Annotated in this window: 47 protein-coding genes and 6 pseudogenes (2 of these 53 cut by a window edge); 22 read left to right on the plus strand and 31 right to left on the minus strand. The window is 30.4% G+C overall.

Translation table 11 applies throughout. The annotated features are described in order from the left end of the window. From rimM to PG913_RS11340, 3 genes are all read right to left on the minus strand, one after another. Window positions 1-388, minus strand: partial view of a ribosome maturation factor RimM gene (gene rimM / locus PG913_RS11330; RefSeq protein WP_271232173.1) — the 5' portion only. It extends 140 nt beyond the left edge of the window; only the first 388 of its 528 coding nucleotides appear in the window; the start codon lies at window positions 386-388; its stop codon lies beyond the left edge, outside the window. A 21-nt stretch (window positions 389-409) separates the two neighbouring features. Further along, window positions 410-910, minus strand: coding sequence for a 30S ribosomal protein S16 (locus tag PG913_RS11335; RefSeq protein WP_271230802.1), 501 nt, complete (start codon window positions 908-910; stop codon window positions 410-412). 171 nt (window positions 911-1,081) lie between these two features. Continuing rightward, window positions 1,082-1,273: a cold-shock protein gene (locus tag PG913_RS11340; RefSeq protein WP_101903235.1), complete on the minus strand. Its 192-nt coding sequence runs from the start codon at window positions 1,271-1,273 to the stop codon at window positions 1,082-1,084. 245 nt (window positions 1,274-1,518) lie between these two features. On the opposite strand from PG913_RS11340, the gene dnaE reads away from it, so the two are divergent. Both dnaE and PG913_RS11350 read left to right on the plus strand, forming a co-directional pair. Next, the gene (dnaE, locus tag PG913_RS11345; protein WP_271230803.1) at window positions 1,519-5,892 is read left to right on the plus strand and encodes a DNA polymerase III subunit alpha; all 4,374 of its coding nucleotides are present in this window, start codon (window positions 1,519-1,521) and stop codon (window positions 5,890-5,892) included. A gap of 3 nt (window positions 5,893-5,895) precedes the next feature. After that, window positions 5,896-6,264 carry a hypothetical protein gene (locus tag PG913_RS11350; protein WP_271230804.1) on the plus strand — a complete coding sequence of 123 codons (369 nt, stop codon included), beginning with the start codon at window positions 5,896-5,898 and terminating at the stop codon, window positions 6,262-6,264. Here the strand turns inward: PG913_RS11350 and gldA are convergent. The 8 genes and pseudogenes from gldA to PG913_RS11390 form a co-directional block, all read right to left on the minus strand. After that, the gene (gene gldA / locus PG913_RS11355; RefSeq protein ID WP_271230805.1) at window positions 6,257-7,150 is read right to left on the minus strand and encodes a gliding motility-associated ABC transporter ATP-binding subunit GldA; all 894 of its coding nucleotides are present in this window, start codon (window positions 7,148-7,150) and stop codon (window positions 6,257-6,259) included. The two genes, PG913_RS11350 and gldA, sit on opposite strands and share 8 nt — an antisense overlap. A gap of 55 nt (window positions 7,151-7,205) precedes the next feature. Beyond that, window positions 7,206-7,694 carry a dihydrofolate reductase gene (locus PG913_RS11360; protein WP_271230806.1) on the minus strand — a complete coding sequence of 163 codons (489 nt, stop codon included), beginning with the start codon at window positions 7,692-7,694 and terminating at the stop codon, window positions 7,206-7,208. A 20-nt stretch (window positions 7,695-7,714) separates the two neighbouring features. After that, window positions 7,715-7,900 (minus strand): hypothetical protein, encoded by a 186-nt coding sequence (locus PG913_RS11365; RefSeq protein ID WP_271230807.1) that lies wholly within the window; start codon window positions 7,898-7,900, stop codon window positions 7,715-7,717. Between the two features lie 62 nt (window positions 7,901-7,962). After that, window positions 7,963-8,787, minus strand: a complete 825-nt coding sequence (locus PG913_RS11370; RefSeq protein ID WP_271230808.1) for a thymidylate synthase — start codon at window positions 8,785-8,787, stop codon at window positions 7,963-7,965. Window positions 8,788-8,896: 109 nt separating this feature from the next. Then, entirely contained in the window at window positions 8,897-10,657 is a 1,761-nt protein-coding gene (locus PG913_RS11375) for a NupC/NupG family nucleoside CNT transporter (RefSeq protein WP_271230809.1), read from the minus strand. Between the two features lie 13 nt (window positions 10,658-10,670). After that, the gene (locus PG913_RS11380; RefSeq protein WP_271230810.1) at window positions 10,671-11,267 is read right to left on the minus strand and encodes a bifunctional nuclease family protein; all 597 of its coding nucleotides are present in this window, start codon (window positions 11,265-11,267) and stop codon (window positions 10,671-10,673) included. A 146-nt stretch (window positions 11,268-11,413) separates the two neighbouring features. Next, a pseudogene (locus tag PG913_RS11385) lies at window positions 11,414-12,368 on the minus strand (electron transfer flavoprotein subunit alpha/FixB family protein). A gap of 93 nt (window positions 12,369-12,461) precedes the next feature. Further along, the gene (locus tag PG913_RS11390) at window positions 12,462-13,202 is read right to left on the minus strand and encodes an electron transfer flavoprotein subunit beta/FixA family protein (protein WP_271230811.1); all 741 of its coding nucleotides are present in this window, start codon (window positions 13,200-13,202) and stop codon (window positions 12,462-12,464) included. 211 nt (window positions 13,203-13,413) lie between these two features. Here PG913_RS11390 and PG913_RS11395 point away from each other — a divergent pair, with 211 nt between their 5' ends. The 11 genes and pseudogenes from PG913_RS11395 (at window position 13,414) to PG913_RS11445 (ending at window position 27,620) form a co-directional block, all read left to right on the plus strand. Beyond that, window positions 13,414-14,397 carry a pyruvate dehydrogenase complex E1 component subunit beta gene (locus PG913_RS11395; RefSeq protein ID WP_271230812.1) on the plus strand — a complete coding sequence of 328 codons (984 nt, stop codon included), beginning with the start codon at window positions 13,414-13,416 and terminating at the stop codon, window positions 14,395-14,397. A gap of 75 nt (window positions 14,398-14,472) precedes the next feature. Further along, window positions 14,473-16,980: a DUF5686 family protein gene (locus tag PG913_RS11400; protein WP_271230813.1), complete on the plus strand. Its 2,508-nt coding sequence runs from the start codon at window positions 14,473-14,475 to the stop codon at window positions 16,978-16,980. Between the two features lie 104 nt (window positions 16,981-17,084). After that, entirely contained in the window at window positions 17,085-17,612 is a 528-nt protein-coding gene (locus PG913_RS11405; protein WP_271230814.1) for an inorganic diphosphatase, read from the plus strand. A gap of 271 nt (window positions 17,613-17,883) precedes the next feature. Beyond that, window positions 17,884-19,225: pseudogene (locus tag PG913_RS11410) on the plus strand (anthranilate synthase component I family protein). Window positions 19,226-19,246: 21 nt separating this feature from the next. Continuing rightward, the gene (locus tag PG913_RS11415; protein WP_271230815.1) at window positions 19,247-19,480 is read left to right on the plus strand and encodes a hypothetical protein; all 234 of its coding nucleotides are present in this window, start codon (window positions 19,247-19,249) and stop codon (window positions 19,478-19,480) included. Window positions 19,481-19,483: 3 nt separating this feature from the next. Beyond that, the gene (locus PG913_RS11420; protein ID WP_271230816.1) at window positions 19,484-20,305 is read left to right on the plus strand and encodes an alpha/beta hydrolase; all 822 of its coding nucleotides are present in this window, start codon (window positions 19,484-19,486) and stop codon (window positions 20,303-20,305) included. A gap of 18 nt (window positions 20,306-20,323) precedes the next feature. Next, window positions 20,324-21,637: a tRNA lysidine(34) synthetase TilS gene (gene tilS / locus PG913_RS11425; RefSeq protein ID WP_271230817.1), complete on the plus strand. Its 1,314-nt coding sequence runs from the start codon at window positions 20,324-20,326 to the stop codon at window positions 21,635-21,637. Window positions 21,638-21,663: 26 nt separating this feature from the next. Next, complete coding sequence (locus tag PG913_RS11430; RefSeq protein WP_271230818.1) at window positions 21,664-23,631, plus strand: protein-disulfide reductase DsbD family protein; 1,968 nt, start codon at window positions 21,664-21,666, stop codon at window positions 23,629-23,631. A 169-nt stretch (window positions 23,632-23,800) separates the two neighbouring features. Beyond that, complete coding sequence (locus PG913_RS11435; protein ID WP_271230819.1) at window positions 23,801-25,339, plus strand: YifB family Mg chelatase-like AAA ATPase; 1,539 nt, start codon at window positions 23,801-23,803, stop codon at window positions 25,337-25,339. A 75-nt stretch (window positions 25,340-25,414) separates the two neighbouring features. Then, window positions 25,415-26,428 (plus strand): TlpA family protein disulfide reductase, encoded by a 1,014-nt coding sequence (locus PG913_RS11440; protein ID WP_271230820.1) that lies wholly within the window; start codon window positions 25,415-25,417, stop codon window positions 26,426-26,428. Window positions 26,429-26,612: 184 nt separating this feature from the next. After that, window positions 26,613-27,620 (plus strand): TlpA family protein disulfide reductase, encoded by a 1,008-nt coding sequence (locus tag PG913_RS11445; RefSeq protein ID WP_271230821.1) that lies wholly within the window; start codon window positions 26,613-26,615, stop codon window positions 27,618-27,620. 214 nt (window positions 27,621-27,834) lie between these two features. On the opposite strand, the gene ahcY is transcribed toward PG913_RS11445, so the two are convergent. Then, window positions 27,835-29,151 carry an adenosylhomocysteinase gene (gene ahcY / locus PG913_RS11450; RefSeq protein ID WP_271230822.1) on the minus strand — a complete coding sequence of 439 codons (1,317 nt, stop codon included), beginning with the start codon at window positions 29,149-29,151 and terminating at the stop codon, window positions 27,835-27,837. 63 nt (window positions 29,152-29,214) lie between these two features. Between ahcY and PG913_RS11455 the strand changes: the two genes are divergently transcribed. The 6 genes from PG913_RS11455 (at window position 29,215) to PG913_RS11480 (ending at window position 34,567) form a co-directional block, all read left to right on the plus strand. After that, the gene (locus PG913_RS11455; RefSeq protein WP_271230823.1) at window positions 29,215-29,841 is read left to right on the plus strand and encodes a 4'-phosphopantetheinyl transferase family protein; all 627 of its coding nucleotides are present in this window, start codon (window positions 29,215-29,217) and stop codon (window positions 29,839-29,841) included. 94 nt (window positions 29,842-29,935) lie between these two features. Next, window positions 29,936-30,196 (plus strand): hypothetical protein, encoded by a 261-nt coding sequence (locus PG913_RS11460; protein WP_271230824.1) that lies wholly within the window; start codon window positions 29,936-29,938, stop codon window positions 30,194-30,196. After that, window positions 30,180-30,812 (plus strand): nicotinamide riboside transporter PnuC, encoded by a 633-nt coding sequence (gene pnuC / locus PG913_RS11465; protein ID WP_271230825.1) that lies wholly within the window; start codon window positions 30,180-30,182, stop codon window positions 30,810-30,812. The genes PG913_RS11460 and pnuC overlap by 17 nt, the downstream gene beginning before the upstream one ends. Next, window positions 30,773-31,426, plus strand: a complete 654-nt coding sequence (locus PG913_RS11470; RefSeq protein WP_271230826.1) for an ATP-binding protein — start codon at window positions 30,773-30,775, stop codon at window positions 31,424-31,426. Before pnuC ends, PG913_RS11470 begins: the two co-directional genes overlap by 40 nt. A gap of 1 nt (window position 31,427) precedes the next feature. Next, complete coding sequence (gene arfB, locus PG913_RS11475) at window positions 31,428-31,832, plus strand: alternative ribosome rescue aminoacyl-tRNA hydrolase ArfB (protein ID WP_271230827.1); 405 nt, start codon at window positions 31,428-31,430, stop codon at window positions 31,830-31,832. A 359-nt stretch (window positions 31,833-32,191) separates the two neighbouring features. Beyond that, window positions 32,192-34,567 carry a TonB-dependent receptor gene (locus PG913_RS11480; protein WP_271230828.1) on the plus strand — a complete coding sequence of 792 codons (2,376 nt, stop codon included), beginning with the start codon at window positions 32,192-32,194 and terminating at the stop codon, window positions 34,565-34,567. 57 nt (window positions 34,568-34,624) lie between these two features. Here PG913_RS11480 and PG913_RS11485 read toward each other — a convergent pair whose 3' ends face one another. The 14 genes and pseudogenes from PG913_RS11485 to PG913_RS11545 form a co-directional block, all read right to left on the minus strand. After that, on the minus strand, window positions 34,625-34,888 hold the full coding sequence (locus PG913_RS11485) for a heavy-metal-associated domain-containing protein (RefSeq protein ID WP_271230829.1): 264 nt from the start codon (window positions 34,886-34,888) through the stop codon (window positions 34,625-34,627). Between the two features lie 7 nt (window positions 34,889-34,895). After that, on the minus strand, window positions 34,896-35,270 hold the full coding sequence (locus tag PG913_RS11490; protein ID WP_271230830.1) for a rhodanese-like domain-containing protein: 375 nt from the start codon (window positions 35,268-35,270) through the stop codon (window positions 34,896-34,898). Between the two features lie 7 nt (window positions 35,271-35,277). Further along, on the minus strand, window positions 35,278-36,684 hold the full coding sequence (locus tag PG913_RS11495; RefSeq protein ID WP_271230831.1) for an MBL fold metallo-hydrolase: 1,407 nt from the start codon (window positions 36,682-36,684) through the stop codon (window positions 35,278-35,280). 8 nt (window positions 36,685-36,692) lie between these two features. Beyond that, window positions 36,693-38,423, minus strand: coding sequence for a SulP family inorganic anion transporter (locus PG913_RS11500; protein ID WP_271232174.1), 1,731 nt, complete (start codon window positions 38,421-38,423; stop codon window positions 36,693-36,695). A gap of 3 nt (window positions 38,424-38,426) precedes the next feature. Beyond that, window positions 38,427-39,446 (minus strand): annotated as a pseudogene (ruvB, locus tag PG913_RS11505) (Holliday junction branch migration DNA helicase RuvB); the annotation flags it as partial. A gap of 148 nt (window positions 39,447-39,594) precedes the next feature. Next, entirely contained in the window at window positions 39,595-41,364 is a 1,770-nt protein-coding gene (locus tag PG913_RS11510; RefSeq protein WP_271230832.1) for a cytochrome c oxidase subunit I, read from the minus strand. Window positions 41,365-41,391: 27 nt separating this feature from the next. Continuing rightward, window positions 41,392-42,399: a cytochrome c oxidase subunit II gene (locus PG913_RS11515; RefSeq protein ID WP_271230833.1), complete on the minus strand. Its 1,008-nt coding sequence runs from the start codon at window positions 42,397-42,399 to the stop codon at window positions 41,392-41,394. Window positions 42,400-42,423: 24 nt separating this feature from the next. Next, a complete protein-coding gene (locus tag PG913_RS11520; RefSeq protein WP_271230834.1) occupies window positions 42,424-43,995 on the minus strand; it encodes a quinol:cytochrome C oxidoreductase in 1,572 nt (523 codons plus the stop codon). Window positions 43,996-44,017: 22 nt separating this feature from the next. After that, the gene (locus tag PG913_RS11525) at window positions 44,018-44,566 is read right to left on the minus strand and encodes a c-type cytochrome (RefSeq protein WP_271230835.1); all 549 of its coding nucleotides are present in this window, start codon (window positions 44,564-44,566) and stop codon (window positions 44,018-44,020) included. Between the two features lie 9 nt (window positions 44,567-44,575). Then, a pseudogene (locus PG913_RS11530) lies at window positions 44,576-45,104 on the minus strand (DUF3341 domain-containing protein). Further along, complete coding sequence (nrfD, locus tag PG913_RS11535; protein WP_271230836.1) at window positions 45,094-46,494, minus strand: NrfD/PsrC family molybdoenzyme membrane anchor subunit; 1,401 nt, start codon at window positions 46,492-46,494, stop codon at window positions 45,094-45,096. The pseudogene PG913_RS11530 and the gene nrfD overlap by 11 nt, the downstream one beginning before the upstream one ends. A 27-nt stretch (window positions 46,495-46,521) precedes the next feature. Next, window positions 46,522-46,854, minus strand: coding sequence for a 4Fe-4S dicluster domain-containing protein (locus tag PG913_RS13030; RefSeq protein ID WP_408648490.1), 333 nt, complete (start codon window positions 46,852-46,854; stop codon window positions 46,522-46,524). Continuing rightward, window positions 46,847-49,669, minus strand: a complete 2,823-nt coding sequence (locus tag PG913_RS11540; protein ID WP_408648491.1) for a TAT-variant-translocated molybdopterin oxidoreductase — start codon at window positions 49,667-49,669, stop codon at window positions 46,847-46,849. The genes PG913_RS13030 and PG913_RS11540 overlap by 8 nt, the downstream gene beginning before the upstream one ends. A 31-nt stretch (window positions 49,670-49,700) precedes the next feature. Beyond that, a complete protein-coding gene (locus PG913_RS11545; protein WP_271230837.1) occupies window positions 49,701-50,993 on the minus strand; it encodes a cytochrome c3 family protein in 1,293 nt (430 codons plus the stop codon). A gap of 204 nt (window positions 50,994-51,197) precedes the next feature. Between PG913_RS11545 and PG913_RS11550 the strand changes: the two genes are divergently transcribed. Further along, window positions 51,198-51,560, plus strand: a complete 363-nt coding sequence (locus PG913_RS11550; protein WP_271230838.1) for an SPOR domain-containing protein — start codon at window positions 51,198-51,200, stop codon at window positions 51,558-51,560. 94 nt (window positions 51,561-51,654) lie between these two features. On the opposite strand, the gene PG913_RS11555 is transcribed toward PG913_RS11550, so the two are convergent. The 5 genes from PG913_RS11555 to PG913_RS11575 all read right to left on the minus strand — a co-directional run bounded on the left by PG913_RS11555 (window position 51,655) and on the right by PG913_RS11575 (window position 55,091). Continuing rightward, a complete protein-coding gene (locus PG913_RS11555; RefSeq protein WP_271230839.1) occupies window positions 51,655-52,731 on the minus strand; it encodes a CNNM domain-containing protein in 1,077 nt (358 codons plus the stop codon). Between the two features lie 91 nt (window positions 52,732-52,822). Beyond that, window positions 52,823-53,737, minus strand: coding sequence for a DUF3078 domain-containing protein (locus tag PG913_RS11560; protein ID WP_271230840.1), 915 nt, complete (start codon window positions 53,735-53,737; stop codon window positions 52,823-52,825). Between the two features lie 88 nt (window positions 53,738-53,825). Continuing rightward, a complete protein-coding gene (locus PG913_RS11565; RefSeq protein ID WP_271230841.1) occupies window positions 53,826-54,329 on the minus strand; it encodes a DUF2480 family protein in 504 nt (167 codons plus the stop codon). 2 nt (window positions 54,330-54,331) lie between these two features. Continuing rightward, entirely contained in the window at window positions 54,332-54,652 is a 321-nt protein-coding gene (locus PG913_RS11570) for a DUF59 domain-containing protein (RefSeq protein ID WP_271230842.1), read from the minus strand. 13 nt (window positions 54,653-54,665) lie between these two features. After that, window positions 54,666-55,091: a SufE family protein gene (locus PG913_RS11575; RefSeq protein ID WP_271230843.1), complete on the minus strand. Its 426-nt coding sequence runs from the start codon at window positions 55,089-55,091 to the stop codon at window positions 54,666-54,668. Window positions 55,092-55,163: 72 nt separating this feature from the next. Here PG913_RS11575 and PG913_RS11580 point away from each other — a divergent pair. Together PG913_RS11580 and PG913_RS11585 are read left to right on the plus strand one after the other, a co-directional pair. Next, a pseudogene (locus PG913_RS11580) lies at window positions 55,164-56,091 on the plus strand (PfkB family carbohydrate kinase). A gap of 83 nt (window positions 56,092-56,174) precedes the next feature. Continuing rightward, window positions 56,175-57,671 (plus strand): annotated as a pseudogene (locus PG913_RS11585) (amidophosphoribosyltransferase) (it continues 403 nt past the right edge of the window).

Here is a 57,671-nt window from a genome sequence, read left to right on the forward strand (position 1 = left end):
GAGCAGCTTTATCATTTATATATGCTAAAGTACCTACTTCACCAAAGTTTTTATCAACAATGGTAAAACCAATAACTTCGTGATAATAAAACTTATTTCCTGAAAGTTTTGGCAATAAATTTAAAGGTAAATAAATTCCTGCTCGCATAATGGCATCTGCATCTGCTTCAGTATCTACATCTTCAAATTTTACGCGAAACATAGTACTTCTACTTAAAGAAGATTTTTCAATAAAAAAAGGAACCAGATTATTGCCTAAATCGACAAAAACTGATTCCAAATTTTCGTAAAGATCGGGTTCGTCAGTATCTAACTTAATAACTACCTCTCCCTTAAAACTATGTTTTTTAACGATTTTGCCAAGATAAAAGCAATCTTCTTTTTGCATCATCATTATAGTACAGTTTTTTTATTCTTCGCTATCTGCTCCATTTTCAGCAACAACCTCTTCGCTATCAGCAACAGGTGTGTTAGCAGCAATACGTGCAGCATTTACAGCTTTTTCAGCTTCTAAAGCTTTTGCTTTAGCATCTGCTTCAGCTTTAGCTAAACCATCAACTTTAGTAGCAACTAAACCAGTTTTTTCTTCTAACCAAGCTGCAAATTTAGCATCTGCTTGTTCTTGTGTTAAAGCTCCTTTTTTAACTCCACCAGCTAAATGCTTTTTTAATAAAACTCCTTTATCAGATAAAATAGTTCTAGCAGTGTCAGTTGGCTGTGCTCCTTTTTCTAACCGTGATACAGCTACATCAACGTTTAAGTCAGTAGTTGCAGGGTTAGTGTTAGGGTTATAAGTTCCAATTTTTTCTAAGAAACGTCCATCTCTTTTAGCTCTTGAATCAGCAGCTACTACCCAGTAAAAAGGTTTTCCTTTCTTTCCGTGTCTTTGTAATCTAATTTTTACAGGCATAATTTTAATTTTTAAGGTTCTCGACCTTTATTATTAATAAATCTTATCATCTCGTGATAAGCGGATGCAAATGTATAATTTATTTTTAATTAAAAAGCAAAAATTAAACATTAATACAACAAAAAAGAGCTTGAATACCAAGCTCTTAAGAAAATAAGTTATGTTTAAATGTTATAAAACTCTAACATCAACAGCATTTAATCCTTTTCTTCCTTCTTTAAGGTCAAATTCTACAGTATCACCTTCTCTAACCTCATCGATTAAACCTGATACGTGTACAAAATATTCTGTGTTTGACCCTGACTCTGTAACAAATCCAAAACCTTTAGATTCGTTAAAGAACTTAATTGTTCCTTCTTTCATTGTAAAAAATATTATATTAAATATGTCGCAAATATACTTTTAATAATTTAGTCTAAAATGATTATTACATAAGATTAAAAAAACTTAACAACTACCTAACAATTAGTTAGCAATTTAATTCAATAAGAAAAATAATACTTTCACTAAAAGCTGGTTAACAAATTACTTCTGTACTAAACATAACAAATTCTTCGTATTTTTACACTTTGTTTTTACCAAAACATTTTAACAAACAAATTTTCTAGATGTATTTAATTTTTGATACTGAAACTACCGGATTACCAAAAAATTGGAAAGCACCTTTTACAGATACTGATAATTGGCCAAGAGCAACCCAAATTGCTTGGCAATTACGTGATGAATTAGGTAATTTAATTGAACATAATGATTTTCTTATAAAACCAGAAGGATTTAATATTCCTTATGATGCTGAGCAAATCCGTGGTATTTCTACTGAATTAGCTCAAGAACAAGGAATTGAACTTCCTGAAGGTTTGGCTTTGTTTAACGAAGCTTTAAGAAAAACAAAATTTGTTGTAGGTCAGAATGTTGGTTTTGATTTAAACATTATGGGTTGTGAGTTTCATCGTTTAGGGGTAGATACCATTTTAAACGACCTCCCTATTTTAGATACTTGTACCGAGCAAACCGCTAAAATGTGTCAAATTCCTGGTGGTCGTGGAGGTAAATTTAAATTGCCTACGCTAACAGAATTACACAAACATTTATTTGGTATTGGTTTTGGTGATGCTCACAACGCAACTGCCGATGTAGAAGCAACAACCCGTTGTTTTTTAGAATTAGTTCGTTTGCGTCAATTTACCAAAGAACAATTAGATGTTTCTGATGATTTCTTTGATAATTTCAACAACACAAACCCTGCTCCTATTCGAGTAATAGGATTAAATCACTTAAACTTAAAGAAAGAAAGTGAAAAAATTCGTACGAGAATTGAAAAATCAAAAGGTGTTACAAAAACCATCAGTACTAATGAAGGTTTAGCTAAATTAGAAAATGTAAGTTTTGCTCATCTTCATAATCATACACAATATTCTGTTTTACAATCAACTATTCAAATAGGAAATATTGTAAAAGCTGCTGCAAAAGACAACGTGTCGGCAGTCGCAATGACCGATACTGGTAATATGATGGCGGCTTTTCATTTTGTACAAGCGGTTTTAAATCATAATAAATCCGTAGAAACAGCAAATATTGAAGCCATTGAAAAAGGAGAAACACCAACTCAAAAACCATTAAAACCTATTGTAGGTTGTGAATTTAATATTTGTAATGATCACACTAATAAAAGTCAAAAAGATAATGGTTATCAAGTTGTTTTATTAGCAAAAAATAAAAAAGGATATCACAATTTAGCAAAAATGTCTTCTATCGCTTTTGTTGATGGATTTTATTATATCCCAAGAATCGACAGAAAAGTAGTTGAACAATATAAAGAAGATATCATTGTACTTACAGGTAGTATTTATGGTGAAGTTCCTAGTAAAATATTAAATGTTGGTGAAGCACAAGCCGAAGAAGCATTACTTTGGTGGAAAGCACAATTTGGTGATGATTTATACATCGAATTAATGCGTCATAATCAAGATGATGAAAGAGTTGTAAATGAAACACTTTTAAAATTTTCGAAAAAACACAACATAAAAACTGTTGCCTCTAACAATACTTTTTATTTAGATAAAAAAGATGCTAATGCTCATGATATTTTATTGTGTGTAAAAGATGGCGAAAAACAAGCAACTCCAAAAGGACGAGGACGAGGTTATCGTTACGGTTTACCCAACGATGAATATTACTTCAAATCATCCGAAGAAATGAAAAAATTGTTTGCTGACCTTCCAGAAGCAATTATAAATATTCAAAAAATTGTTGATAAAGTAACCCCTTACACCCTAGCTCGTGATGTTTTATTACCTGCTTTTGATATTCCTGATGAATTTAAAGATGAAAAAGATAATGAAGACAAAGGAAAACGTGGTGAAAATAATTTTTTACGGCATTTAACTTATGTTGGTGCAAAAAAACGATACGGAGAAATTACAGAAAGTATTCGTGAACGTTTAGATTTTGAGCTTGAAGTAATTGAAAAAACAGGATATCCTGGGTACTTTTTAATTGTTGAAGATTTTATTCGAGAAGCAAGAAATATGGATGTTGCGGTTGGTCCTGGTCGTGGTTCTGCGGCAGGTTCGGTGGTTGCATATTGCTTGTGGATTACCAATATTGATCCAATTAAATACGATTTACTTTTTGAGCGTTTCTTAAATCCTGAACGTGTATCAATGCCCGATATTGATATTGATTTTGATGATGAAGGACGTGGGCGTGTAATGGATTATGTAATTGATAAATATGGGGCAAATCAGGTAGCACAAATTATTACATACGGAACAATGGCAGCAAAATCTTCTATTAGAGATACCGCTCGTGTTTTAGATTTACCGCTTTTTGAAGCAGATAGAATTGCCAAGTTAATTCCGGGAATGAAGCTGAAGAAAATATTTTCTTTGGATGATAAACAACTAAGCGAAAAACTTAGAACCGAAGAAATTGAATTGGTTAACGAACTTAAAAGACTTTCTAACGGATCTGATTTAATGGCAGAAACTATTAATAAAGCTCGAATTTTAGAAGGTTCTGTTCGTAATACAGGGATTCATGCCTGTGGTGTTATTATTACGCCTGATGATATTACAAAATTCGTACCTGTTGCCTTGGCAAAAGATTCTGGCATGTATGTAACTCAGTTTGATAACTCGGTTGTAGAAGATGCTGGTTTATTAAAAATGGATTTCTTGGGATTAAAAACACTAACTTTAATTAAGGATACCGTTAAAATTGTAAAAGCACGTCACGATGTACTTTTAGATCCTGAAACTTTTCCGTTGGATGATGTGAAAACCTACGAACTTTTCCAAAGAGGAGAAACTGTTGGTATTTTTCAATATGAATCTCCAGGAATGCAAAAACATATGCGCTCATTAAAGCCTACTGTTTTTGAAGATTTAATTGCCGTGAATGCATTATATCGTCCTGGACCGATGGAATATATTCCTTCTTTTATCCGAAGAAAACACGGTGATGAAGAGATTGAATACGATTTACCTGCAATGGAAGAATATTTATCTGAAACCTACGGAATTACGGTTTATCAAGAGCAGGTAATGTTATTGTCGCAAAAATTAGCCGATTTTACAAAAGGTGAAGCCGATGTTTTACGTAAGGCAATGGGTAAAAAACAAATTGCCGTTTTAGATAAAATGAAACCCAAATTTGTAAAACAATCAATTGCAAACGGGCGTGATGCTAAAAAATTAGAGAAAATTTGGACGGATTGGGAAGCCTTCGCATCATATGCCTTTAACAAATCTCACTCTACCTGTTATGCTTGGATTGCCTATCAAACAGCCTATTTAAAAGCGCATTATCCCGCCGAATATATGGCGGCGGTGCTGTCAAATAATATGAATGATATTAAATCGGTTTCATTTTTTATGGAAGAATGTAAACGTGCTGGAATTACTGTTTTAGGTCCTGACGTAAATGAATCATTTTCTAAATTTTCGGTAAATAAAGAAGGTGCAATTCGTTTCGGAATGGCAGCGATTAAAGGTGTTGGAGGACTTGCCGTAAAAGCAATTATTAACGAACGAGAAAAAAATGGTGTTTTTAATTCTGTTTTTGATGTAGCTAAACGTGTTGATTTAAGAGTTGCAAATAAAAAAGCTTTTGAAGGTTTAATTTTGGCGGGTGGTTTTGATTCTTTTGGAAGCGCACATAGAGCGCAATATTTTGTTGAAGATGAAAAAAATCAAAAATTTATAGAAAAAGTATTACGATTTGGAAATAAACATCAAGAAAATTTAAACTCGGCACAAGTTTCTTTATTTGGCGGCGCATCCGAAGAAGAAATGCCTGAACCGATTATTCCTATTTGTGAAACTTGGGGTACTATGGAATTACTTGGAAAAGAAAAAGAAGTTGTTGGTATTTATATTTCTGCGCATCCACTAGATGATTTTAATAATGAAATGAAGTTCTGTAACGCCAAGCTTTCTTACTACAATGATTTACCTAAATATGAAGGAATGGCATTAACTTTTGGAGGAATTGTTACTGATGTACAACATCGAATTTCGAAAGCAGGAAAAGGTTGGGCAACATTTTTTATTGAAGATTATACTGAAAATTATGAATTCAGAATTTTTGGAGAAGAGTATTTAAAATTCAAACACTTTTTAGTTCCTAATTCATTTTTATTTGTAAAAACTATGGTTAAACCTGGTTGGACAAGTAGAGAAGGTGTAAAAGGAGAACCAAGAATTAGCTTTACTGATTTTTCGATTTTACACGACATTATGGATAAAATGTGTAAAAAAGTAACTATAAAAATGCATCTAAAAGAAGTAAGTGAAAATCGAATAAAAGATTTACAGCATTTATTTACGATGAATAAAGGTTCTCAAAATTTACATTTTACCATTTGGGATGAAGAAGAAAAAATAAAATTAGATTTACCTAGTAGAAATACTAAAGTTAAAATAACTAATGCCTTTTTAAAAACTTTAGACGATCAACATATTAATTATAAATTGAATTAAAAAATGCTACCAAATTCTATAAAAAAGTATCAAAATAGCACCGATTTATTAATAAATATAGCTGAAAATGATTTATATAGTAAGCTGATTATACAGCTTACTAAGGATTTTGGTTTGGCAAATTATGATTTAAAAATTTCAGAAAAAAGTACACCTGATACTTTAAAAGAAGCACTTAATAATGCTATAAAAAATTTAATTCTTACAGATTCAAATACTTATAAAACAATTTTATATATTATTGATGTTCCTGAAGAAATAATACAAAAAATTGACACTTCCGATATTAATAACTATGTAGAAGCTGTTGTTTTTTTAATCTTAAAAAGAGTTTGGAAAAAAGTATGGTTTAGAGCTAAATATACTAACTAGTCAACTCTCTAAAAAGGCTTTCTAAATTCTTATTTTCGGTATTTAAACCTAAAATTTTTAAACCGTTTTCTTGAGCGAAATCAAAAATTACAGGACGCATATCTTCTGATGTTTTAAAAGTAAGTATCCAATTATTTTCAACCGTATTTTTATAATGAGCAATATTTGGTAAACGTTGTATAAATTGTTCTTCTAACTTATAATCAAAAGTTACTTTTATAACTTGCTCTTTACTTGTTTTGAGTTCGGCAATAGGTTTATCAACAACTATTTCACCTTTATTTATAATAATTACTCGACTACAAACAGCCTCTACTTCTTGCATAATATGAGTAGAAAATAACACTGTTTTATCTTTACCAAGTTCTTTTATCAATTCACGGATTTCTACTAATTGATTCGGATCTAAACCTGTGGTTGGTTCATCTAAAATTAAAACCTCTGGATTATGCAAAATTGCTGCAGCTAATCCTACTCTTTGGCGATATCCTTTAGATAATTGCCCAATTTTTTTATGAGCTTCAGGAGTTAAACCTACTTTTTCAATTACTTCAGATATTTTAGTTTTTGATATCTTATAAACAGATGCCTGAAATTGTAAGTATTCACGTACATACATTTCTAAATACAACGGATTATGTTCAGGTAAATATCCTATTTTTTTTTGTGCTTCAATAGGATTTTTAAGAACATCTATTCCGCTTACAAAAACAGTTCCTTCGCTAGGCTGAATAAAACCTGTTAAAATTTTCATAGTAGTTGACTTCCCAGCACCATTAGGTCCTAAAAAACCAACTATTTCACCTTTTTTAGCTTCAAAAGAAATACTATTTACGGCTTTTTGTGTTCCGTAATTTTTAATTATTGATGTAAGTTGTATAGACATATTTTTATCAGCTGTAATTCTAAAAAAATTAATAAGTTAAGAATAACGTAAATTCTTATTTTCTTATATAAGAAACGAAACTATAATCGTATTTATTTTTTTCATCGGCTTTAAAATCCTCTCTTGATGCTTCTTTCCAGATATTCATATCAATATTTGGGAAAAAAACATCAGCCTCAAAACTATGATGAACAAGACAAATATCTAGCTTATCTACTAAATTATTTTCAATTGCTTCTTTATAAACTTGTGCACCTCCAATAATAAAAATATCGGTTTCATCTTTTGATAATTCAATAGCTTCTTCTAGCGAATGAGCCACTAAACACCCCTCTTTTAAATAATCGTTATTTCTAGTTATTATAACTGATGTACGATTAGGTAATGGTCTACCAATACTTTCAAAAGTATTACGCCCCATTAAAATATGATGTCCTGATGTAACTTTTTTAAACCGTTTTAAATCGGCAGGAAGATGCCAAATTAAATCGTTATCTTTTCCTAAAGCATTGTTATTTGCTATTGCTGCAATTATTGTAATCATAAATTGTATTTACTGAATGGTTATATGTCTTTTGCCCACTCTTTAATATAACTTGTTAAATCTCTTTTTTCTGTAACAGCATCTTGTAAAATATCTGTTTTTATACTATCTACTAAAGTTATAATTGCTTTTAAAACTTTTTCATCGTTTATTCCTTCAATTTTTTCATAAAGGGAATCTTTTAAAACATCAATATTTGTAACCATCGTTTATATTTTTTAGCACCTCTTACAAAGTTACTAAAGTATCTGTTAAATATAATGTTAAATTACACTGCTACAACACCTTTTATATGCGGATGTGGGTTATATCCTATCAACTCAAAATCTTCAAAGGTAAAATCTTCAATATTTTTAATTGCTGAATTAATTTTCATTGTAGGCAAAGGTCTTTCTTCACGAGATAATTGTAATGCTAATTGTTCTTGATGATTATTATAAATATGAGCATCACCAAAAGTATGGATAAATTCTCCTGCTTCATAACCACAAACCTGTGCAATCATCATAGTAAATAAAGCATAAGAAGCAATATTAAAAGGAACTCCTAAAAAGATATCTGCGCTTCGTTGATATAATTGACAAGATAATTTTCCATCAGCAACATAAAACTGAAAAAAAGCGTGACACGGTGGTAAAGCTGCTTTTCCGTTTGCTACATTTTCAGAAAATGATTTTGATGTATCAGGCATAACAGAAGGATTCCATGCAGAAACTAACATTCTTCGGCTATTCGGATTCTTCTTTAAAGTTTCGATTACATCTTTTAATTGATCAATTTCATCACTATTCCAATTACGCCATTGATGCCCGTAAACAGGTCCTAAATCACCATTTTCATCTGCCCAATCATTCCAAATACGCACACCATTTTCTTGTAAATATTTAGTATTTGTATCACCTTTTATAAACCAAAGTAATTCATAAATAATAGATTTTAAATGTAGTTTTTTGGTAGTTACCATTGGAAAACCTGCACTTAAATCAAACCTCATCTGATGCCCAAAAACACTTTTTGTACCTGTTCCTGTTCTATCTCCTTTTTCGTTTCCGGTTTCTAAAACGTGTTTTACTAAGTCTAAATATTGTTGCATTTGTTACTTGTAATTTTTGAAAAATAAAAAAGCTTCCACATTTAATGTTGAAGCTTTTAAAAATTATATAAATAATTATTAACTATTATTTTGCCTCTACTTTTAATGATTATCCTATAATCATACCTGCAATAGTTGCTGACATTAAAGATGCTATTGTACCTCCAATTAAAGCTTTCATTCCAAATTCTGATAATGTTTTACGCTGTTTTGGAGCTAATGAACCAATACCACCAATTTGAATACCTATTGATGCAAAGTTAGCAAAACCACACAACATATAAGTAGCCATTATAATCGATTTATTATATGTTAAATGTGTTGCACTAGCTACATTTTTAAGTTCTGATAATTGAATATACCCAACAAATTCACTTGCTGCTAATTTAATTCCTAATAACTGTCCCATTAAAGCCATATCTTCTCTAGCAACACCTATTAACCACATTAATGGTGCAAAAGTATATCCTAAAATAAACTCTAATGAAAATGCTTTATAAGCTGTTGAATTTTCTATAATTGTATTAAGAGATGTCATTTTCCATCCAAAATATTCTATTCCATCAAAACCTCCTAAACCGCCTAAAATTCCATTTATCATGGCTATAAAAGCAACAAAAACTAAAAGCATTGCGCCTACATTCATCGCTAATTGTAAACCTTCGGTAGTACCATTTGCTATTGCATCTAATATATTTGAACCTATTTTATCTTGAGAAACTTTTATATCTGTAACAATTTTTTCTGTTTGCGGATATAAAATTTTAGAAATAACAATTGCTCCAGGTGCTGCCATTACAGAGGCTGCTAATAAATGTTTTGCATAAAATAATTTTAATGTTTCATCATCACCACCTAAAAAACCGATATAAGCGGCTAAAACTGCTCCAGCAACGGTTGCCATTCCGCCAATCATTACGAGTAACATTTCCGACTTATTCATTTTTTCTAAATAAGCCTTAATTAATAATGGAGCTTCTGTTTGTCCTAAAAAGATGTTTCCTGCTACCGATAAACTTTCTGCACCAGATATTTTTAACACTTTACTTAACGACCAAGCTAAGGCTTTTACTACCTTTTGTATAACTCCTAAATAAAATAATAATGATGTTAATGCCGAAAAGAAAATAATAGTAGGCAATATTTGAAAGGCAAAAATAAATCCAAAAGTATCCATATCAGAAATTAAACCCTGAAACAAAAATTCACTACCCGCTTGGGTAAAAGCTAATATACTAACAAATCCTTTTCCTATAAATTCAAAAATAGATTGCACAAAAGGTACTTTTAAAACGCCAATCGCAATTACTAATTGAAAAGTAAGTCCTAACCCTACAATTTTCCAATCAATACCTCTTCTATTTGCACTAAATAAAAAAGCGATAATTAACAAAGAAATCATCCCTAAAGCACCACGCCATAAACTCTGCATAGAAAACCCTTTACTAGGAATAATTTGATTTATTGGTGTTTTTAATTCAGTTATTTCTATCACCTTAGCAACAGGAGTAACTGTTTTAGGTTTTGAAGTAAATTTATATGTAATGTTTTTTTCAGATAAAATTAATAAAGTATCTGATAACTCACTGATATTATAATAACGAACCGTATCTTTCGGCTGTTTATAATTAAAAATCAATAAATTATTTTGATGAATATAATTCCCTGAAGCCTGTAAACTATCTTTAGCTATTAAGGAATAATTAAATATTCCTTCGGATAAATTTAATACATCTGTAGAATCAATTAATGAAACTACCGATGTACCTTTAGTATTTTTAATTGATGAAAAACGCCATTTTTTCTCTATACTTTGACCAAAAACAGTTATTGATAAACAAAGTATTATGAGCGTAAATAATTTTTTCATATTTAATTTTTTATTAAGAATGCTTACTTATTTCGTCTCTAATTTGTGCGGCTAATTCATAATTTTCATTAGCTACTGCTTCGTTAAGTTGTGCATGTAATTCAGATAATGATATTTCTATATCATCATCATCTTCTTCTAAAGAAAACTCTATTTCATCAGAATCTAAATCTTCTTCAATAATTAATTCTTCATCCATTTTTAAAGATACACCTGCTTTATCTAAAATATTCTCGTAGGTAAAAATAGGTGCTTCAAAACGAACTGCTAAAGCAATTGCATCTGAAGTTCGAGCATCAATAATCTCTTCAAGCCCATCTCTTTCACAAATTAGACTCGAATAAAAAACACCATCAACCAACTTATGAATAATAACTTGGATAACTTTTATAGAAAACCTATCAGAAAATGTTTTAAATAAATCATGCGTAAGTGGACGTGGCGGGCGAATTTCTTTCTCTAAAGCTATGGCAATAGATTGAGCTTCAAAAGCTCCAATAATTATAGGTAATGTCCTTTCTCCTTTGGTTTCACTTAGCACTAATGCATAAGCCCCACTTTGAGTTTGGCTATATGAAATCCCTTTGATATTTAGTTTAATTAAGCTCATGTAGATTATAATAAGTAACTAAAAAGGCTGTCTATATTTTTGGCGCTATGCTTCAAAATTTAGACAACCTACTTAAGTGGGCACAATTTACTAAAAATTATGAATTGATTTATAATTTCTATAAAAAGAAAGTTCCTTTATTTAAATTATGCTTGTTTAAAAGCTTTTAGCTTTTCTATTAATTGAGGTATAACTTCAAAAGCATCACCAACAATACCGTAATCTGCTGCTTTAAAGAAAGGAGCGTCAGCATCAGTATTAATAACAACTTTTACTTTAGATGCATTAATACCTGCTAAATGCTGAATTGCTCCAGAAATACCAATAGCAATATATAAATTTGAAGCTACAGGCTTACCTGTTTGTCCTACATGTTCACCGTGAGGTCTCCACCCTAAATCAGATACAGGTTTAGAACATGCCGTTGCAGCACCTAAAACATCAGCTAATTCTTCTATCATTCCCCAGTTTTCAGGTCCTTTTAACCCTCTACCCGCAGAAACTACGATATCAGCATCAGCAATACTTACTTTTCCGCTTGCTTTATTAACACTTTCAGATTTTACACCTAATGTAGGTAAAGTAGCATCAAAGCTTTCTGTAACTCCGCTTACTGCATTTTCAATGAGCTCCGTATGAATTCTTAGCAACACCAATTACTTTTTTATCGGTAGAAATTTCAGTATTATTAAATCCTTTGTTTGAAAAAGCGATTCTTTTTACTGTAAACGGACTCGTACTACTTGGCAAAGCAACAACATTAGACGCATAACCAGCCTCTAAAGCAACGGCTACTAATGGCGCTACAGTAAACCCATCAATACTTGAATCAATAACTACAGTATCTGCTGAATTTGCATTGGCTACTTGTGTAATAACTGAAGCGTATGCTTTTGCATTAAAAGAAACTAAATCATTTTTTACCTCAACTACTTTTTCAGCACCGTAGGTATATAATTCAGTAGCATCTCCTCCATTAATTGTTAAGACAACTAAATTACTATTTAATTGTTCGGCTACTTTTTTTCCGTACGAAACTACCTCAAAAGCAGTTTTTTTAAATTTTCCTTCCGATGAATCGGCAAAAACTAATACAGACATATTTTTATATTTTTTAGGTTATTAAAATAATAAATAGCTGTTTTAAATAACAGTTTTTATTTATTGATAACAACGTGATTTTAACTATTATTTTTAAATAACTTTAGCTTCGTTATGTAATAAGTCGATTAAAGCATCAACATTATCTACTAACTTAACAGCTCCTTTTGCGGCAGGTTTTTCAAAACTTTTTGTTGATGTACTTGCTACAACACCTGTTGGTTCAACAACAGTTAATGGTTTTTTACGAGCAGTCATAATTCCACGCATATTAGGAATACGTAAATCTTTTTCTTCTACCATTCCTTTTTGTCCAGCAACAACCATAGGTAAAGTTGAAGAAACTTTTTCTTCTCCTCCATCTATTTCTCTATCTAAAGTTACATTTGTTCCCTCAACTTCAACACCTACACAAGCGTTTACAAAGTTAAAATCTACTAAAGAAGCTAACATTCCTGGTACCATTTGCCCATTATAATCTGATGATTCTTTACCAGCTAAAACCAAATCATAACCGCCATTTTTAACAACCTCGGCCAATTCTTTAGCAACCATAAAACCATCTGTTGGCACTGCATTTACACGAATTGCAGCATCTGCTCCAATAGCTAAAGCTTTACGTAATGTTGGTTCTGTTGAAGCATCTCCAACACCTACAACAGTTACAGTAGCACCTTGTTTTTCTTTAAACCACATAGCACGAGTTAAGCTAAACTCATCATAAGGGTTTATAACATATTGAACTCCATTTGTATCAAACTTTGTATCGTTATCAACAAAGTTAATTTTCGAAGTAGTATCAGGTACATGGCTAATACAAACTAATATTTTCATATATCGTTGTTTTTAAGAAACTTAATTTTTGAACTACGAAGTTACGTTTTTTTTATTTTACTATGCATGCATAATAAAAATTTTACCTTAAGATGTTTTAATAATTACAAATTAAAAGCAATACAATGATTTGTTTAGCTTAAAAACCCTATTTCTTATTTCTATTTTTATTATTTTTGCTATATTGATAAAACAACTACTAATATAACGTATGAAAACAATACAATTTAGAGAAGCTATTTGCGAGGCAATGAGTGAAGAAATGCGAAGAGATGAAAGCATTTACTTAATGGGCGAAGAAGTAGCAGAATATAATGGAGCTTATAAGGCTTCAAAAGGAATGTTGGATGAATTTGGTGCAAAAAGAGTTATTGATACTCCTATTGCCGAGTTAGGTTTTGGTGGTATTGCGGTTGGGTCTGCAATGAACGGAAACCGTCCAATTGTTGAATACATGACTTTTAACTTCTCTTTAGTTGGTATTGATCAAATTATCAATAACGCAGCTAAAATTCGTCAAATGTCAGGTGGTCAATTCAATTGTCCTATCGTTTTTCGTGGTCCAACAGGTGCTGCTGGTCAATTAGGAGCAACACACTCACAAGCTTTTGAAAACTGGTTTGCAAACACTCCAGGATTAAAAGTTATTGTTCCTTCGAATCCTTATGATGCTAAAGGTTTACTTAAAGCAGCCATTCGTGATGATGATCCAGTAATTTTTATGGAATCAGAACAAATGTATGGTGATAAAATGGAAGTTCCTGAAGGAGAATATATTATTCCTATTGGAGTTGCTGACATTAAAAGAGCAGGTACAGATGTTACTGTTGTTTCTTTTGGAAAAATCATCAAAGAAGCTTACAAAGCTGCTGATGAATTAGCAAAAGAAGGTATTTCTATTGAAGTTATTGATTTACGTACAGTTCGTCCGATGGATCATAAAACTATTTTAGAATCTGTAAAGAAAACTAACAGATTAGTTATTTTAGAAGAAGCATGGCCTTTTGGAAGTATTTCTTCAGAAATTACTTTCAGAATACAAGATGAAGCATTTGATTATTTAGATGCTCCTATAAAAAGAATTACAACTGCTGATACTCCTGCACCATATTCTCCTGTTTTATTAGCAGAATGGATGCCTAATGCAAATGATGTTATTAAAGCTGTAAAAGATGTTTTATATCTTAATAAATAAGACAATAATCAAATATTGAATAAATATAAAAATCCTTTTGGTAGTAACCAAAAGGATTTTCTGGTAATAAAAAGAATGAAAAAAAAGCTATCAATATTACTTATACTGTTTGTCAGTACTTTATACGCTCAACTTACTTTAAATGGTAAAATTGTTGATGAATTCAATAACCCAATGCCTTTCGTTTCTGTTTTTTTAAAAAACACCGTTAACGGAACAACTACTGATGATACGGGTGATTTTTCGTTAAAAACAACTAAAAATAACGGTGTATTAGAAATATCTTTTATCGGTTTTGAAACACAAAACATTACCGTTAATCAGAAAACAAAATTTCTAAATATTATTATTAAAGAAGCGGCAAACGAGTTAGAAGAAGTAATTATTGTTACTAAACCTAAAAAACGCCTAAAGAAAAAAGAGAATCCAGCTTATCGTATTTTAAAAGAAATTTGGAAAAGAAAAAGAAAAAACGGACTTGATTTAGTTGATTATTATCAATACAAAAAACATAATACCATTGAAATAGGACTTAATAATTTAGATTCTACTTTCTTAAAAAAAGCATTTAAAAATGATTATAAAGAAACCATCAAAAAAGTAAAATTTGATAGCGATGGAGTTAATTTTTATGTCCCTATTTATTTAAACGAACAAATTTCGAACGTATACGGAGATAATAAAAACAAAAATATTAGAGAAGATATAGAGGCTGAAAAAACAGAAGGTGTAGGTACTGATGGTTTTGTTTATAATCGTATGTCTAATTCATTTCAAAATATTGATGTTTTTAAAAATAATATTCCTTTATTTCAAAAATCATTTGTAAGTCCCTTATCTACTGATGGTTTTGCTACTTACGACTACGTTCTTTACGATAGTATTGTTAAAAATGATAAAAAATTATACAACATCTATTTCTTTCCTATTAGAGATGGTGATTTAGCTTTTCAAGGAAATTTTTGGGTAACCGATAAAATATTTTCTATTAAAAAAATAAAGATGACAGTACATAAAAGTATTATCATAAACTTTATTAGAGGCTTAACATTTGAAAAAGAATTTGATGTATTAAAAGATAGTATTTATATTACTACTAAAAATACTTATGAAGCCGATTTTACTTTTGTTGATAAAAATGAAAGTCAAAAAGGACTGACAATCAAAAAAAAGACACTCTTTGATAAATACAAACTTGACAAACCTTTAAAGCAAGGTTTTTACAGCCAAAAAATTGTAAAAACAAGACCTAATCAATATAAAAAAGAAGCTAATTATTGGAAATCAAAAGAAAATAATGAAAGTAATTCAACTTATCAATTTATTAAAGAAGTAAAAGAAAAAAAGAGAATTAAAAATGTTACAGGAATAATAAACACCCTTTCTAGTGGATATATAAACACAAAATCCAGTATTCAATTTGGTCATTTATGGTCATTATTTTCAAAAAATCCAGTAGAAGGTTTTAGAACAAGATTAGGTATTAGAACTTTTAAGACAAAAGAAGATCGCTTTCGATTAGGCGCTTATGTAGCCCATGGATTTAAAGATAATAAAACGAAATATGGTGTTGAAGGACGCTATTTATTATCATACCAACCAAGAATAAGTATTGGTGTAACATATCAAAAAGATATAGAACAACTTGGTCGCACTAGGATTAAAACGACACAGCTTCTGTCTCAAAATTTTGGCACAATGTCTTTATTATCAAAAAATAATAACTTTTTTTTATCTAAAATAGAAAGAACAGCTACAAATTTTGATTATCAAATAAAACAGAATTTACATATCGGTATTAATTTTACACATTCAAAAATACAATCTGCTTCTCCTAGTAATTTTTCGATGGATTATCTTGATGAACAAACAAATAAACAATCAAAAGTAACCGATACCGCTTCTGAAGTTTATATTGCTTTTACACCTGGTCGATTTGTATATGGACTTGGTGTTGAAAGACAATTTGGTGAGAACATTTTTCCTACCTTAATACTAAACTATCGCAGAGGTTATAAAGATGTTTTTAACGGATCCAATACCTACGACAAATTACAATTCAAATACAAACAACCTATTCTTTTAAGTAAATTTGGTGTTTTAGAAGCTACTTTTGAAGCTGGAAAAACTTTTGGAACAGTACCTCTTGCTTTATTAAATGTAATCCCTGTAAACAACACGTTATCAATATCTAAAAACACATTTTCGCTATTAAACTCTTATGATTTTGTTACAGATACTTATTTAACTACTTATTTAGAACATCATTTTAATGGTTTTATAATGAATAGAATTCCATTATTAAATAAATTAAAATTACGTAGTTTGGTTACTTTTAGAGCAGCATACGGTACTATTTCTGATAAAAATGTAGCAATAAATAAATCAACCATAAATTACAATGCTCCTGATAAAGTCTACTATGAATACAGTGTTGGACTTGAAAATATTGGCTATCGTAATTTACGTTTTTTACGTGTTGATGCTGTATGGAGAAGCGACTACAAACAGCCAAAAGACGCAATAATTCCACCTACTGCAAAGTTTGCAATTCGTATAGGAATTAATGTTGGTTTATTATAATTTAATAATTTAATATTAAGATAACCTGTTTTTATATTTAAAAACAGCAATAAATTATTACTTTTGCAATCCGATTTTTAGAAACGAAGAAAAGAAATATATATATGACTTCAAAAGAGAAAAAGACAGTAGATGTCTTAATAGAAATACCTAAAGGAAGTAGAAATAAATACGAATACGATTTTGACTTAGGAAAAATCCGTTTTGATAGAATGTTATTCTCATCAATGATGTATCCTGGAGATTATGGTTTCATTCCTGAAACTTTAGCTTTAGATGGTGACCCATTAGATGTATTAATTTTAGGTGCTGAACCAACTTTCCCAATGTGTGTTATGGAGGTTAAACCAATTGGTGTTTTCCACATGGCAGATGAAAAAGGTCCAGATGAAAAAATACTTTGTGTACCTGTTTCTGATCCTATTTGGAATCAGTACAACGATTTATCTGACTTAAATCCACACTTACAAAAAGAAATTACTCATTTCTTTAAAGTTTATAAAGATTTAGAAAAGAAAAAAGTTGATATCGGAGACTGGGGGAACGCAGACGAAGCTTATGAAATTTTAGATAAATGTATCGAACGCTATGAAAATAGTGAACATAAAGCTACTGGAAACTTTAAAATATAATTTAAAGCAACCATTACAAAAAAAGCCATTCAGAATATTCTGAGTGGTTTTTTTTTATCATTTAAATAGTATTTGAAGCTATTTCCCGCTTTCCGCACTCGCTTTTTTTTGATGAAAAATCAAAAAAAGAGCTCAAACAATTGCTTCAATCGGGGCTAAAAATTCTTACTATATTTCGAATATTTTATAAATCAATTTATATTTACTTACAACAAGCTCCGTTTAACAATTTCAATGCTATTTTTAACAAGGCGTTTCTTATTTTTGCTAAATGTTTAAAAGAACCCAACATAATTTTCAAATAGAAGAACCAAAAGTGTTTAAGCAAAAATTATTTGCTTGGGCTAAACAGTTTGAAACTGCTATTTGGTTAGATTCTAATAATTACGAACAAGAATATTCTTCGTTTGATTGTTGTTTGGCTGTTGAAGAATTTACTTCGATAAAAACAGATTATCAGAATGCTTTTGATAAACTTAAAGAGTATCAAAATTACACCAAAGATTATATTTTTGGATATATTTCTTATGATGTAAAAAATGACGTTGAAAAACTAAAATCTACTAATTTTGATGGACTTCATTTTCCTGATTTGTATTTTTTTCAACCTCAAAAATTAATTTTCATCAAAGGAAATACTGTCGAATTTCATTATTTACAAATGATAGATGATGAAATTGAAGAAGATTTTGAAGATATTATCAGCATAAATGCAAATACTACTCCCATTTCTGATTCTTTAAAAGAGACTGTTAAAAAAACATCCGAAGAAAATAATATCAAAATAAAACTTCGAATTCATAAAGAAGAATATCATCAAAAAGTAACAAAGGTTTTAGAACATATTCATAGAGGTGATATTTATGAAGCTAATTTTTGTCAAGAATTTTATGCCGAAAATACAAGCATAAATCCTTATAAAATATATTCACATTTAAACGAAATATCAACACCTCCGTTTGCTACTTTTTTCAGACAGTGAAAACCTGTATGTATTATCGGCAACGCCAGAAAGATATCTAAAAAAAGAAGGACTTAAAATAATTTCGCAACCTATAAAAGGAACTGCAAAACGATTAATTAATCCTATTGAAGATGAAAAAATAGCCTTCGATTTAGCTCGTGACGAAAAAGAACGTGCTGAAAATATTATGATTGTTGATTTAGTACGTAATGATTTATCTAAAACAGCAAAAAAAGGAAGTGTTAAGGTTAAAGAACTTTGCAAAGTTTATTCTTTTAAACAAGTGCATCAAATGATATCGACTGTCGTTTCTGAAATTTCAGAAAACACACATCCTGTTGATTTGATTAAAGATACCTTTCCCATGGGAAGTATGACTGGCGCACCAAAAGTATCAGCAATGAAAATAATGGAAGCCTTAGAAGAAACAAAACGTAGTTTATATTCAGGAACTATCGGTTATTTTACACCTGATGGCGATTTTGATTTTAATGTAATTATCAGAAGTCTTTTATATAATTCTGACCAAAAATATGTTTCTTTTTCTGTTGGTGGCGCAATTACGGCAAAATCAATTCCTGAAAAAGAATACGAAGAATGCTTGTTAAAAGCAAAGGCAATGAAATATGTTTTACTTAATTCAAAGTAATTTAACTAAAAAAGATAAATAATGATTATAGATCAAGAAGAAAAATTTCAAGCAGTACTTCCAAAAATAGAAGGAAATGTAAATGAACAAAGTTTTTTTAACAAGTTTTTAGATATGTATCCTGAAGCTTGGAAACAACATAAAATTACTTTTTCAAAATTTAAAAGAAGTAAACAATTTGGAAGAACAATACCTTTACCAAGACCTGAAGTATCTTTAAGAAAAGATATCAGACAGTGGTTACAAAAACAATAAAAAATGACACATCAAGACTTCCATTTCGAGTATCATAAAACTACTTTTTTCGGGCAATATTGGCAACCTGAAACAGTAAAAGCAGTAGTTATTATTATTCACGGAATGGGAGAACATTCTGGACGCTATCAAAATGTTGCTAAAAAATTAACTGACAATAATTTTGGTGTAATTGCTTTTGATCATTTTGGACATGGTAAAACATCAGGAAAAAGAGGTCATAACCCTAGTTTTGATGTTGTTTTAGAAAGTATTACCATGCTTATTAACAAGACTATTGTTGTTTTTGGAAATACGCCAATGTTTTTATATGGTCATTCTATGGGTGGAAATGCGGTTATCAATTATGCTCTTCGTAAAAAAAATAATTTAGATGGAATTATTGCCACTAGTCCTATGCTAAAATTAGCTTTTAATCCACCAGCATGGAAACTTAAATTAGGCAAGATTATGCAAAAAATTGCGCCGTCATTTACTTTGAGTAATGAATTAGATAGCAATGATCTTTCTCGTGATAAAAATGAAGTTCAAAATTATATTGATGATCCTTTAGTTCATGATAAAATTAGCCCTAATTTTTCTTTATCTTTTATCGATTCAGGTAAATGGGCGATTGAAAATGCTTCTTTATTAAAAAAACCTATGTTATTATTACATGGTACTGCTGATAAAATAATTGATTATAAAGGCTCTGAAGCTTTTGCTAAATCAACAAAAAAAGCAAATTTAAAACTTTATGAAGGCGGTTATCATGAATTACAACATGATTTATGTAAAGAAGAAATGCTACAAGACATCCTAAATTGGTTAAATAAACAACTATAAATATCTTTAAAAAATAAAATGCTACAACAATTAGCAAAACATATAGACACTAATTTTTCGTTTTTAAAAGAGAAAAAACTCCTAATTGCTATTTCTGGAGGGATTGATAGCGTAGTTTTAACACATTTATTAAAGCAATTAAATCATACAATTTCATTAGCACATTGTAATTTTCAATTAAGAAATGACCAAAGTAATTTAGATGAAGAATCAGTTAAAAAATTAGGAAAAACATTAAATATTACGGTTTTTTCAACTCGATTTGAAACAAGTAAATACGCTTCTGAAAATAAATTATCAACCCAATTAGCAGCAAGAAAATTACGCTATGATTGGTTTGATGAATTAATAAAAAAACATGATTTTGATTATGTTTTAACAGGACATCATGCCGATGATAATTTAGAAACCGTTTTAATCAATCTAACAAGAGGTACAGGATTAGATGGTTTAACAGGAATCCCTCCGGTAAACGGAAAAATTGTACGTCCTTTACTAATATTTTCGAGAGAACAAATTGAAGAATTTGCATTAAAGAATGATATTAAATGGCGTGAAGATGCTAGTAATTCAGAAATAAAATATGTCAGAAATAAAATAAGACATCAAGTAATTCCTGTATTAAAAGAATTAAACCCTAGTTTATTAAAAGCCCATCATAAAACAACTGATTTCTTAAAACAATCTCAACAAATTATTGTTGATAAGATGGAAGAAGTATCAGCAAAAATTATTTCTAAAGATAATGATTTATTAAAAATTAATATTTCGGAACTATTAAAGTTATCTACCCCCAAAGCATACTTGTATCAACTTTTAAAAGACTATAAATTTACAGAATGGAATGATGTTTACAAGTTAATTTATGCTCAATCAGGTAAAAAAGTATCAACTAATTATCATACTTTACTAAAAGACAGAGATTTTTTATTACTTTTACATACTAACAAAAAAAAACCCCCTGAAAATGAACAAATTACAATACATAGACAAACTACTAAGATAACAAGCCCTGTAAATTTGTTTTTTGAAAACGATCCTAAGAGTACATTTATTAATATAAATTGTATTTTGGTTGATAAAAATTCATTAAATTACCCCCTCAGTATTAGGAAATGGGAAACTGGCGATTATTTTTACCCAACAGGTATGATTGGAAAGAAAAAAGTTAGTAAATATTTTAAAGATGAAAAATTATCAATTTTTGAAAAAGAAAGCACTTGGTTGCTTTGTACAAATGATAATGAAATTATATGGATTATAGGAAAACGACAAGATAGACGCTTTTTATCATCCAATGAAACAACAGAATTATTAAGAATAACTAATTAAAAACAACCAATTATAAACTAAATCGAATGAAAAAATTATGTACTCTATTTTTATTATTCTTAGGTTTAACGGTCTTCTCTCAATCTGATGATAATCCTATAGTTATAACACCTGTCGTTGAAAAAATTTCGGAGACAAAATATGACTTAATTTTCGATATTGAAATTGCAGAAGATTGGCATTTATACTCTCAATACAATCCAGAAGATGCATCTTTACCAATGACTATTTCTCCTGCAGAAGGACAAACTGGATATGCTCTTAACGGAAAAGCAATAGAAAGTAAAACTGAATCTGAATTTAGTGAAATTTGGGGAAAAGATGAAATTTTCTTTGTAGAAGAAGGTAAATTAGTACAACGAATTACCGTTTCAGATACAAGTTTAACACAAGTTACTTTAAACTTAGATGCTCAAGTTTGTAAAGAATACTGCTTACCATTTGATGAGGATTTTACGTTTTCATTAACAGGTGAAAAAGTTTCACAAACTGTTACTGAGGTTGATGACAAAAGCCAAGCTATGTCACAATCATTAAACTTAAACTTAAAAAATACCGCTGTATTAAAAAGCACAACAAAAGAATCATCTAAAGAAGATGGTGAGGCTAGTTTAATTAATATATTTTTACTTGGATTTGTTGGTGGTTTACTAGCATTTTTAACTCCATGTGTTTTTCCAATGGTTCCTTTAACAGTATCTTTTTTCACAAAACATACTGAGAAAAAAGGAAAAGGAATTGGTAGTGCTGTATTATATGGGGCTTTTATAATGATAATTTATGGACTATTAAGTTTACCTTTCCACTATTTAGATACTTTAGACCCTGAAATTTTAAATAGTATTTCAACCAACATGTGGTTAAACTTATTTTTCTTTACAATATTAGTTTTCTTTGCTGGTTCTTTCTTCGGATTTTATGAATTATCATTACCTAGCTCTTGGAGTAATAAAGCTGATACAGCTTCAAACATTGGAGGTATTATCGGTATTTTCTTTATGGCTTTAACATTAGCTATTGTATCATTTTCATGTACAGGACCAATTTTAGGTTCTTTATTAGCAGGTTCTTTAGGAGCTGATGGTGGTGCAATGCAATTATCTGCAGGTATGATTGGTTTTGGACTTGCTTTAGCATTACCTTTTGCATTATTTGCAATGTTTCCTGGATGGTTAAATTCTTTACCTAAATCAGGAGGATGGTTAAATACTGTTAAAGTTGTTTTAGGATTTTTAGAATTAGCATTTGCTTTTAAATTTTTATCTAATGCTGATTTAGTTGGGCATTGGGATTTATTTAAAAGAGAAATATTTATTGGTATATGGGCAATAACAGCTTTATTAATGTCATTATATTTATTTGGTGTTATGGGTAAAAAATATGGTAAAATATCTTTCTTTAGAGTTTTATTAGGAGGAGCTTGTTTTGCTTTGTTTGTTTATTTAGCACCAGGAGTATTACCAAAACCTCTTTGGAATCAAAATAAATTATTAAGTGGATTTGCTCCACCTCAATTTCATAGTATCTATAAAAAAGATAACAAATGTCCTTTATCATTAAATTGCTTTAAAGATTTTGAAGAAGGTATTGCATATGCAAAATCGGTAAACAAACCTGTTTTATTAGATTTTACAGGTTGGGCGTGTGTAAACTGTCGTAAGATGGAAGAAAATATTTGGGTTAAACCTGAAATATATTCATTAATTAATGATGATTATGTATTAATTTCATTGTACGTAGATGACCATGAAAGACAATTACCTGAAGAAGAACAATTCGATTTTATTAAACCAAACGGTAAAGTAAAAAGAATTAGAACTTATGGTGATAAATGGGCTACTCTACAAGTTGCAAACTTTAAAACAGCATCTCAACCATTTTATGTATTAATGAGTCCTAAATTAGAATTATTAAATTCACCTCAACAATATTCTGACCATACAACTTATTATAACTGGTTAAAAACAGGATTAGATAATTTTAATAAAAACTAATCAATATCATCATATAACATAAAAAAAGGCTCTTTATAAAAGAGGCTTTTTTTATGTTATAATGTTAAATAAATCATCAAAATAGAAATACATAACAAATGTATTTTAGCTATTTCATAAGGTTTTAAATTTCAATATTTTTATCTACCTTTATCATAAAGAGAAAGTTATGTTGATTAAAACTTATGGATCTGCTGTTTTTGGTATTGAAGCAACCACTATAACTGTAGAAGTAAATATTGATAAAGGTATCGGATATCACCTTGTTGGGTTACCAGATAATGCCGTTCGAGAAAGTTCCTATCGGATTTCTGCAGCGCTTAACAACAATGGCTATAAATTACCTGGAAAAAAAATCATTATAAACATGGCTCCTGCTGATATTCGTAAAGAAGGAGCTGCTTATGATTTATCAATTGCAGTTGGTATTCTGGCTGCTTCAAAACAAATTCAAGCAAAAAACATTGATGATTATCTAATTATGGGAGAACTTTCTTTAGATGGAAGTGTACAACCTATAAAAGGAGCTTTGCTTATCGCTATTAAAGCACATGAAGAAGGCTATAAAAATTTTATTCTGCCTAAAGAAAATGCCAAAGAAGCGGCTATTGTTAATGATGTAAATATATTGGGTGTATCTAATATTATGGAAGTTATCAATCATCTAGAAAACAAAAAACTCATTGAACCTACCATAGTTGATACACGAGCCGAGTTTTATAAACATATGGATTTTCCTGAATTTGATTTTTCAGATGTAAAAGGACAAGAAAGTATAAAACGCTGTATGGAAATTGCCGCTTCTGGCGGACACAATATTATTTTAATCGGTCCTCCTGGTGCAGGAAAAACAATGCTAGCCAAACGACTTCCTTCTATATTACCTCCTATGACTTTACAAGAAGCTTTAGAAACTACAAAAATACACTCTGTAGTTGGTAAAGTTAAAAATACAGGACTACAGTATAGCCGTCCTTTTAGAGCTCCACATCATAGTTGTTCAGACATTGCACTTATTGGCGGAGGAAATAGTTTACCACAACCTGGCGAAATTTCATTAGCTCATAATGGCGTTTTGTTTTTAGATGAATTACCCGAGTTTAAACGAGGTGTTTTAGAAGTTATGAGGCAACCTTTAGAAGATAGAGAAGTAACAATATCTAGAGCTAAATTTACCGTAAATTATCCAAGTAGTTTTATGCTTGTTGCTAGTATGAATCCTAGTCCTTCTGGTTTTTTTAACGACCCAGATTCTCCAATGACCTCATCTCCTGCCGAAATGCAACGCTATTTAAGTAAAGTTTCAGGTCCTTTACTTGATCGAATTGATATTCATATCGAAGTCACTCCTGTTCCTTTTGATAAATTATCCGAAGAAAAAAAAGGAGAAGCAAGTGTCGATATTAGAAATAGAGTTACAAAAGCTCGTGAAATTCAAACAACACGTTTTAGTACTTCTGATACTGTTCATTATAATGCACAAATGACTGTGAAACAAATTCGTGAATTTTGTAAACTATCAAATGAAAGTAATACGTTACTAAAAATCGCCATGGAAAAACTAAACCTTTCGGCAAGAGCTTATGATAGAATATTAAAAGTATCTCGTACTATTGCCGATTTAGATAGCTCTGAAAATATAAAATCTAATCATTTAACAGAAGCAATTCAGTACCGAAGTTTAGACCGTGAAGGTTGGTTAGGATAAATTCTAAAAAAAGCATTTTCGTTTTATAAAAAAACATTAAATCAGTACATTAAAAATAATTAAATACGCTAACATATGAAAAAAATACTTTATTTAATAGCTATTGCTATCACGATGATTTCTTGTAAAAAACAACAAAATGATTTTGTTACCTTTTCAGGAAAAATTATTGATAAAAACTCAGATTCTATCGTACTTTCTAACAATCAATTAAAATTTAAGAAAGTAATTAAGGTTAATAAAAATGGTGAATTTAAAGACACTTTAAATATTAAAGATAATTTTTATCGATTATTTGATGGAAAAGAAGTAACAACATTATATTTAAAAAATGGTGCTACTATTAACATGACCCTAGATACTAAACAGTTTGATGAAACTGTTACTTATACAGGTATAGGAGCTAATGAAAGTAATTTTTTAGCTAAATCGGCATTATTGGAAGAAGTACTATTCAAAAATGAAAATTTATTTAAATTATCTAAAGAAGATTTTAACATAAAAATAAGTGATTATATTACTCAATTTAATACAAGAATAAAGGAATCTAAATTAGATTCTACTTTTATTACTATACAACAAGAAGATATTATAGGTTTAGAAAAATACGTAAATAGAACATTTGCTGATAAATTATATTTAGCTACAGAATTAGCTAAAGGTATGGCTTCTCCTAAATTTGTTGATTATGAAAATAATAAAGAAGGAATGACTTCTTTAGATGATTTAAAAGGTAAATATGTGTATTTAGATATATGGGCTACTTGGTGTAATCCTTGTAAAAAAGAAATTCCTTCTTTACAAAAGATAGAAAAACAATATCATAATAAAAATATTAAATTTGTAAGTATTTCTGTTGATAATAAAAAAGATCATGAGGCTTGGAAAAAAATGATAGTAGATAAACAATTAACTGGAATACAACTTTTTGCTGACAATAGCTGGAGATCTAAATTTATTACAGGTTATGTTATTAGTAGTATTCCTCGTTTTATTTTAATCGATCCACAAGGAAACATTATTAGTTCAAATGCTCCTAAACCTTCTAGTCCTAAACTAATTGAATTATTTAAATCTTTAAATCTTTAAATCTTTAAAAATATTTTTTTAAAACCTGCAATAAATTGCAGGTTTTTTTGTTTTAATAATTACTTTATTCAACTATTTTGATGTAAAAAAAATGAGATTTAGGATAAAAAAGAAAAAATTATTTCAGTTATATAAAAAACAGTAATTTAGTACATTCTAAAAAAACAATTAAATGCACCAAAAAATGAAAAAAATAATTTATTTAATGGCTATTGCCATAACGATGATCTCCTGTAAAAAACAACAAAATGATTTTGTTACTTTTTCTGGAAAAATCACTAATAAAAACTCTAAATCTATAACACTTTCTAATCCTCAATTAAACTTTAATAGAGTTATTGAAGTTGATGAAAATGGCGCATTTAATGATACTATAAATCTTAAAGATGGTTTTTATCGTCTTTCTGATGGAAAAGAAGCAACAGCATTATATTTAAAAAATGGTGCTACTATTACAATGACTCTTGATACAAAAGAGTTTAATGAATCTATCACTTTTACAGGTGAAGGATCAAATGAAAGTACCTTTTTAGCAAAAAATGCAGTATTACAAAAAGCAATGTTTAAAGACAAAAACTTGTTTAATTTACCTAAAGATAAGTTTGATGCAAAAGTAAAAAAATTTATTACTGACTTTAACAACAGAATAAACGAAAATAAGTTAGACTCTACTTTTGTTGCTTTTCAAAAACAAAATATTACATCTTTAGAAAACTATTTAAATAAAACACATACTGATAAATTATACGCAAATACTGTATTAGCTAAAGGAGCTGTATCACCTAAATTTATTAATTATGAAAATCATAAAAAAGGAAATACTTCTTTAGATGATTTTAAAGGAAAATATGTTTATATCGATTTATGGGCTACTTGGTGTAATCCTTGTAAACAAGAAATTCCTTCTTTAGAAAAAGTTGAAAAACAATATCATGGTAAAAATATTGCCTTTGTAAGTATTTCTGTTGATAATCCTAAGGATTATGAAAAATGGAAAAAAATGGTTACTGATAAAAACTTAAGCGGAATTCAATTATATGCTAAAAATGATAAGACTTTTTCTAAAGCTTATAAAGTAAATAGTATTCCTCGTTTTATTTTAATTGACCCGAATGGTAATATTGTTGACTCAAATGCTCCTAGACCTTCTAATCCAAAATTAATTACTTTATTAGAGTCTTTAAATATTTAATTAGAAACTAAAAATTTGATATATAAAAATCCTGTAACTAAGTTGCAGGTTTTTTTTGCGTTAAGGATAGCAACGGCATCCTTTTTTGGAGGAACGGAAAAAAAGATATAGTGGATAGCCTGTTAAAACGCCCAAATAAAAAAACCCTCACAAATTAATGTAAGGGTTTTTATAATATTCTAAAAATCTAAATTAAATTTAGATATTCAGTTTATTAGTATCTGTAATGCTCTGGCTTAAATGGACCTTGAACAGTTACACCAATATATGATGCTTGGTCTTCACGTAATTCAGTAAGCTCTACGCCTATTTTAGCTAAGTGTAAGTTTGCTACTTTTTCATCTAAATGCTTTGGTAACATATAAACTTCATTCTCGTAAGCAGCTCTGTTTGTCCAAAGTTCGATTTGTGCTAAAGTTTGGTTTGTAAATGAATTACTCATTACAAAACTTGGGTGACCTGTTGCACATCCTAAGTTTACTAAACGTCCTTCTGCTAATAAAATAATATCGTTTCCTGCAATATTGTATTTATCAACCTGAGGTTTGATAGTATCTTTTGTATTTCCGTGGTTTGCATTTAACCAAGCCATGTCAATTTCGTTATCGAAGTGACCGATGTTACATACAATAACTTTATCTTTCATAGCCTCAAAATGACGACCTTGAATAATATCTTTGTTTCCAGTAGTTGTAATAATGATATCAGAATTACCAACAACAGTTTCTAAACGCTTAACTTCAAAACCGTCCATTGCCGCTTGTAACGCACAAATAGGATCGATTTCAGTAACAGTAACAATAGAACCAGCACCTTTAAAAGAAGCGGCTGTACCTTTACCTACATCACCATAACCACAAACAGTTACACGTTTTCCTGCTAACATAATATCAGTTGCACGACGAATTGCATCAACTGCAGATTCTTTACATCCGTATTTGTTATCAAATTTAGATTTTGTTACAGAATCGTTTACGTTAATTGCTGGCATTGGTAAAGTTCCTGCTTTTACTCTATCGTATAAACGGTGAACTCCTGTAGTAGTTTCTTCAGATAATCCGTTAATTCCAGCAGCTAATTCTGGGTAACGATCTAAAACCATGTTTGTTAAATCTCCACCATCATCTAAAATTAAGTTTAATGGTTTTTTATCTTCTCCAAAAAATAATGTTTGTTCGATACACCAGTCAAATTCTTCTTCTGTCATATCTTTCCAAGCATACACAGGTGTTCCTGCAGCAGCAATTGCAGCAGCAGCTTGGTCTTGTGTAGAAAAAATATTACAAGAACTCCAAGTTACCTCAGCACCTAAAGCTTGTAAAGTTTCAATTAAAACCGCAGTTTGAATTGTCATGTGTAAACACCCTGCAATTCTTGCGCCTTTTAATGGTTGTTCGTTTTTATATTCTTCACGTAAACTCATTAATCCTGGCATTTCAGCTTCTGCCAATCTAATTTCTTTTCTTCCCCAATCAGCTAAAGAAATATCTTTTACTTTAAAAGGAACGTATGCAGCGGTTTTTGTGCTCATATTTATGTATATTTATGTATCTAAATTTTTATATAGCAAAATTACGAAATAACTTTCTAACTTATGCCTGTTCACAAAACAATAACAGTAAACCAAACCACTAAAGTATTGATTTGGAAGATTGAAGAATCTTTTGATGAATTATCTGAAAATATTACACTTAACAAACGAAGTACTGATCGCCTTGGCAGTATGAAATCTGACTTACATCGTAAAGGTTTTTTAAGCGTTCGACAGTTATTAAAAGAAGTTAATTATACTGATGATGACTTAATTTATGATGAATTTGGAAAGCCTCATTTAAAAGATGGAAAATTTATTTCGATAACACATTCCTTTACTTTTTCCGCTATTATTATTTCTGATGATAAACCTGTTGGAATCGATATTGAAAAACAACGTGATAAAATTTTAAAAATCGCCCATAAATTTACGCCTATTGAACAATATAAATCAATAGCAAATCATGATGCTTTAATTAGTAAATTAACCATTGTTTGGGGAGCTAAAGAAAGTTTATATAAAATATATGGTAAGAAAAAACTACTATTTTTAAACAACATTTATATTGATGATTTCTCTTTTGAAACCAATAAAACTTTAGGGAAAATTTTATACGAAGGTGTTACTGATGAATATAAAATCCACTTTTTAGAAACCGAAGGGTTTACGTGTGTCTATGCACAATAAAAAAATACATCCTTAAAAAAATTATCTTCTCAGAAAATGACACCTGCAAACGTTGTAACTTTGCAGTTCATTTTTATTTTTTGAAACTTATTTTATGAAAATATCAGTAGAACTTACTCTAACACCACTTCAAAATGAATTTGAAGCGCCAATTATCGACTTTATAAAAAAATTAAGAGCATCAGGATTAACAATTCTTGAAAATCCATTAAGCACCCAAGTTTATGGAGATTATGATGCTGTAATGAAATTGTTAACATCTGAAATTAAAAATTCTTTCGAATTAATAGACAGTGGAATAATTTTATTGAAAATTGTAAAATCTGACCGTAGTAAGTATGAACCAAGTTTTTAATTATCTTTTTAGCCAATACGCTACCTACGATACTTTAGATATTTGGTTAGAAATTATTGCCGTTATTTTCGGGTTTTTATCTGTTTGGTATTCCAAAAAAAATAAAATTTGGGTGTTTCCTACAGGTATGGTTAGCACCCTTATTTTTGTGTATTTACTTTTAAAATGGCAATTATTAGGTGATATGATGATTAACGCATATTACTTTATAATGAGTGTTTACGGTTGGTATATTTGGACTAGAAATGTTGACGATACAAATGTTACTCCTATTTCGAGAACAACATCAAAAGAAAAGAAAACCAGTGTTTTTATATTTATAGCAACATTGATTTTTGTGTACGCTGTATATTCTTATTTTGATAAATGGAATAGTTGGACTGCTTATGTCGATACCTTTACAACAGCAATTTTCTTTGTCGGAATGTGGCTGATGGCAAAACGAAAAATTGAAAATTGGATTTATTGGATTATTGGCGATATTATTTCTGTACCGCTTTATCTTTATAAAGGATTTACATTTACCTCTTTTCAATATTTAATATTTACCTTTATTGCCGTTAGCGGTTATTTAGCATGGAAAAAAACCTTAAACAACAAAAAAGCAATCTTGTAAAGGTTGTTTTATTTGGTCCTGAATCAACTGGAAAAACAACTCTTTCTGGGCAATTAGCTCGATATTATAATACTGTTTGGGCTCCAGAATTTGCACGTAAATATTTACAAGATAAATGGAATAATGAACGCAAAATTTGCGAACAAAAAGATATTATTCCTATTGCTGAAGGTCAAATTAAGTTAGAAAACGATTTAGCTAAAAAAGCAGATAAAGTATTAATTTGCGATACCGATTTACTAGAAACAAAAGTATATTCAGAAGAATATTACGGTGGTTTTGTTGATAGCAATTTAGACAAAGCTGCTATTGAAAATTCTTACGACATTTATTTTTTAACGTATATTGATACTCCTTGGGAAGCCGATGATTTACGTGATAAACCTGGCGAACGTTTAGAAATGTTTAAAGCTTTTGAAAATACATTGATAAAATACAAGCGTCCGTATGTTTTATTAAAAGGAGATAAAGAAACTCGTCTTAAAAAAGCTGTTGAAATAATTGATATACTACTTTCTAAAAAGGAAAATTTGTATTCTTTTTCTAAAACATTAAGTCAGGATGATATTCAATCAATGCTTAAAAACATTAATGTAAACGACTACACGCTATAAAATGAATATACCAGAACTTATTAAAGAATTAAATTTTAAAGCAACAAGAAGTTCTGGTGCTGGCGGACAACGTGTAAATAAAGTATCTTCTAAAATTGAATTGACTTTTGATGTCTCTAAATCTAATGAATTATCAGAAAATCAAAAAGAAATACTTTTAAAAAAATTAGCTTCTCGATTAACCAAAGAACAAGTTTTAATTCTTTTTTCTGATGAAACTCGGTCGCAACACAGAAATAAAGAATTAGCTATTAAGCGTTTTTTATTTATCATTAAAGAAGGTTTAAAAAGACCAAAAATTAGACGTATAACCAAACCAAGTAGAAATTCTGTACTTAAAAAATCGGTAAACAAAAAGCGTCAAGCTTTAAAAAAATCACTTCGAAAAAAACCTAATTTAGATTAATCTTATCTAGATTAAAAAATCTAGATAAATAGACTACATCTAACTTCTTAATGTTACTAATTTATCAATTAAACGTTGTAAAATTCTTAATTCTTTAATCGGTATTCTAAAAATGTATCATACATTTGCGCCGTTCTCGTAAAGGGGTGCCAAATATCGGCTGAGATCACACCCAATGAACCTAGAACAGGTAATGCTGTTTAGGGAAATACACTGTTATTGCAAAGTAATTTATAAATAGTTAAAACTGTTTATAAATTAATGAAGTTTTTTCTTTATTAAAGCACTTTGTAATTCTAAAAATTTTATTCAAAAAAACAAAGAATAATTACCTCTTTTTATTCGATTTTATTTAAAAAATGAAAACGATTTCTTTTATTAAACAAGTGAAGATAGTAGCTTTTTTAATGGTATTATTTGCAACCTTAAATGCAAATGCACAAAATTTTATTTTATCTGGTAACGTAGTTAATAATAATCAAGAACCTTTAGTAGGTGCTACTATTACGATTAAAGAATTAAAAAAAGGTACTGCTTCTGATTTTGAAGGTAATTTTAAACTTCAATTATCAAAAGGAACTTATACAATTGAAGCTTCTTATGTTGGATTTAATAAAGTAGTTCAAAATATTGAAGTATCAGAAAACAAAACTATTACTTTTCAATTATCTGGTGATAAAAATGTATTAGATGAAGTTTTAGTTGATGCTATTCGTGTAAAATCGGATGCTCCTATTGCGCATTCTAATTTATCAAAAAAACAAATTGAAAAACGTAATTTAGGACAAGATATTCCTGTTTTATTAAATTACGTACCTAACGTTGTTTCATCTTCGGATGCTGGAGCTGGAGTTGGATATACTTACATGAGCGTTCGTGGTTCGGATGCAACAAGAGTTAACGTTACCATAAACGGTATTCCTTATAACGATGCCGAAAGTCAAGGTACATTTTGGGTTAACTTAGGTGATTTTGCTTCATCAACTCAAAGTTTACAATTACAACGTGGTGTTGGAACTTCAACAAACGGTGCTGGTGCATTTGGTGCAAGTTTAAATATTTTAACTGATGCAACTGCTGAAGAAGCTGGTGGAGAAATTTCAAACTCTTTTGGTTCATTCGGAACAAGAAAACATACCGTAAAATTTACTACTGGAAAAGTTAATGAGCATTTTGAATTTGCTGGTCGTTTATCTAATATTTATTCTGATGGATATGTTGATAGAGCTTCTACTGATTTAAAATCGTACTTTTTACAAGGAAGTTATACTGATGAAAATACTTTAATTAAAGCTGTTGCTTTTGGTGGACAAGAAGAAACTTACCAAGCTTGGTACGGTTTATCTGCTGATGAATTAAAAGAAAATCGTCGTCAAAATCCTTATACTTACGATAACGAAGTTGATAACTACAACCAAAATCATTATCAATTACATTGGAACGAAAAATTAAATAAAAACTGGGCAACTAATGTTAGTTTAAACTACACAAAAGGAGAAGGTTATTTTGAACAATTTAAAGGAGAAAGTGATGTTTCTAAATACAATGGAATTGTAAAAGCTACAGCAACAGATTGGTATGGTACTCCTGCAACCGATGTTATTGTTCGTCGTTGGTTAGACAATGATTTTTATGTTGCTAACGTTAATGCTACTTATAAAAATGATGGTTTAGAAATTATTACAGGAGGTTCTTATAGTCATTATGAAAATGATCATTTTGGAGAAGTCATTTGGTCTAAAGAATTTGCCGATGATGCAAATATTAGAGACCGTTATTACGAAGGAAAATCAACTAAAAATGATTTTAATATTTTCTCTAAAACAACTGTTAATATTTCTGATGATTTAAAAGCATTTGTTGATGTACAAGGAAGATTTGTTACTTATAAAACAAACGGTTTAACATCTAAAAGAAAACCTTTAAATGTTGATAAAACTTTTAATTTCTTTAATCCGAAATTAGGTTTAACTTATAAGTTAAATAATGAAAATAGCTTTTACGCTTCATATGCAAGAGCTAATAGAGAGCCAAATAGAGGTGATTTTAAAGGTGGTGTAGATACTCACGAAAGCTTAAATGATTACGAATTAGGATGGCGTTTAAATAACAAAACTGTTAAATTAAACACCAATATTTATTTTATGGATTATAAAAATCAGTTAGTTTTAACTGGTGAAATTGATGATACTGGTGATGCTTTACGTAATGCTAGCGGTAATAGTTATAGATTAGGTTTAGAAATGGATGCTGATATTCGTGTAAATGATAAATTTTCTATTCGTCAAAATGTTTCGGTAAGTCAAAATAAAAATGTAGACTTTTTTATAAATAGAGATGATAACTTACAAGACTTAGGAAATACAACAATTGCAAATTCACCAAATATTGTGGCTGGTAATGCATTTGTATATCAACCATTTGAAAACTTTCAAGTTGCATTTTTATCTAAATTTGTTGGTGAACAGTATTTAAGTAATACAGATACTGAAGCATCTAAATTAGATAGCTACTTTACAAGTGATTTTAATATAATGTATGAATTAAAAACAAATTCAATATTTAAATCTATTGTATTTACAGGTATAGTAAACAATGTTTTTGATAAAGAATATGTAGATAGAGGTTATATTTATTTAGATGATTGGTCTACTCCTGGAACAACAACAGAAGCGCAAGGATATTATCCACAAGCTACTATTAACTTTTTAGCTGGTGTTACTTTTAAATTTTAATAACTAATTTTCTTTTTTAGATAAATAAAAATCCCAAGTTTAAAACTTGGGATTTTTTTATTTATTAATTTTTCCTACAGCACAACTTACAAAGGATTTTGCTTTGTGCAATACTGTATTTTCACTTCCAACTTCTGGATAACCTAGTTTAGCTAATTTTTCTTTTACTAAAGGTAAAATAGCTTCGGTTGTATTTAAAGTAATTAATGATTTTTCTACATCAACCTTTACTTCTTCAACTCCTTTAATAGCTGTTAATCCGTTGATAATTGTGTTTGCACAACCACCACATTTTAAATTTTCTATATATATTTCTTGCATATTCTCGTTAATTTTTTCCGCTCCAAGCCGTATAACCTCCTAAAACATTATAAGGTTGAAAACCTTTTTTTAATAAAATTTCTGAAGCTGTTTTACTTCTACCTCCAGATTTACAATAAACATAAACTGGCTTAGATTTATCTAACTTACTTAAAGCTAAATTTTCAAAATCAGCTGATTTTACATTAATTTCTAAAGCATTTTCAATTGTACCTTTTGAACATTCTCCAGGAGTTCGTACATCTAATAGTTGAATATTTTTATTCTTTTTAAGAATAACCTCTAAATCATTAACAGAAATATTTTGAACTTCTTCAGTTTGTGATTTACATGAAGTAATAAGTGTAAAAATTAATACGATAAATAAAAAGCTCTTTTTCATTATTTAATTATTTTAAAGTTGATGGACAAACTGCTACAGTTTTAGCAATTGTTGTTTTTCTTATTGCTGCAAAACCTCCTGCAACATCTATTACGTTATGATATCCTCTAGCCTTTAATATTGATGAAGCAATTACCGAGCGATATCCTCCTCCACAATACAGATAAAAATCTTCTGTTTTTGGAAATTCATCAATATGATCATTTAAAAAATCTAAAGGTGTACTTGGCACATCAATAACATGTTCTTTGCTATATTCTCCTGGTTTACGTACATCAAAAACTTTTGCTTTCTGTTTTATTACATCTTCTAAATCATCCGCAGTAACAGATTCTAAAGTATCAATTTCTTTACCTGATGTTTTCCAAGTATCAAAACCTCCTTCTAAATACCCTAAAACATTATCAAAACCAACACGAGATAAACGTGTAATAGCAGTTTCTTCTTCGCCAATAGGTGTTATTAATAAAATTGGTTGAGTTACATCTTTAATTAAAGTACCTACCCAAGGAGCAAATGTACCTCCTAAACCAATAAAAATTGATTGTGGTATGAATCCTTTTACAAAGTCTAATTGATGACGGACATCTAAAATTATAGCTCCTGTATCATTTGCTGTTTTTTCAAAATCAGCTATTGATAAACTTATTGCTCCATTTTTGATAACATCATCTATAGATTTATAGCCTTCCTTATTCATTTTTACATTTAAAGGAAAATAAGCTGGCGGAGGCAATAACCCATCAGTTACTTCTTTTATAAATTCTTTTTTTGTCATATCCAAGCGCAATGCATAGTTAGTTTTTTTTTGATCGCCAATAGACCCAATAGTTTCTTTACTTAGATTTTTTCCACAAGCAGATCCTGCTCCATGTGCTGGATAAACTATTACATCATCCTCTAAGGTCATAATTTTAGTACGTAAACTATCGTATAAAAAGCCTGCTAAATCATCTTGAGTAAGATTTCCTTTTTGTGCTAAATCGGGTCTTCCAACATCCCCTAAAAATAAGGTATCTCCACTAAAAATAGCATGATTTTTTCCATTTTTATCTTTTAATAAATAAGAAGTGCTTTCCATAGTATGCCCTGGCGTGTGCAATGCTGTAATAGTAACATTTCCGACTTTAAAAACCTCACCATCTGTAGCTATATGAGATTTATAATTTGTTTGAGCAGTAGGTCCATAGACAATAGTTGCACCTATTTTTTCGGCTAAAGTTACATGTCCGCTTACAAAATCTGCATGAAAATGAGTTTCGAAAATATACTTAATATTTCCGTTATCTTTTTTTGCCTTTTGAATATATGATTCCACTTCACGTAATGGATCAATAATTGCTACTTCTCCTTCACTTTCAATATAATAAGCACCTTGTGCCAAACAACCTGTATAAATTTGTGTTATATTCATAATGTTAATTATTTATACGCTTGATGTATATATTGTGCGTATTTTTTTTGGTTTTCGTTATTTCCTGTTTGAAAAAAATGTACTGCACCATTGGCACGCATAAAAAAATGTTCTAAACCAACTTCTTCTAATATACCTCCTCTAAAAAAATCATCTCTTACAGGTCCTTTTACTCCAGCAAAATAAAAGGAAATATTTCGTTTATGATAATAGCGAATACGTTCTTTTAACATTTCAATTCCTGTACTATCAACTCGATTAATACTTTCGGCATCTAATATAATTAGTTTTAATGAAATTCCTTTTTCTTCGGTCATATCGTCTAATTTTTCACGGAAATAATTACAATTTGCATAAAATAACTGTGCATCAAAACGAAATATTAATATTTCTGGATCTATAATTACTTCTTCAAATCTATTTTTATTTCGATAAAAATCAGAATTTGGTACTCTTCCTAATTGTGCTACGTAAGGTCTGGATGTTCTATAAATCAATACAACTAAAGATAAAAGAACACCTGTTAATATTCCTGGTTCTATTCCTAAAAATATGGTCGAAAAAAAGGTTGCTATTAATAGCCAAAAATCTAAATGATTAGCCTTCCAAAGTCTTTTTGCTTCTTTTATATCGATTAAATTAAATACCGCTACAATAATAATTGCAGCTAATATTGTTTTTGGTAAATAATAAAATACAGGTGTAAAAAAAAGTAACGTAAGTATTACTATTAATGCTGATACAATTGCAGAAACTCCTGTTTTACCTCCTGCTTCTTCGTTTATTGCTGAACGAGAAAAACTTGATGTAGTTGGATATGATTGAAATAATGAACCAACAATATTACTTAATCCTAAGGCTACTAATTCTTGATTTGCACTTATTCTATATTCATCTTGTTTTGCTTCAAGAGTTTTTCCTATTGATATAATCTCTAAATATCCAACCATTACTAATGTTGCTGCAATAGGAAATAATTGTTTTATTAAAACAATATCTATAATAGGAATATTGAATTTAGGTAAACCTGAAGGAATATCTTTTACTATCGCAACATCGGTAAGAAAGTTTTCAAAAAAGCGAAGCACTATAATTCCTAATACTACAACAATTAAAGCATTTGGTATTTTTTTATTTATCTTTCTAAAAAGAACAATTATAATACAAGCTAAAATTCCTATTATAGAAGTATTAATATTAAGATAAGAAATTTTTAAAAAAATATCTTCTAATAAAATGTGTACTTGATCGCTTTGTAAAAAATCTACACCAAGCAAATTTCTAAATTGATTTAAGCCAATAATCATCGCTACCGCGGATGTAAAACCTATAATTACAGGTCTTGATAAAAAATTAACGACAAATCCTAAACGAAAAAGCCCCATTAAAAGTTGCATACTACCAACCATCAATGCTAATAAAATTGCGATAGCAATATAATTTTCAGAACCTATTAAAGCTAATGTAGAAATACCAGTTGCAACAATTAACGAATCCATTGCCACAGGACCAATTGCTACTTGACGAGAAGTTCCGAAAATTACATATATTAATTGAGGTACTAAAGCGGCATATAATCCATAAATAGGTGGCAATCCTGCAATTAATGCATAGGCAATTCCTTGAGGAATTAGCACGGTTGCTACGGTTATCCCAGCTAGAATATCAGCTTTTAATGCTGTTTTTTTGTAGTTGGGTAACCACGCTAATATGGGTATGAGTTTCTTTAGTAATTTCATTTTAAAAAGCCCGCCTTGTGTTGTTTCTCTTATTCTTCCTAAATGTTTATATGCTAAATCTGTAACCTCTCTTCCTCTTGGTGTACGCATTATGAAACCTTGTTGTATTAAAAAAGGCTCATATACTTCTTCAATAGTTTCGGTGTTTTCGCTAACAGCTGTTGCAATTGTACTAAGTCCTACTGGTCCTCCTTTGAATTTATCAATAATAGTTGCTAAAATTTTATTATCCATTTCATCCAAACCATTGGCATCGACATGTAAAGCTTTTAATGCAAAAACAGCAATTTCAATAGTAATACTTCCGTTACCTTTTATTTGAGCAAAATCTCTAACTCTTCGTAATAAGGCATTTGCAATACGAGGTGTTCCTCTACTTCTACCTGCTATTTCAATTGCCGCTTCCATAGAAATTGGCACTCCTAAAATATAAGCACTTCTTTCAATAATGGTAGTTAATAATTCTGTTGAATAATATTGTAATCGACTACTGATACCAAAACGAGCTCTCATCGGAGCAGTTAATAATCCTGAACGAGTTGTTGCACCAACTAAAGTAAATGGTTCTAAATGGATTTGAACAGTACGTGCATTTGGTCCTGACTCAATCATTATATCGATTTTATAGTCTTCCATTGCTGAGTATAAATATTCTTCAACAATTGGACTTAATCGATGGATTTCATCAATAAATAATACATCACGTTCATCAAGATTTGTTAATAATCCTGCTAAATCTCCTGGTTTATCTAAAACAGGACCTGATGTTACTTTTATTCCTACATCTAATTCATTGGCTAAAATATGAGCCAAGGTGGTTTTTCCTAATCCTGGAGGTCCATTAAATAAGGTATGATCTAATGCTTCGTCTCGTTGATTAGCTGCTTCAACAAATATTTTTAAATTATCAATTGCTTGATCTTGACCTGCAAAATCATCAAAAGAAAGTGGACGTAATTTTTTTTCTACATCCAAATCATCATTTGATAGATTTGTGTTTTCAGGGTTTAAGTTTTCATTCATATAGTCACAAATATACTTGAAATATACTATTTGGTTTGTAATAATTGTTACGTAGTGGTATTATCAATGCTAAGATACATATAAGTAAGAAAGATATAAAACAAAAAAGCCTTCCAAAATTGGAAGGCTTTTTTTAATAATTTATATATTATGAAGGTTCTTCGCCTTCTAATAATGGAGTAGTTTGTAACACGTAATCTTGACCGTGTAAGTACTCACCATTTTCATCTGTTTTACTATAATCATAAGCCCATCTGTGAACTTCAGGAATAGCACCTGGCCAGTTTCCGTGAATGTGTTCTACTGGAGTAGTCCATTCTAAAGTATTCGATTTCCAAGGATTCATAGTTGCTTTTTGACCTCTGTACATTGAGATAAAGAAGTTTGCTAAGAATAATAACTGAGCAGCTCCTCCTAAGAATGCCATTAATGTCATAAATACGTTAATTTCAACTAAATCATCAAACATTGGAAAGTTTGAGTTTGTATAATAACGACGAGGTAAACCAGCTAATCCAACAAAGTGCATCGGGAAAAATACTCCGTAAGCAGAAATTATTGTTAACCAAAAGTGCCAGTAACCTAATGTTTTGTTCATCATTCTACCATACATTTTAGGGAACCAGTGATACACACCAGCAAACATTCCTAATAAAGCAGATACTCCCATCACTAAGTGAAAGTGAGCTACTACGAAATAAGTATCATGTACGTTAATATCTAAAGCAGAATCTCCTAAAACTAATCCTGTTAAACCTCCTGTTACGAATGTCGAAACTAATCCGATAGAAAATAACATTGCAGGATTTAATTGTAAGTTACCTTTCCAAAGCGTTGTTACATAATTAAATGCTTTTACTGCCGATGGAATTGCAATTAATACTGTTGTAAAAGTAAACACAGATCCTAAGAATGGATTCATTCCTGAGATAAACATGTGGTGCCCCCAAACAATTGTAGATAAAAATGCAATTGCCATAATAGATCCAATCATTGCACGATATCCAAAAATTGGCTTACGAGCATTTGTTGAAATTACTTCAGATGTTAATCCTAAAGCTGGTAATAAAATAATATATACTTCAGGGTGACCTAAGAACCAGAATAAGTGTTCAAATAATACTGGTGATCCTCCTTGATAATGTAATACTTCTCCAGAGATAAAAATATCTGATAAGAAAAATGATGTTCCGAAACTTCTATCAAAAATTAATAATAAAGCTGCAGATAATAATACAGGAAATGAAACAACACCAATAATCGCTGTGATAAAGAAAGCCCACATTGTTAGTGGCAATCTTGTCATTTTCATTCCTTTTGTACGTAAATTTAAAATAGTTACGATGTAGTTTAACGATCCGATTAATGAAGAAGCAACAAATATTGCCATAGACACTAACCATAAAGTCATACCTGTACCTGAACCTGGAATTGCTTGTGGCAATGCAGATAATGGAGGATAAATTGTCCATCCTGCTGATGCTGGTCCTGCTTCAACAAATAATGATATAATCATTACTACTGATGATAAGAAAAACAACCAGTATGAAACCATATTTAAGAAACCAGAAGCCATATCACGAGCTCCAATTTGTAATGGGATTAATAAGTTTGAGAAAGTACCACTTAAAGCAGCAGTTAATACAAAAAACACCATTATTGTACCATGTATTGTTACCAATGCTAAGTACATATCAGGATCCATAATTCCATCGGTTTGATGATTTCCTAAAAATGCTTCTATTATTGAAAAAGATGTTTCTGGCCATGCTATTTGTAAACGAAATAACATAGACATAAAACCTCCTATAATTCCCATAAATATACCCGTAACAAGAAATTGTTTCGAGATCATTTTATGATCTTGACTAAAGATGTATTTAGTTACAAATGTTTCTTTGTGATGATGATCTGACATAATCTATATATACTTTTAAAAAATATCTTATTTAATAACTTGCGCTAACGTTTTTTGTTCTGATAACCACTTGTCATATTCTGCTTGTTCAACAACAGTGATTTTCATTTGCATATTGTAATGAGATGCACCACAAATTTTATTACATAACAATAAATAATTAAATTCGTAAGGGTCTTCACCTTTTACTTTTCTAATTTTGTTAATTCCAGCTGTTTTTTCTATTACTTCAGAACTTAAACGCATTTCATCCGTAGTAAACTTTGGTGTAAAAGCAAATTGAGTAATCATACCTGGTACACAATTCATTTGCGCTCTAAAGTGAGGTACGTAAGCAGAGTGTAATACATCTTGTGAACGAAACTTAAATAAAACTTTTTTACCCTTTGGTAAAACCATTTCAGTAACTTTCTTATCATCTTGTGCTTTAGGATCAGACATATCAACTCCCATTGAGTTAATACCTTTAATAAAGTTTACGTTTCCTAAACCTAATTCATTATCTGCTCCTGCATAACGTGCTTGCCAGTCAAATTGTCTTGAATATACTTCAATTACAATTGGGTTTTCGTCATCACCAACATACATAATGTTATTCCAAGCCCATAAACCATATCCAATTAATATTACAATTGTTACCGCAGGGATAACAGTCCATATTAATTCTAAAGTATGACTATCAGCATAAAACAATGCCTTTTTACCTTTTTTACCTCTATACTTGTAAGTGAAAAAGAAAATTAAAAATTGCATTGCAAACTGAACAACACCGATTAACCAAAATGTAATGTTAAATAAGTTATCATCATGTTCTCCTTCTATAGAAGCCGATTCAGGTAACATAATTACATTCATGGCTACTAAACAGTAAACCATCATTGCATAGAAAAAAACTAAAAATCCTATAGCTAATTTACCTTGTGTTTCGTTGTCTTTGTCTGTAGCTATTACAGAACGAAGATTCATGATACGTGTAATTTGCCAGAAACTAACTCCTATTGCAATTGCTATGAAAATATAAAATAAAGCGAGCATATTATCTAAACTATTTGTTAATTATTAATGATTACTATCTTCTCCTCTGTGTTCGATATTATAGTAATGGTGTGTTTCACTTTCGTGTAAGAATGGATTTCCTTTTGCTAATGGATTTGCTTTTGCAAACGCACTAAATGTAGCATAAATAAATAATCCTAAGAAGAATAAAATTCCGCTTATTTCTCCAATACCAAATCCATATTGAGCACCAACTGTTCCTGGCATAATCATTACGAATAAATCTAAATAATGACCAGCTAATATTACAACTCCTCCTATTGTTACAAACCAAGGTATGCTTTTAAAATCACTATTTAATAATAAAAGTATAGGGAAAATAAAGTTCATAACTACCATTGCTAAAAATGGTACTTTATATTCATTAAAACGTAATAAATAATAAGTTGTTTCTTCAGGAATATCAGCATACCAAATTAACATAAATTGAGCAAACCATAAGTAAGTCCAAAATACAGAGAAACCAAACATATACTTTGCTAAATCATGAATATGACTATCATTTACAAATGGTAAAAGACCTTTAGCTCTTAAGTAAATTGTTACAAAAGCAATTACTGTTAATGCAGATACTAAGAAAGTTGCTAATACATACCATCCAAATAATGTAGAGAACCAGTGTGGGTCAATTCCCATAATCCAATCCCAAGACATCATAGATTCTGTTACAAGGAAAAGGAATAAGAAAACTACAGAAATATTGTAATTTCTCATGTGTAATTTTAAATCTCCATTTTCTTGTTTTATAGAACCTTTTCTAATGATAAAACGATATACATTCCAAACTGTTAAATAAAAGATACTTCTAATTAACCATCCTGGCGTATTTAAAAACCATTTTTTTCCATCGATAACAGCATCATAATTTGCGTGTTGCGTATCAAAAACTCCCTCATTCATCCAAGGAAATAAGTGATTCATGTGCATCGCTGTTGCTATTAAAAATAATAACATGATAACACTTACATAGTGTAAATTTGCTGTAATAGCTTCCATTACTCTAAATAATACAACAGACCAACCTGCTTGTGCTACTCTTTGAATTGCATAAAAAGCTAACACTAATAATGTCATTCCTAAAAAGAACATTAAAGCGACAAAAAATGCTGCCCAAGGGCGATTTTGCATTTGATGAAAAGCATGTTCTGCGTGAGCATCATGATTTTCGGCATGAGCTTCAGTAGTATCAGTATGTGCTACTGTAGCTTCAACATGTTTTTCGGTTACTTCTTCTGCATGTGCATTATCTACAGCGTGAGCAGTTATTGCTTCTTCTGAGTGTACTTCTTTTACCGCTTCAGTTTCTATTGCTGTAGTATCAGCAGTATGTGATTCGGTTCTTTTTTCTGAATGTTTTTCAACTTCAGTATGTGCTTCTTCAACATGAGGTGTTGCTACTGCATGAGTATCATCCGTAGCATGTTCATCATGATGAGCACCATGTTGTTTTTCTAAAATCGCTTTTGCCTCTGTTAACGTTTTAGGTGCCGACATAAAACTAATGGCAGTACCTAACGCTCCTAAAATCATAAGAGCAATAGCAAGTATTTTTAATTTTCCTGTAAACTGGTACATATCTTAACTATCTATTATAGAGTTATTTTAATTCGCTTCTTAATTTCTCTACATACTGTACAATTTGCCAACGCTCATTGTATTGTAATTGTCCTGCATGAGATCCCATTAAATTTTTACCATACATAATAACATGATAAATATTTCCTGGATTTAAGTCTCTTTCTTTATAGTTTGGTATACCGTTAAATTTATCTCTTTGAGATAAAACTCCATTACCATCACCTTTTTTTCCGTGACAAGTAGCACAGTAAATTCCGTATAACTCTTTACCTTTTGCTAAATTTTTTTCAGTAGTCGCTAAAGGATTTTTTAAAGTTGCTTTCGCTTTTTCATATCCTTCATTTGTATTCGGAATATCATAAGCTACAATACCTTTTCTACTTACTGTACCTGCAACAGGTAACCTGTCTACCATTTTACCATTTAAACCATCTGCACCATTCGCATCATAAGGAATAGACACATACATATCAGGCATATATTGTAGTTGTGGTGTACGTTTATCTCCACATGAAATAACACTTGTTATAACAACTAAAGCAACGATTATTTTAAAAAAACTTTTCATATCTCTTTATTAGTGCTTTTCTACTATGTTAATTTCTACAGCTCCTGTTGTTTCTAACAAAGCTTTTAACTCCTCCTCGTTTCCATTTACAGGAATTTCCATTAAAAAATGGTCATCTGTTGTTCTTGGATCTGGATTCTCTGCTTCTTTAAATGGCCATATTCTACTTCTCATATAAAAAGTAATAACCATTAAATGGGCTGCAAAAAAGACTGTTAATTCAAACATAATTGGTACAAATGCTGGCATATTAGAAAACCAACTAAAGTTTGGTTTTCCTCCAATATCTTGTGGCCAATCTTGAATCATCATATAATTAGTCATCCAAATAGCAAAGCACAAACCTGTAATTCCGTAAAAGAATGCAGTAATAGCTAAACGTGTAGGTGCTAATCCTAATGCTTTGTCTAACCCATTGAACTGGAAATGGACAAAATACTTCTTCAATGTGGTGATGTTCTCCTTTGATTTTCTTAACGGCATCCATTAAGATATCATCATCATTATAAAATGCGTGAATTACTTTACTAGTGCTCATTGTTCTTATCTCTTAATTTTTTAAAATTCTCTCCTGAAGACTTCAAGATAGTCTTAACTTCTGCTTGTGCAATTACTGGGAAAGTTCTTGCATATAATAAGAATAATACAAAGAAAAAACCAATAGTTCCTACAAAAATACCCACATCTACAAATGTTGGTTCAAAACGCCACCATGTTGATGGTAAGTGTCCTTTACTTAATACAATTGCAATAATGTCGAAACGCTCAAACCACATACCGATATTAATAATGATAGAAATAATGAAAGAAAATATAAAACTTCTTCTTAATTTCTTAATCCATAATAATTGAGGTAAAATAATATTACATATTAACAATGACCAAAATGCCCATCCATATGCTCCTGCTTCTGCTCCAAATGATAAATAAGTATAGTTTTCATAAGGTGATCCTGTATACCATGCAATAAAGAATTCTGTTGCATAAGCTACAGCTACAATACCACCTGTTAAAAGGATTACAATATTCATATATTCTACGTGTAAACGTGTAATATATGCTTCCATATTTGTAACCTTACGCATAATACCTAATAAGGTTTGTACCATTGCAAATCCTGAAAAGATTGCTCCAGCTACGAAATAAGGAGGAAATATTGTTGAATGCCATCCTGGGTTAATAGAAGTAGCAAAATCCATTGATACAATTGTATGTACTGAAAGTACTAATGGTGTAGCTAAACCTGCTAACACTAATGATACTTCTTCAAAACGTTGCCAATCTTTAGCTCTACCTGACCATCCGAAAGATAATAAAGCATATATTTTCTTTTGAAAAGGCTTTACTGCTCTATCACGAATCATTGCAAAATCTGGTAATAAACCTGTCCACCAGAAAACTAATGATACAGATAAATATGTTGAAATTGCGAATACATCCCATAATAATGGTGAGTTAAAGTTAACCCATAATGATCCGAATTGATTTGGCATTGGTAATACCCAGTATCCATTCCATGGACGTCCCATGTGAATAATAGGGAATAAACCTGCTTGGAATACAGCAAAAATTGTCATTGCTTCTGCCGAACGGTTAATTGCCATTCTCCATTTCTGACGGAATAATAATAGTACTGCCGAAATTAAAGTTCCTGCGTGACCAATACCTACCCACCATACGAAGTTGGTAATATCCCATGCCCAACCAATGTTTTTACTTAATCCCCACACACCGATACCTGTACCGACTGTGTAGAAAATACACCCAAACCCCCATAACATTGCTGCTAAGGAGATAAAAAATGCGATATACCAATTTTGATTTGCTTTACCTTCTATGGGCTTTGCAATGTCTTCAGTGATATCATGGTAACTTTTGTTACCTAACACTAAAGGTTCTCTATAAGATGATTCGTAATGAGACGACATAAATCTATATACTTATTAGTTTTGTTATTATGCTTCGTTTGTATTTCTTACTTTTACTTGATAAACTACGTTTGGTTTTGTACCAATATAGTCTAACACATGAAAAGCTCTATCATCCTCTTTTAATGCAGTAACTGCATCTTCAGGATTATTTATATCTCCAAATACCATTGACCCAGATGAACAAGCTGATGAACAAGCTGTTTCAAATTCATCTTTATGTACAGCTCTACCTTCTTTTTTAGCATTTAAGATAGTTGCTTGTGTCATTTGAATACACATAGAACATTTTTCCATAACTCCACGAGAACGAACTACTACATCTGGATTTAACACCATTTTTCCGTATTCGTTATTCAATGTTAAAGTCAAACTCGCTATTTTCTGAATAATTAAACCAGTTAAAACGACGAACTCTATAAGGACAGTTGTTTGCACAATATCTTGTACCTACACATCTGTTATAAGCCATTTGATTTTGACCTTGACGACCATGTGATGTTGCTGCTACTGGACATACTGTTTCACACGGAGCGTGATTACAGTGCTGACACATCATTGGTTGGAAAGCTACCTCTGGGTTTTCTGCAGAATTTTCTAAAGCGTCAAATAAATCACCTTTACTTAATTCTAAAACTTTTTCAGTATACTTTCTTTCAACTTCTTTGTTTGATAATCTAGGGTTTTGAGCTCTAAATTCTTCAATAGTCATTGAAGCATCATGTTGCTTATCAACTACTGTAGAAGAATAATAACGATCAATACGCAACCAGTGCATATCTCTACCTACTCTTACCTCATCTTTACCTACAACTGGCACATTGTTTTCAGCGTGACATGCTACAACACAAGCCCCACATCCTGTACAAGATGTTAAATCGATAGATAAATTAAAGTGATGCCCAACTTCACGATTATGGTCTGCCCATAAATCGATACTTTTTGCCTCAACTTCTTGGTGATCATAAGATACCATTGAAGGCTTATTCCAAGTATGTTTTGGATCTAAATTTTTATTTGATACTTGGTTTAAAGTAGCTTCTTTTAAAATATCATTACGACCAGCAAGAGTACTTTGTACTTGAGTACAAGCAAACTTATGCCATCCTGAAGTTTTTTCTATAGAAACATTATATTGAATATGGTTTCCATTTTTATAAAGAGGATACGCATTTAAACCAACTTGCATCTCTTCTTTTAAAGTTTGTGTTCTACCGTATCCTAATGCTAAACCTACAGATCCTTTTGCTTGACCTGGCTGAATCATAACTGGAACTTTTTCAACAGAAACTCCGTTTACCGTTACAGTAGCATAGTTACCATTAATAGCTCCGTTATCTTTTACAGGATTTTCAAAACCTAATTCTCTAGCATCAGCCATTGAAACGGTTAAGTAATTATCCCAAGAAGCACGTGTTATAGGGTCTGGTAATTCTTGTAACCAAGGATTGTTTGCTTGTTTACCATCACCTAATGCAGTTGATGAAAATAAGTTTAATTCAAAACCAGAAGCAGTACTTGTAGTTTTTAATAACTCAGATACTGTATTTGTTATAACTACTGCAGATTGAAAAATCTCTTCGTCTTCAGAAGTAATAACATTTGCTTTGAAAAAACCATCATGCAATGCTTGATTCCAAGATGCTCCACCTAATACATTAGTACTCCAAAACTCTTTTAAAGTATCGTAATAGTTTACAGAACTACCTGACCATTTTAATAACACATCTTGTAACTGACGTGTATTAAATAATGGAGAAATTGTTGGCTGCATTAAACTATACGTACCTTTAGTAATTGTAACATCTCCCCAGCTCTCTAAATTGTGAGGTGCTGGTAATGTATATTGTGTAGCATTAGCCGTTGCATCGTTTTGAGTCGATATTGCAACAGATAATTTTAAGTTCTTAATTCCTTCTGCTAAATCAGCAGCATTTGCTAAAGTATATAAAGGGTTTGTGTTATAAGTAACTAAACCTTTTACAACTCCTGCTTTAATATCAGCAACTAATTGAGCTACTTGAGTATCGTTACCTTGACGTGTTAAATTAACAGCTTTTGTATCGAATATCTCACTTTGTAATTTCTCGTTAATAGCAAAAGCAATTAACTGAGCATTTTTATCATTTAATCCTGTAACAACAACTCCTTTTGAACCTGCCTTTTTTAAACTAATTGCTAGTTTTTTAATTTCAGCATCAATTTGAGTTGCTTTAGAAGGAATTGACTCTCCTGTTACTTCGTTATATAAATTAACTAAAGCATATACTTGATCAGAAGGTTTCACAACTAATCTTTTATCAGCATTTGCTCCTGCTAAAGACATATTACTTTCTACCTGAACATGGTAAGACATTTTACCAGATGCAGCTTTACGACCATCAGTATATGATTTTTCATAACCTCCTTGCCAGTCACCAATAAAATCAGCACCAATAGAAGCGATTACTTCAGCTTTACTAAAATCGTAATTAGGTAAAGCGCGTGTACCATACATTGCTTCGAAAGCATCAGCAGTTGCACTTTCTGAAATAGCATCATAAACAACGTGCTTTACGTTTGGATATGCAGCAGTAAATGCTGTAATTACTTTTTCAGTTGAAGGACTTGCTAAAGTACCTGTTAATAATACTACAGGTTCATTTGCTGTTTTCAACTCATTCAAAGTTGCAACAATTTCTTTATCGGCAGTTGCCCAAGAAATTTGTTCAGCACCTTTTTTAGGTTCTTTTAAACGTAATTGATCATCGTATAATGATAAAACAGATGCTTGTGTACGTGCGTTTGTTTCTCCTGATGCCAATTTGTTAGGCATTACAAGAATCGGACGACCTTCACGTGTTTTTACTAATACGTTTGCAAAATCAAAACCATCTGCTATTGTAGTTGCGTACCAATCAGCAACACCTACAACGATATCATTTGGTTGTACTACATAAGGGATTGATTTTCTTACGGGACCCTCACAAGCTGCTAAAGAAGCTGCTGCTGTGGTAAATCCAACATATTTCAAGAAATCTCTACGTGAGGTTGATGAAGTTTCTAACGTTTCTTTATCACCTAAAAATTCATCTGTAGGAATATCTTGTACAAACTCATTATTACGTAGCGTTTCAACAACAGAACTACCTTTTAGTTCTTCAACACTTTGCCAGTATTTTTTGTTTGAAGCCATTTATATATGTGTTTTTCTACTTTCTAATTGATTAATAGTGGCACTTACCACACTCTTTTCCACCTAACTGTGCTATTGAAACTTGATCAACTCCATACTTTGCTGCTAATTGCTTATGAATTTTAGCATAGTATTCATTTCCTTTCAAGTCTACTTTAGTCTCTTTATGACAATCGATACACCAACCCATTGTTAATGGAGAGTACTGATATACCTCTTCCATTTCTTCAACTGGTCCGTGACATTTTTGACATTTTACACCTGCAACAGTTACGTGCTGTGAGTGATTAAAGTATGCAAAATCTGGTAAATTATGAACTCTAACCCATTTAACAGGCTTAGTGTTACCAGTATATTCTAAATTTTCAGCATCCCATCCGGCAGCATCATATATCTTAGCTATTTCTTTATCTAAATCAGATTTAGTTAAAGTATGATCATCCATAACCACTTTAGTATCATCTGCTACTTCTGAAATATTCTTATGACAGTTCATACAAACACTTACTGAAGGAATACCTGAAGTTTTACTATGTTTTGCTGAAGAGTGACAATATTGACAATCTATCTTATTATCACCTGCGTGAATTTTATGCGAAAAAGCAATTGGTTGAATTGGCTGATAACCTTCATCAACACCTACTTGAAATAATGTTCCGAATAAAACATAAATCCCAATTAAAGCTCCAAAAATCACAGCTAACACATGTAAAAATGTATTCTTTTTAATACCTTCCCATAACTCAGCTGTTTGACCTGCTAAACCTGGTGTTTTAGGTGCTCCTTTTAACTCACTAATTGTTTTTAATAAACTAGCAATAATTAAAAAAGCAACAATAATCGCTGCTGCTAAAATATACAACAACCATCCTGGAGCATCTCCTTTTTCAGTTGAACCAGCTGCAGCAACTTCAGTTGCACCTGCCTTCTTAATCTCACCAACAGTTGTGTAATAAAGAATATCATCAATATTTTTATCTGTTAACTGAGGAAAAGCAGTCATATTAGATTGCTTATATTCTTCAAAAATTTCAATTGCATCTTTATCTCCAGAAGCTCTTAACGCTGCGTTGTCTTTAATCCAAGACTTTAACCAATCGTTTTCTCTTCTGCTTTCTACTCCTCCTAGTTTAGGACCAACAAGTTTTTTATCTAACTTGTGACAAGAAGCACATAAAGACTTAAATAATTTTTTCCCTTCTTTTTGACGGGCTTCATCAACATCTTGTGAAAACGCTGAAAAACTCACGAATAAAACTAAAAAGAAAGCTAAACTCTTTACGAGTGTCTGGGTTAATCTGTTGTGATGTTTCACACTTTTCATACTGTTAAATATAAGTTTTAATAGATTTTTATCTATAAGACTATTATAAAAATAGCACATAGAAGGTTACGCAAAAGTACTACTTATCTCTAAATTGTGAAAAGTTAAGAGATTGCTAATTTATAATTTATATTTGTTCTAAATAACTTAAGTAGACAATCTATTAAATTGTAAGTCATTACTTTTGTATAAAGTTTTAATCAAATGAAAAAAAGAGGTATTATACTAACTTTAACGTTATCTCTTACAATAGGTGTATTTAGTACAAAAGCACAAGAGAAACACAATAAAAATAAAGACATAGCTTCTCTTATTGTTAAGAAAAGAGAATATAATAAACGAAATGGAACTGGTTACAGAATCCAATTATATAATGGTTTAGAAACGAAAGCTAAGAGTTTACGAAACAGATTTCAGATTGAATATCCGGGTGTTTATACAAAAATCACCTACGATCAACCTGATTGGAAAGCACAAGTTGGTGACTACAGGACAAAATTACAAGCAGATAAAGCTTTAAATAAAATAAGAGAAAAATTTAATGGTTCTATTGTTATTCCACTATAAATAAAAATCAGAATAATAGGTAAACAAAAAAATCAGTGCTAAATTTAGCACTGATTTTTTTGTTATATGTAGTATAATTATTCTTTAAAATAATTTATGACTCCTCAGAATTATCTATAATATCGATATTTTTAGCTCGTTTTTTCCAATTCATTCTTGCTAGTTTTTGTAAATCGGCAACATTATCGCTCTCATCCATAATTTCAAAACCTAAAAGGGTTTCAATTACATCTTCTTGAGTTACTAAACCACTTACAGAACCATATTCATCAACAATTAACGCTAAATGCTCGCGTTGTGCTACTAATTTTTTAAATAAATCAGGAATTGATAACGTTCTTTCTGCAATTAGAATAGTTCTTTTGATTGATTTTAAAGGTTCGTTTCCTTTTTTCTCAACCAAAGCAAGTAATAATTTATTTTTTAAAACATAACCAGTTATAGTATCCGAATTATCAGAAAAAACAGGAATTCTTGAAAAGTTTAGTAAGTTATTTTTATCAAAAAAGGATTGAATTGTTTGATTTTCATCAGCTGATATAAGAACTGTACGAGGCGTCATAATATCTTTTGCTTGAACATCTTTAAAATTCAACATATTTCGGATAACATTACTTTCATCTTCATGAAAAACACCTTCTTGTTCTGCAATATCTGTCATCGCCGAAAAATCTTCCCTACTTAAAACACTTTCCCCATGTCCTCCTTTTCCTCCAATTAACTTAGTAGTCAATTGTAAGATCCATAAAACACCTGTCCATTTTAATGGAAAAATCATTACTTTTAATGCCTTTGTTGTAAAACCAGCTAATTGTTTCCAATAGGTAGCTCCAATTGTTTTTGGAATAATTTCTGATGCCACTAAAATTAAAATAGTCATAACTGCAGAAACGATAAAAACACCATAACCATCATCATTAAATATCTTTTTAGCTTCAGTACCTACTAAAATTGCACCAACAGTATGAGCAAGGGTATTTAATGTAAGAATAGCAATTAAAGGTTTATCAACATCTTTTTTTAAGATTTCTAATCCTGTTGCAAAAGCTTCGCCTTCGTTCTTTTTCACATTGATAAAAGTAGCGGTTACACTTAGTAAAACTGCCTCTAAAATAGAACATATAAAAGAAAAAAAGATAGAAACTGTAGCGTAAATAATTAATAGTGTCATTTAATTTTGTTTAATTTTTAGCTAAAATACGTAAAAAAGAAAACCTCAAACATTACTGTTTGAGGTTTTATTATAATTATAAAGTTTTTATTTAGAAACCATAACTTAAACCAGCTAACCAGTACGATTGTACTTTTCCTGGTGTTGCTTCTAAAGAAGGATAATTTGTTAAAGCAGAATTAAAAGCTTCTTGTTTATTAGCTCTTAAACCAGATTCAACTCCTACTCCAATACCTTTCCAGATATTAAATCCGATAGAATTTATCCAAGTTGCGTTAGATAAATCTGCTGATTTATAGCTTTGGAAAGTAGATAAATTAGATCTGAATTTAAAGTTACCTATTTTCTTGTTGTATTCAGCAACAATTTTAGCACCTAAAGAAGAATCAAAGTTTGATCCTGATTTACTAAATACATAATTGTAGTTTAATGGGTGTGCAACTACTACTAATTCTGGAATAGGAATCCAAGTAAGTCCAAGTCCAAAATCTAAATAACCTGCGTCATTAAAATTCTTAATTAAAGAAGTTCTGTATTCAACTAAAGTTGAAGCAGCTAATGTTTTAGTTAATTTATAACCAAATAAAGAAGTTACTGTAAAAACATCAGTAGTTCCGTTAAATTCAGTATCGTCATTAGGGTTATTTTTATCATCTAATTTAACCCAACCTAAATTAATATTTCCTGAATTTCTCCAAAAATATTTTTCTCTATCTAAATTAGCAAAACCGTTTACAGTAATACCTACATTTCCAGCAGATGAATTAGGAACAGTATTAGAATACCAGTTGTCGAAAGCTGAGAAATTAGCTCCAATTGTACCAAATGCACCATATTTCCATCCTGGAAAAGCATCAATTTTAGATTGTAAAGCATTAGCTTCACCTTGTAATTTACTTATTTCACCTTTTTTAGTTGCAAGATCTTTTTTTAGTTCTTCTGCTGTTTGTGCTTGTAAAGAAACAATAGAACAAACAAATGCTAATGTTAAAATTATTTTTTTCATTATATTAATTTTTTCAAATTTTTAAGAGCGCAAAACTACGCATTTTATTAGACAACCTTCTTTTATAAAAGTCACTAATTTTTAACATTTATTTTTTAAATAAAGGCACTGTAGAACAAGCTTCACCAAACATAATGCTTTTACAAATTGGCTGAATTTTGCTTACTAACAGTGTATAAGCACTTTGTGGAATTGGTTTATCAGAACAACCTTTTATTATTAATCTTTTGTCTTGATATAAAGTTGTATCTAAATTTGTGATAATATCATTAAAAATTACAGTTTCTAGTAATTCTAAATCACCAACTACTATTTTTTGAGCAAATTCGGTTAACTTAGTTGTTAATAAAAGATATGCCCAAGAAGGAATTACCGCATCAACAGAACAACTTAAAGCAACAAATGTGTCTTTATATTGCGACCAATTATGATTTTTCACTTGTTCTCTAAAATCTTTCTCACGAAGAATTAATTCTTCATACAACCAATCTTTAATATCAAAAACAATACGATTTCCTTGAGGATAAAAATCTTCAAGATCAATTGTTATTAATTTACTGCCTGCAACTCTATTTATTATTTCTTCTGCCATTTTTATAGCATTCCAAGTTCTAACTTCGCCTCTTCACTCATCATTTCATTTGTCCAAGTAGGATCAAAAGTAATTTCAACCTCACAGTTATTAATTTCTTCTAATGATTTCACCTTGTTTTCAATATCAACAGGCAAACTTTCCGCTACTGGGCAATTTGGCGATGTTAAAGTCATTAAAATTTTAGCATCCTTTTCTTCAGAAACGAATACATCATAAATTAATCCTAACTCATATATATCTACTGGAATTTCAGGATCATAAATTGTTTTTAAAACACCTACTATTTTATCTCCTAAATCGTCTAATTCTTTATCTGTCATCTTTTCTACTTCTTTATGTTGTTAATTTAGATTGTTGCGCAATCGCATACATTTTAATTTGCTTAATCATAGAAACTAAACCATTAGCACGCGTTGGGCTTAAATGTTCTTTTAAACCAATTTCATCGATAAAATCAGTTTTAGCTTCTAAAATTGCTGCGGGCGTTTGATTAGAATATACTCTTAATAATAACGCTACAATTCCTTTAGTTAAAATAGCATCGCTATCGGCAGTAAATAGAATTGTGTTGTTATCTAACTCAGAATATAACCAAACTTTTGATTGGCATCCTTTAATTAAATTTTCATCTAACTTAAAGGTATCCTTTATCATAGGTAATGATTTTCCTAAGTCAATTATATACTCGTAACGCTCCATCCAGTCATCAAACATAGAAAACTCGTCAATAATTTCTTCTTGTATTTCTTTGATAGTCATTTTTTAAAACTATTTTTGCACTGTCTAAAGACACTTTATTAAAAGTGCAAAATTACAGTAAAAAAACAAGAAATGAGCAAATTATTAGCAGTTGGTACCGTAGCTTTTGATGCTATTGAAACACCTTTTGGTAAAACAGATAAAATATTAGGAGGTTCGGGAACTTATGTAGGTTTGGCGGCTTCTCATTTTGGAGTTAAAACCGGAGTAGTTTCTGTAGTTGGAGGAGATTTCCCTCAATCATATTTAGATATGATGAACAACAAAGATATTAATACCGATGGTATTGAAGTTGTTAAAGAAGGAAAAACATTCTTCTGGAGTGGTAAATATCATAATGATATGAATTCTCGTGATACTTTAATTACTGAATTAAATGTTTTAGAACATTTTACACCAGTAGTACCTGAAAATTTTAAAGATGCAGGTATTGTAATGTTAGGTAATTTACACCCATTAACACAAGCATCTGTTTTAGATCAAATGACTGAAAAGCCAAAATTAATAGTACTTGATACTATGAACTTTTGGATGGATATCGCATTAACAGAATTACATACCGTTTTAAAACGTGTAGATGTGATTACTATTAATGATGAAGAAGCTCGTCAGTTAAGTGGAGAATATTCGTTAGTGAATGCTGCGAAGAAAATTCAGTGAAATGGGACCTAAATATGTTATCATTAAAAAAGGAGAACACGGAGCTTTATTATTTAGTGAAGGAAAAATGTTCTTTGCGCCAGCATTACCATTAGCAGAAGTATTTGATCCTACAGGAGCAGGTGATACATTTGCAGGAGGTTTTTGTGGATATTTAGCAAAAACTGAAGATATTTCGTTTGATAATATGAAAAACGGAATTATTTACGGATCTAATTTAGCTTCCTTTTGTGTTGAAAAGTTTGGAACACAACGAATGGAAGAGCTTACAAAAGAAGAAGTGCTAACACGCTTGCAGGCTTTTAAAGAGTTAACACAATTTGACATAGAATTATCATAATTTAAAAATCCGCGCTTTTTGCTGCGGATTTTTAAATAACAAGAATAACAACAACACACAACATCCTTTAAATATTTTTTCAAATGAGTGACGCTATTAAACATGAATGCGGTATTGCAATGGTTAGATTATTAAAACCATTACAATATTATAAAGATAAATACGGAACTGCACTTTATGGTGTAAATAAGATGTATTTATTAATGGAAAAACAGCACAATCGCGGACAAGATGGTGCAGGTTTAGCAAGTATCAAATTCGATGTAACACCAGGAACAAGATATATTAGTCGAATTCGTTCGAATCAAGCACAACCTATTAAAGATATTTTTGGAAAAATAAACAACAGAATTAATGGTGTTTTTCAAGAAAATCCTGATAAAACAGATGATACTGAATGGCAAAAAGATAATGTTCCTTATTTAGGAAACTTATTTTTAGGACACCTTCGTTATGGTACTTTTGGAGGAAACTCAATCGAAAATGTACACCCTTTTTTACGTCAACGTAACTGGAGACATCAAAGTTTAATTGTAGCTGGTAACTTTAACACTGACCAACTCAAAACAACTTTTAAATGATTTAATTGATTTAGGACAACATCCAAAAGAATCAACCGATACTGTTACAGTAATGGAAAAAATCGGTCATTTTTTAGAAGATGAAGTTTCTGATTTATACGCTAAAGCGAAAAAAGAAGGTTTTAGTAAAAAAGATGCCTCTCCTTATATTGAGGAAAATTTAGATATCCAACGAATTTTACAGCGTTCAGCAAAAAACTGGGATGGTGGTTATGCAATGGCTGGATTATTAGGACATGGTGATGCATTTGTATTAAGAGATCCTTCAGCTATTCGTCCTGCATTTTATTATCAAGATGATGAAATTGTTGTTGTAGCTTCAGAACGTCCTGCAATTCAAACGGTATTTAATGTTCCTATTGATAAAATTAAAGAAATTGATAGAGGTCATGCTTTAATTATCAAGAAAAATGGGAAAACTTCTATGTCTCCTATTTTAGAACAACGTACTAAAAAGTCTTGTTCTTTTGAAAGAATTTATTTCTCTAGAGGAAACGATGCTGATATTTATACAGAACGTAAAAACTTAGGAAAATATGTATTCCCTAATGTTTTAAAATCAATTGATAACGATATTGAAAATGCTGTTTTCTCTTACATTCCTAACACTGCAGAAACTTCATTTTTTGGAATGATGGAAGCTGCTGAAGATGTATTAAATCAGCAAAAAACAACTGCTATTTTAGCTGGTGGAACAAAATTATCTAAAGAAAAGGTAATCGAAATTTTATCAAAAAGACCTCGTTTTGAAAAAATAGCTATTAAAGATGCTAAATTAAGAACCTTTATTACTGATGATAGTAGTAGAGATGATTTAGTAGCACACGTATATGATGTTACTTATAGTGTTGTAAAACCAACCGATAACTTAGTAATTATTGATGATAGTATTGTTCGTGGTACAACCTTGAAGAAAAGTATTATCAAAATATTAGACAGATTAAACCCAAAGAAAATTGTTGTAGTTTCTTCTGCTCCTCAAATTCGTTACCCTGATTG

This window comes from Tenacibaculum pacificus, assembly GCF_027941775.1.
Classification (GTDB): domain Bacteria; phylum Bacteroidota; class Bacteroidia; order Flavobacteriales; family Flavobacteriaceae; genus Polaribacter; species Polaribacter pacificus_A.

Excerpts from the sequence above, each read along its gene's own strand:
- PG913_RS11360 (WP_271230806.1), bottom strand. The coding sequence starts at position 7,694 with ATGATTACAATAATTGCAGCAATAGCAAATAACAATGCTTTAGGAAAA.
- PG913_RS11445 (WP_271230821.1), top strand. The coding sequence starts at position 26,613 with ATGAAAAAAATAATTTATTTAATGGCTATTGCCATAACGATGATCTCC.
- PG913_RS11515 (WP_271230833.1), bottom strand. The coding sequence starts at position 42,399 with ATGCTCGCTTTATTTTATATTTTCATAGCAATTGCAATAGGAGTTAGT.
- PG913_RS11395 (WP_271230812.1), top strand. The coding sequence starts at position 13,414 with ATGAAAACAATACAATTTAGAGAAGCTATTTGCGAGGCAATGAGTGAA.
- PG913_RS11560 (WP_271230840.1), bottom strand. The coding sequence starts at position 53,737 with ATGAAAAAAATAATTTTAACATTAGCATTTGTTTGTTCTATTGTTTCT.
- PG913_RS11350 (WP_271230804.1), top strand. The coding sequence starts at position 5,896 with ATGCTACCAAATTCTATAAAAAAGTATCAAAATAGCACCGATTTATTA.
- PG913_RS11415 (WP_271230815.1), top strand. The coding sequence starts at position 19,247 with ATGATTATAGATCAAGAAGAAAAATTTCAAGCAGTACTTCCAAAAATA.
- PG913_RS11460 (WP_271230824.1), top strand. The coding sequence starts at position 29,936 with ATGAAAATATCAGTAGAACTTACTCTAACACCACTTCAAAATGAATTT.
- PG913_RS11400 (WP_271230813.1), top strand. The coding sequence starts at position 14,473 with ATGAAAAAAAAGCTATCAATATTACTTATACTGTTTGTCAGTACTTTA.
- PG913_RS11550 (WP_271230838.1), top strand. The coding sequence starts at position 51,198 with ATGAAAAAAAGAGGTATTATACTAACTTTAACGTTATCTCTTACAATA.
- PG913_RS11520 (WP_271230834.1), bottom strand. The coding sequence starts at position 43,995 with ATGTACCAGTTTACAGGAAAATTAAAAATACTTGCTATTGCTCTTATG.
- pnuC (WP_271230825.1), top strand. The coding sequence starts at position 30,180 with ATGAACCAAGTTTTTAATTATCTTTTTAGCCAATACGCTACCTACGAT.
- PG913_RS11570 (WP_271230842.1), bottom strand. The coding sequence starts at position 54,652 with ATGACAGATAAAGAATTAGACGATTTAGGAGATAAAATAGTAGGTGTT.
- PG913_RS11575 (WP_271230843.1), bottom strand. The coding sequence starts at position 55,091 with ATGACTATCAAAGAAATACAAGAAGAAATTATTGACGAGTTTTCTATG.
- PG913_RS11565 (WP_271230841.1), bottom strand. The coding sequence starts at position 54,329 with ATGGCAGAAGAAATAATAAATAGAGTTGCAGGCAGTAAATTAATAACA.
- arfB (WP_271230827.1), top strand. The coding sequence starts at position 31,428 with ATGAATATACCAGAACTTATTAAAGAATTAAATTTTAAAGCAACAAGA.
- PG913_RS11480 (WP_271230828.1), top strand. The coding sequence starts at position 32,192 with ATGAAAACGATTTCTTTTATTAAACAAGTGAAGATAGTAGCTTTTTTA.
- nrfD (WP_271230836.1), bottom strand. The coding sequence starts at position 46,494 with ATGTCGTCTCATTACGAATCATCTTATAGAGAACCTTTAGTGTTAGGT.
- PG913_RS11370 (WP_271230808.1), bottom strand. The coding sequence starts at position 8,787 with ATGCAACAATATTTAGACTTAGTAAAACACGTTTTAGAAACCGGAAAC.
- PG913_RS11495 (WP_271230831.1), bottom strand. The coding sequence starts at position 36,684 with ATGAATATAACACAAATTTATACAGGTTGTTTGGCACAAGGTGCTTAT.
- PG913_RS11490 (WP_271230830.1), bottom strand. The coding sequence starts at position 35,270 with ATGAAAAAGAGCTTTTTATTTATCGTATTAATTTTTACACTTATTACT.
- PG913_RS11485 (WP_271230829.1), bottom strand. The coding sequence starts at position 34,888 with ATGCAAGAAATATATATAGAAAATTTAAAATGTGGTGGTTGTGCAAAC.
- PG913_RS11430 (WP_271230818.1), top strand. The coding sequence starts at position 21,664 with ATGAAAAAATTATGTACTCTATTTTTATTATTCTTAGGTTTAACGGTC.
- PG913_RS11420 (WP_271230816.1), top strand. The coding sequence starts at position 19,484 with ATGACACATCAAGACTTCCATTTCGAGTATCATAAAACTACTTTTTTC.
- PG913_RS11405 (WP_271230814.1), top strand. The coding sequence starts at position 17,085 with ATGACTTCAAAAGAGAAAAAGACAGTAGATGTCTTAATAGAAATACCT.
- gldA (WP_271230805.1), bottom strand. The coding sequence starts at position 7,150 with ATGTCTATACAACTTACATCAATAATTAAAAATTACGGAACACAAAAA.
- PG913_RS11365 (WP_271230807.1), bottom strand. The coding sequence starts at position 7,900 with ATGGTTACAAATATTGATGTTTTAAAAGATTCCCTTTATGAAAAAATT.
- PG913_RS11390 (WP_271230811.1), bottom strand. The coding sequence starts at position 13,202 with ATGAAAATATTAGTTTGTATTAGCCATGTACCTGATACTACTTCGAAA.
- PG913_RS11455 (WP_271230823.1), top strand. The coding sequence starts at position 29,215 with ATGCCTGTTCACAAAACAATAACAGTAAACCAAACCACTAAAGTATTG.
- ahcY (WP_271230822.1), bottom strand. The coding sequence starts at position 29,151 with ATGAGCACAAAAACCGCTGCATACGTTCCTTTTAAAGTAAAAGATATT.
- PG913_RS11435 (WP_271230819.1), top strand. The coding sequence starts at position 23,801 with ATGTTGATTAAAACTTATGGATCTGCTGTTTTTGGTATTGAAGCAACC.
- PG913_RS11500 (WP_271232174.1), bottom strand. The coding sequence starts at position 38,423 with ATGAAATTACTAAAGAAACTCATACCCATATTAGCGTGGTTACCCAAC.
- PG913_RS11470 (WP_271230826.1), top strand. The coding sequence starts at position 30,773 with ATGGAAAAAAACCTTAAACAACAAAAAAGCAATCTTGTAAAGGTTGTT.
- PG913_RS11545 (WP_271230837.1), bottom strand. The coding sequence starts at position 50,993 with ATGAAAAGTGTGAAACATCACAACAGATTAACCCAGACACTCGTAAAG.
- PG913_RS11440 (WP_271230820.1), top strand. The coding sequence starts at position 25,415 with ATGAAAAAAATACTTTATTTAATAGCTATTGCTATCACGATGATTTCT.
- PG913_RS11510 (WP_271230832.1), bottom strand. The coding sequence starts at position 41,364 with ATGTCAGATCATCATCACAAAGAAACATTTGTAACTAAATACATCTTT.
- PG913_RS11340 (WP_101903235.1), bottom strand. The coding sequence starts at position 1,273 with ATGAAAGAAGGAACAATTAAGTTCTTTAACGAATCTAAAGGTTTTGGA.
- PG913_RS11540 (WP_408648491.1), bottom strand. The coding sequence starts at position 49,669 with ATGGCTTCAAACAAAAAATACTGGCAAAGTGTTGAAGAACTAAAAGGT.
- PG913_RS11335 (WP_271230802.1), bottom strand. The coding sequence starts at position 910 with ATGCCTGTAAAAATTAGATTACAAAGACACGGAAAGAAAGGAAAACCT.
- PG913_RS11525 (WP_271230835.1), bottom strand. The coding sequence starts at position 44,566 with ATGAAAAGTTTTTTTAAAATAATCGTTGCTTTAGTTGTTATAACAAGT.
- dnaE (WP_271230803.1), top strand. The coding sequence starts at position 1,519 with ATGTATTTAATTTTTGATACTGAAACTACCGGATTACCAAAAAATTGG.
- PG913_RS11555 (WP_271230839.1), bottom strand. The coding sequence starts at position 52,731 with ATGACACTATTAATTATTTACGCTACAGTTTCTATCTTTTTTTCTTTT.
- tilS (WP_271230817.1), top strand. The coding sequence starts at position 20,324 with ATGCTACAACAATTAGCAAAACATATAGACACTAATTTTTCGTTTTTA.
- PG913_RS11380 (WP_271230810.1), bottom strand. The coding sequence starts at position 11,267 with ATGAGCTTAATTAAACTAAATATCAAAGGGATTTCATATAGCCAAACT.
- PG913_RS11375 (WP_271230809.1), bottom strand. The coding sequence starts at position 10,657 with ATGAAAAAATTATTTACGCTCATAATACTTTGTTTATCAATAACTGTT.